This is a genomic window from Streptomyces liliiviolaceus (assembly GCF_018070025.1).
In the GTDB taxonomy this organism is placed as follows: Bacteria; Actinomycetota; Actinomycetes; order Streptomycetales; family Streptomycetaceae; genus Streptomyces; species Streptomyces liliiviolaceus.
On record NZ_JAGPYQ010000001.1, the window covers coordinates 3,949,956 to 4,006,833 of the forward strand.

The window sequence follows — 56,878 nt, forward strand, 5'->3', positions numbered from 1 at the left end:
GGTCGGCTCCTTCGCCTTCGTGCACTCCTGGAACCACTTCCTGTTCGCCCTGATGTTCCTCAGCAACCAGGAGAAGCAGACGATCCCCGTCGGCCTCAACAGCCTGATGAGCGCCGACAGCGTCGACCTCGGCGCACTCGCCGCCGGCGGCATCATCGCGGCCGTACCCGTCGTGATCGTCTTCGCCTTCATCCAGAAGTGGCTGATCACGGGCTTCAGCGCCGGGGCGGTGAAGGGATGAGCGACCACGGGGGACCCCTTCCCGTCGTGCTCGCGGGCGCCCGCGGACACGGCCGCTGGCACCTGGAGAACCTCCGCCGCCTCCAGGACAAGGGCCTGGTGCGGCTCGCCGGGATCTGCGAGCTGACCCCGCTCACCCCGGAGGAACTGGCCGGCTTCGCCGCGGCCGGCGAACTCCCCGAGCAGTCGGCCGACTTCGGGGCCCTGCTCGATTCCACGGGCGCCGCCGTCGCCGTGATCTGCACACCGATCCCCACCCACACCGACCTGGCGCTGACGGCCGCCGCCCGGGGCGTGCACCTGCTCCTTGAGAAGCCGCCCGCCCCGTCCTACGCCGAGTTCCGCCGCATGGCCGACGGGGTCGCGGCGGCCGGGGTGGTGTGCCAGATCGGCTTCCAGTCGATGGGCTCGCACGCCGTGCCCGCGATCCGCGAGCTGATCGCGAAGGGCACCATCGGCCGCGTGGACGGCATCGGCGGAGCCGGGGCCTGGGGCCGCCCGCAGGAGTACTACCGCCGCGCCCCCTGGGCCGGACACCGCAGGCTGAACGGGGCCGACGTCGTCGACGGCGTCCTGACGAACCCCCTGGCCCACGCCGTGGCCACCGCCCTCGCCCTCGACGGCGCCACCCGCGCCGAGGACGTCGTCGGCATCGAGACCGAACTGCTGCGCGCCAACGACATCGAGTCCGACGACACCTCCTGCGTCCGCGTCACCACCACGGGCGGCAACCGCATCACCGTCGCCGCGACCCTGTGCGCCGAACACCCCGACGAGCCCTACGTCCTCGTGCACGGCAGCAGCGGCCGCATCACCTTCTGGTACAAGCAGGACCGCGTCCTCGTCCAGCGCTCGGGGCACGGCCCGCAGGAGCTCACGTACGGCAGGACCGATCTGCTGGAGAACCTGGTCGAGCATCTCGAAGGCCGGGCCCCGCTGCTGGTCGCCCCCGACGAGACGGGCGCCTTCATGAAGGTCGTCGAGGCGATCCGGCGGGCGCCGGACCCGGTAGCGCTGCCCGACGAGGCCTGGTACCTCGACGCCGACGAGAACCGTCGGGTCGTGCCCGGGGTCGACGGACTCGTCGCGGCCGCCGCCGACACCCTCGCCCTCTACTCCGAGCTGGGCGCGTCGTGGGCACTGTCGAAAGAGGTGAGCACCTGATGACCAACGAGTCGCTGGTCCTGCGCGTCGCGGGCCGCCCGGTCGGCCGCTACACGGCCCGGCCCGAACTGGCGCCGACGCTGTCGCCCCGCCCGTACCTCCATCCCGTCACCACCCTGGCCGGCACGGCTGTCACCGAACTCAGCCCCGCCGACCACCTCCATCACCTCGGCGTCGGTGTAGCCGTTCCCGACGTCGAGGGTCACAACTTCTGGGGCGGGCGCACCTTCGTACGCGACCAGGGGCCGACCGAGCTGGACAACCACGGCTCCCAGCGGCACACGGCGTTCCAGCTGCGGGACCCGGACGGCTTCGTGGAGGAGCTGCGCTGGGTCGCCGCAGGGGCCGAGCTGCTGCGGGAGCGGCGTACCGTCGCCGCGACCGAACTCACCGACACCTCCTGGGCGCTGGACTTCACCTTCTCGCTCACCAACACCACCTCCGGACCGCTGTCGATCGGCAGCCCGGCGACCAACGGCCGCCCCGGCGCGGCCTACGGCGGCTTCTTCTGGCGGGCCCGCAAGGAGGCCGAACCGCCCGCGGTGTTCACCGCGGACACCGAGGGTGAGGACGCGGCGCACGGCACCCGCGCCGGCTGGGTGGCGCTCGCGGGGGACGGCTGGACGCTGGTGTTCGCCGGGGCGACCGACCGCACCCGCCGCGACCCGTGGTTCGTGCGCAGCACCGAGTACCCGGGCGTCGGCTCGTCCCTGGCCCACGAGGAGCGGCTGCCGGTCCCGGCCGGGGAGACCGTCGTACGCCGGGTCGTCACCGTGGTCGCCGACGGCCGGCTCGACCGGGCCGAGGCGGCGGCCCTCGTCCGAAAGGCAGTGAGCCCATGAGCGACCAGGACAAGCCCGCCTTCACCGCCGACCTCGGCGACGGCACGTACCGCAATCCGGTCCTGAACGCCGACTGGTCCGACCCCGACCTCCTGCGCGTCGGCGACGACTACTACCTGACCGCGTCCAGCTTCGGCCGGGCCCCGGGGCTGCCGCTGCTGCACTCCCGCGACCTGGTCAACTGGACGCTGATCGGCCATGCGCTGCAACGCCTGGAGCCCGCGCGGGAGTTCAGGAAGCCCCGGCACGACTGCGGCGTCTGGGCACCGGCGTTACGGCATCACGACGACCGCTTCTGGATCTTCTGGGGCGACCCCGACCACGGCGTCTTCCAGGTCAACGCGCCCGAGATACGCGGCCCTTGGACCCGCCCCCACCTCATCAAGGCGGGCAAGGGACTCATCGACGCGTGCCCCCTGTGGGACGAGGAGAGCGGCGAGGCGTACCTCGTGCACGGCTGGGCCAGATCCCGCTCCGGCATCAAGAACCGGCTCACCGGACACCGGATGCGGCCCGACGGCACCGGCCTGCTCGACGAGGGCAAGCTGATCGTGGACGGCGACCGCATCCCCGGCTGGTTCACCCTCGAAGGGCCGAAGCTGTACCGGCACGACGGCTGGTTCTGGATCTTCGCCCCCGCGGGCGGGGTCGAGACGGGCTGGCAGGGCGCCTTCCGCTCACGCGGCTTCTTCGGCCCGTACGAGGAGCGGGTCGTCCTGGAACAGGGCGACACCGACGTCAACGGCCCCCACCAGGGCGGCTGGGTCACCACCCCGACCGGCGAGCACTGGTTCGCGCACTTCCAGCAGAAGGGCCCGTACGGGAGGGTCGTCCACCTCCAGCCGATGCGCTGGGGCCGGGACGGCTGGCCGGTCATCGGTGACGAGGGCACCCCCGTCACCGTGCACCGCAAGCCCGGGCTGCCGCCGCAGCCGCTCTCCGCGCCCGCCACCGACGACGACTTCCCCGGCGGGCGGTTCGGACGGCAGTGGCAGTGGACCGCCAATCCGCAGGACGGCTGGGCGACCCAGCACTCCGGCGACGGACTGCGGCTGAGCTGTGTGCGCTCGGCGGACGCGGACGATCCGCGCAAGCTGGCGAACGTGCTCACCCAGCGGCTGCCCGGCACCCCGTGCACCGTCGAGGTCGAGCTGCGGCTCGACGCCGAGGAACCGGGCGCACGGGCCGGACTCACCGTGCTGGGCGACGCGTTCAGCTGGATCGGGCTCGAACGGGGGGCCGACGGGACGGTCCACCTCGTGCACCGGTTCGGCGACCCGGTCGCCGAGCGGGAGCGCGACGCCGCGCATCCGCGGATGGCACCCGAGGGACGGGCCCGGCTGCGGATCGAGGTGGGAGCGGGGGCGCGCTGCCGCTTCTCGTACGACCTCGGCGGCGGCTGGGAGCCCTCGGGACAGGTCTTCGCCGCCACCCCCTGGCGCTGGGTCGGCGCCCTGCTCGGCCTCTTCGGGGTCGCGCCGTCCGGCGGGGGACACGCCGGGGCGGCCACCTTCACGCGGTTCCGCGTCACCGCCCGCGAGACCGGCGGTGGCACGGGTGGTGGCATCGGCCGGGGCACCGGTCGCGGCACAGACCGCAGCACCACCGCGCCACCTGTCTGAACGCACCACGTCATCACCGTTGTAAGCCTGTGGGGAGCCGCAATGACGCACTTCCGGAGCAAGCGCTTGCCGAGACCGGGGCCGGAGCCCGAGTCGGGATCGGGGCCGGGGCCCGGCGCGGGCCGGGTCCTGGTCACGGTCGCCGCGCTGGTGGCCGTGCTGGGGCTGGGGACCCTGGCCCCGGCCGAGGCGGCTTCCGACAGGTACCCGGCCTGGGCCGCCGACACCGCGCACGGTTTCGCCTCGCTCGAAGGCGGTACGACGGGAGGCGCCGGCGGCCAGGTCGTCACCGTGACCACCCAGGCGGGCCTGGAGCGCTACGCGGCGGCCGCGGAGCCGTACGTCATCCGGGTGGCCGGGACGATCACGGCGGAGCCGTTCGGCGCGAACATCGCCGTGGCCTCGGACAAGACGATCATCGGGGTCGGCACGACCGGTGAACTCGTCCAGGGCGAACTGCACCTGGCCCCCGGCACCCACAACGTGATCATCCGCAACCTGACGATCCGCGACTCCTCCGTCGAGGGCGACTGGGACTGCAAGGACACCGACTTCGACGGCATCCAGATGGACACCGTTCACCACGTCTGGATCGACCACAACCGCTTCTCGCGGATCTGCGACGGGCAACTCGACATCCGCAAGGACAGCGAGTACGTCACCGTCTCCTACAACCGCTTCGAGGACAACAACAAGACCTTCGGCATCGGCTGGACGCCGAACGTGAAGACGCAGATCACCATCGACCACAACTGGTTCCGCGGCACGAAGCAGCGCAACCCGTCCGCCGACAACTGCGCCTTCGCCCACCTCTACAACAACTACATGACCGCGCAGGCGGACCCCGGCGACCCGGTGTGGACGTACGGCAACTGGTCCCGCGGCGCCACCAGGATGGTCATCGAGAACAGCTACTACGACGGCGTCCAGCACCCTTACCAGGCCGATGCCACCGCCGAGTTGGTGCAGCGCGGATCGATCCTCAGGAACACCACCGGGCGGCACGAGGAGTGGGGCGCCGCCTTCGAACCGCGGGACTTCTACGCGTACCGGCTCGACCCGGCGGCGGCCGTCCCCGGGCTGGTGTCCCGCTTCTCCGGGCCGCAGCCACTTCGCTTCACCGCTACAGCGACACAACCCTCGTTGGATCCAGAAGAAGAGAGCCGATCATGAAGAGCAGCATTCGAAGCAGCGGTATTCGCAGCAGCAGAGGAGCGCGCCGCTCCGCGGCCGCCGTCGCCGTGAGCGCCGTCCTCGCGCTGACCGCCACCGCCTGCGGTGACGACGGCAGCGGTTCGTCGGGCGACAAGGGCGCCGAGGGCAGTGGCAAGGGCGAGATCACCTTCTGGGACAACAACGGCGGTGTCCGCACCGACATCTGGAAGGAGATCATCGCCGACTTCGAGAAGGCGAACCCGGACATCGACGTCAAGTACGTCCCGATCGCCGCCACCGAGTACCAGTCCAAGGTCGACACCTCCATCCAGGCCAAGGGGCTGCCGGACGTCGGCGGTGTCGGCGCGGCGATGCTCGCGGGCTTCGCCGCGCAGAACGCGCTGGAGCCGCTGGACGACCGCCTCGGCAAGTCCTCCCTGAACGGCAAGCTCAACGAGGACATGGTCAAGTCGCTGAAGGCCGCGGGTGGCGGCGGCGCCGACGACAGCACGCTGTACTCGGTCCCGACCTCCGCCAACAACGGCGTGCTCTACTACCGCACCGACCTGTTCACGTCGGCCGGCCTGGACGCGCCGACCACCTGGGACAAGTTCTACGACTCCGCCGACAAGCTGACCGACAAGGACAAGAACGCCTTCGGTTACACCATCCGCGGTGGCGCCGGTTCCATCGCCCAGGCACTGGACGCGATGTACGGGCAGTCCGGCATCACCTCGTTCTGGGACAACGGCAACGAGAAGACCACGGTCAACGACCCGAAGAACGTGGCGGCCCTGGAGAAGTACACGGCCCTCTTCAAGAAGGTCACGCCGGCCGCCGACCTCAACAACGACTTCACCAAGATGGTCGCGCAGTGGGACTCCGGCACGATCGGCATGCTCAACCACAACCTGGGCTCCTACCAGGACCATGTGAAGGCGCTCGGCGCCGACAAGTTCCGCGGTATTCCGCAGCCGATCGGGCCCGGCGGAAAGCGTGTCCAGGTCTCCAACCCCGTGGACGGTCTCGGCATCTTCAAGACCTCCAAGAACAAGGACGCGGCCTGGAAGTTCATCGAGTTCGCCACGGAGAAGGCGCAGAACTCCAAGTTCAACGAGTCCGCGGGGCAGGTGCCGTCGAACACCGACGCCGCGAAGGACGCGTGGGTTTCGAAGGCGGAGCCGACGAAGCTGGCGGCCGAGGCGTTGACCGACGGTTCCACGACCATCGTGCAGTTGCCTTACTACCTGCCCGACTGGAACACCATCTCGAAGACCGACAATGAGCCGGCCTTCCAGAAGGTGCTGAACGGGTCGCTGAGCGAGAAGGAGTTCCTGGACACGTTGGCCGATCAGCTCAACACGGCGCAGACGGAGTGGAACGAGCAGAAGGGTTAACCCTGGCCGGGGTTGGCTTGCTGGTCGGGGTTGTGGGGTGACTGCGGGGCCGTCGTGGCTGGTCGCGCAGTTCCCCGCGCCCCTGGATGTTCCGCGCCCCTCGAAAGTCCGCGCCCCGAGAGATGAAAGGCATTCTGACGTGAGTCTCAGTCGTAGACAGGTCGCCGGTGCCGCGTTGGCCGCCGTTCCGCTCGCCGTCGGTGGGACCGGGCCCGCTGTCGCCGCCTCGCAGGGGCGGGCCCGTGGGCGCACGCTCTTCATCGCCGGTGACTCCACCGCCGCCCAGAAGTACGCCGACGCCGCGCCCGAGACCGGATGGGGAATGGCGCTGCCGTTCTTTCTGCGGGAAGGGCTGGCCGTGGCCAACCACGCCGTGAACGGGCGGAGTTCGAAGAGCTTTATCGACGAAGGGCGTCTAGACGTCATTCTCGCCGCCGTCCGGCCCGGCGATCTCCTGCTCGTCCAGTTCGGGCACAACGACTCCAAAATCGCCGATCCCACGCGGTACACCGAGCCGTGGACGACGTACCAGGACTATCTCCGGCAGTACGTCGACGGGGCGCGGGCGCGGGGAGTGCGGCCCGTGCTCGCCACGTCCGTGGAGCGGCGGAAGTTCGACGCCGACGGGAATGCCGTGGCGACCCACGGCGACTATCCGGCGGCCGTGCGGGCCCTCGCCTCGGAGGAGGGGGTGGCGCTGCTCGACATTCAGGCGCTGTCGATCGCCCTCTGGCAGGAGTTGGGGGTCGAGGAGACGAAGAAGTACTTCAACTGGACCGACGTCGAGCAGGACAACACGCATTTCAATCCGCCCGGGGCGATTGCCGTGGCCCGGCTGGTCGCGGGGGAGTTGTTGCGGCGGAGGGTGCTTCTGCCGCGGGATGTCCGGCGGTTGGGTGAAGTGATTCCCGAATCGTGGATCAGTTGGCCTGAAGCCTGAGCCGGCGGTCGGCTCGTTCGTACGTGCCGGTCCGTCGTGGCTGGTCGCGCAGTTCCCCGCGCCCCTAAAAGCAAAAGATTGCGCCGTTCCCCGCGCCCCTGGGCGACTCGCTCCACTCTCTACTGGAAAGGAACCGTAGCTATGCGCTCTTCTGTATGGCATGTCCATGCCATAACAGTCTTCGCCGGATGCACCGCGTTCGCTCTCGGTGCGACAGCGACCGTCGCCCATGCCCAAGCCGGACAGGCGGCGCAAGTCCGCGATCTCGGGCGGGAAGTCCTTGCCGCCGGGGACGGGTGGGGGGCCGAGGGGGCCGGGACCACCGGAGGTTCGGCCGCTGACGCCGCGCACGTCTACACCGTCACCACCTGGGACGCGTTCAAGGCCGCGTTGCAGGCCGGCGGGGACGCGCCGAAGATCGTCAAGGTCAAGGGCGTCATCGACCCGGTCGCCGAGGGATGTGCCTCCTTCGCGGCCCCCGGCTACGACTTCGACGCCTATCTGGAGAAGTACTCGCCCGAGAACTGGGGCCTGGACACCGACCTGTCCGGGGAGCCCGCCGACAGTCCCGAGGGGCTGCGGGCCGCCTCCGCCGCCGGTCAGGACGCCGCCATCAAGGTGAACGTCCCCGCCAACACCACCATCGTCGGCGTCGGCAAGGGCGCCGGCATCAGAGGTGGCAGCCTCCAGATCAAGGGCGTCGACAACGTCATCCTGCGCAACCTCACCATCGAGGCCCCGCTGGACTGCTTCCCGCAGTGGGACCCGACCGACACGGCGACCGGCGCCTGGAACTCCGAGTACGACGCGGTCGTCGTGTACGGCTCCACCCATGTGTGGGTCGCCAACAACACCCTCACCGACGGCCGTTACCCGGACAGCACCCTGCCCACGTACTTCGGCCAGACCTACCAGCAGCACGACGGCCTGCTCGACATCGTGCGGGGCGCCAACCATGTGACCGTGTCCTGGAACTCGGTCGAGGACCACGACAAGACCATGCTCATCGGCAACAGCGACAGCGCCGGAGCGACCGACACCGGCAAGCTCAAGGTCACCCTGCACCACAACAGGTTCGAGGGCGTCGTCGAGCGGGCGCCGCGTGTCCGCTTCGGGCAGGTCGACTCGTACAACAACCACTTCGTGGTGGGCGAGGGGCAGTCGTACGGCTACACCTTCGGCGTCGGGATCTCCTCGCAGCTGTACGCCTCCGACAACGCGTTCTCGCTGCCCGCCGGTGTCAGCGCCGCCAAGACCCTGAAGAAGTGGAGCGAGGCGCCGCTCACCGCCGAGAACAACTACGTCAACGGCCGCAAGACCGACCTCATCGCCGTCCACAACGCGGAGATCCCCGCCGAGACCCTCCAGTCCGGCGCAGGCTGGACGCCCACCCTGCGGACCAGGGTCGACCCGCCGCGTGCCGTGCCCGGCATCGTCGACGGCCGCGCGGGCGCCGGAAAGGTCTGCTGACCATGACCTCGCCGACAAGGGCGAGCAGACGCTCCTTCGTCGTCGCGAGCGTCGGGGCCGCCCTCGCGCTGGGCGCCGGAGGGACCGCCCACGCGCGCGGCCGGTCCCCCTTCGGACGGTACGGTTCGCCGTCGTCCCGGCTCGACGAGCGGACCCTGTACGTCCACCCCGGCGGCCTGGGCGATCACACCACGGTCCAGGCCGCCGTGACCGCCGCGAACGGGAGCGGGCACACGCTGGTCGTCGCCCCGGGAACGTACCGCGAGACGGTCGCCGTCAGTGCCGCCCGTACGGAGCTGACCTGGCTCGGGGCCTCCGAGGACGCGCGTGACGTCGTGATCGTCTACGACAACGCCAACGGGACGCAGAAACCGGACGGCTCCGGCCCCTACGGCACGACCGGCTCGGCCACCACGACCGTGCAGGCCGACGGGTTCACCGCCCGCGACATCACCTTCGCCAACGACTGGCTGCGCGCCGACCATCCGGAGATCACCGGCACGCAGGCCGTCGCCATCAAGGTGCAGGGCGACCGCTCGGCGTTCCTCCACTGCCGGTTCCTCGGCCACCAGGACACCCTGTACGCCGACTCCATCGCGCTCACCGCCTTCGCCCGGCAGTACTTCGCGCACTGCTACGTCGAAGGGGACGTGGACTTCGTGTTCGGGCGGGCCACCGCCGTGTTCGAGCACTGCCACTTCCGCACGCTGGAGCGCACGGACCTCGCCGGAGCCCCGTACGGCTTCGTCTTCGCGCCCTCGACCGCGGTCGCCAACCCGCGCGGCTATCTCGTGACGGACAGCCGGGTGACGAGTGAAGCCCCGGACGCCTACTACAAGTTGGCCCGGCCCTGGGTGCCCGGCTCCGACCCCACCGCGCGGCCCATGCTGACCGTGCGCGAGACCCGCCTCGGGGCCGGGATCGACGCGGTGGAGCCGTACACCAACATGTCGGCCGGCTATCCGTGGCAGAGCCAGCGGTTCGCCGAGTACCGCAACAGCGGTCCGGGCGCCGAGATCACCGTCCCCGCGAACCGGCCCCAGCTCACCCGCGCCGAGGCCGCCTCGCACACCCGGCGGACGTACCTCGGCGACTGGGCCCCCTGGTCCCGGGAGGGGTGCTGAGATGCGGCGGCGCACCCTGATCACGGGGGCGGTGGGTGCTGTCGGTGCTCTCGTGGGTGCCGGTATCCCGCCGGCCGCTGCCGCCTCGGACGCGCGCCGCCGGGTCGTGCACGTCCGTCCCGGCGACTCCGTCCAGGCGGCCGTCGACACGCTCGCGGACACGGCCGGCGACACGCTCGGCAACCCTGCCGACGGCCCCGGCCCGACGATCGTCGTGCATCCGGGGACCTACCGCGAGGTCGTCCACATCCCGTCAGCCGTAAGGAACTTGACGCTTCTCGGGGCCTCCCGCGACCCCCGGGACACGGTCGTCGTGTACGACCGCGCCAACGGCACTCGGAAACCGGACGGCTCCGGCACCTACGGCACCGCGGGCTCCGCCACCTTCACCTCGGCGGCGCCCGGACTGACCGTGCGGGGGCTGACGATCGCCAACGACTGGCTGCGCGCCGACCACCCGGAGATCACGGGCACGCAGGCGGTGGCCGCGTACGTCACGGGGGACCGGTCGCACTTCGAACGGGTCCGGTTCCTCGCCCACCAGGACACCCTGTTCGCGGACACCACCGCACTGGACGCCTTCGACCGGCAGTACTACCGGGACTGCTACGTCGAAGGGGACGTGGACTTCGTGTTCGGGCGCGGGCGGGCGGTCTTCGACGGCTGCCGCCTCCACACGCTCGACCGGGACGTGAGCTTCAAGCCGGAGGGCATGGTGTTCGCCCCCGCCACGGCCCGCGCGAACCCGTACGGCTTCCTCGCCGTGCGGTGCCGTGTCACCTCCGGTGCCGAGGACGGCGCGTACAAGATCGCCCGCCCGTGGGTGCCGTCCTACGAGACGACCGCCTGGCCGTCGCTCGTCGTGCGGGACACCCGGCTCGGGCCGGGCATCGACGCGGTGGCGCCCTACATCGACATGCGCGAGGCGTACCCCTGGCAGACCATGCGTTTTCGCGAGTACGCCAACTCCGGCCCCGGGGCGGTCGTTCCGGTGCCGGAGAACCGGCCGCAGCTCACGGCCGCCGAAGCCGCGGAACACACCCGCGGGACGTATCTCGGGGACTGGAGGCCGTATGAACAGCGGTACTGAACCCTCACCCCAGACTCCGCGCAGGTCGCCCCTGGGACGGCGGTCGTTCGTGGCGGGGGCCGGGGCGGCGGCGCTGCTGGGTGCAGCGGGAGCCGGAGCGCCCACGGCCCATGCGGCGCGGGCCACCGCCCCTGCGGCGCAGATCGCCGGCCCCGCGGCACAACTGGCGGGCATCGTCGAGGGCAACCTCCCCGATTTCCACCCTCTCCTCAAGGACGAGCTGCGCTTCCCGCTCGCCTGGGGCACCTCCCCGGTCCCGGACTTCCGGGCCTGGCGGCGCGCGGCCCGCGCGAAGGTCGAGGAGCACCTGCTCGTCGAACGGGACCACACGCCGTACGAGCCCGTGTTCGGTGAGAGCGATCGCGTCGAGGCCGACGCGTACACGCGCGAGTCGGTGACCCTCTCCCTCACCCGGTACGAGCGCGTCCGTGGCTCCCTGCTCACCCCGCACGGCACCGGCCCCTTCCCCGCCGTCCTCCTGCTCCACGACCACGGCGCCAAGTTCGACATCGGGAAGGAGAAGCTGGTCCGGCCCTGGAGCGACGACGCACGGCTGGCCTCGGCGCAGGCCTGGGCGGACCGCTGTTTCAGCGGGCGGTTCGTCGGTGACGAACTGGCCCGGCGCGGCTACGTGATCCTCGCCCTGGACGCGCTCGGCTGGGGCGACCGCGGCCCGGTCACGTACGAGCAGCAGCAGGCCCTGGCGAGCAACTTCTTCAACCTGGGGTCCTCGCTCGCCGGGCTCATGGCCCGCGAGGACGTACGGGCCGCCGGGTTCCTGGCCGGCCTCGACCGGGTGGACCGGCGGCGGGTCGCGGCCGTCGGCTTCTCCATGGGCGCCTTCCGCGCCTGGCAGACGGCCGCCCTCAGCGACGACGTAGCGGCCGCGGCGAGCGTGTGCTGGATGACCGGGCTGAAGGAGGTCATGGTGCCCGGCAACAACATCCTGCGCGGCCAGTCCTCGTACTGCATGCTCCATCCCGGGCTCGCCCGGCATCTCGACTTCCCCGACGTGGCGAGCATCGCCGCGCCCAAGCCGTCGCTCTTCTTCCACGGCGCCCAGGACACCCTGTTCCCCGCGGAGGGCGTCCGGGTCGCCCACGAGAAGCTGCACGCCGTCTGGCGCTCACGCCATGCCGGGGAGCACCTGCACACCAAGGTCTGGCCCGAGCTGGGCCATGTGTTCACCGCGCCCCAGCAGGACGAAGTCTTCACCTGGCTCGACGCCGTCCTGTGACAGCTCGACACGCCACACCCCCCACGCCGCACATACAGCACACACCGCACGCACCGCACACGTCATCCACGTCACCCGCCTCACGACGAAAGGTCCCCCCACCATGTCCCGTCGTACCGCTCTCGCCTTGACCGCAGCCCTCGCCCTCGGTGCCGGACTCGCCGTGGTCCCCACCCAGGCGCAGGCCGCCACCGTGGTCGTCAGCACCACCACCGACCTGACCAGCGCCATCAAGAACGCCACCGCCGGAACGGTCATCCAGGTGCGTGCGGGCACCTACTACCCGACGGCGACCCTCCAGTCGACCACCAACGGCAGCTCCTCCAGCCGCATCTACCTGCAGCCCTACGGCTCCGAGACCGTGAAGATCGACGGCTCGAACCTCCCCGACGGGGACTGGATCTTCAAGCTCACCGCCGACTACTGGACCGTCTCCGGCATCACGTTCCAGAACTCGCCGGACAGCGCGGTCGTCTGCCAGTCGTGCGCCTCGACCGTCTGGGAGAACATCAAGACGATCAACGGCGGCGACTCCGGCTTCACGCTCACCGGTGACAGCACCACCAACAACACGGTCCGCAACATCGACTCGTACGGCCACTACGACGCCGCCAACCACGGAGAGAACGCGGACGGCATCGCCGTCAAGTACGGCTCCGGCAGCGGCAATCTGATCACCGGGGCCCGCCTCTACAACAACTCGGACGACGGGATCGACTTCTGGTCGTTCTCGTCCCCGGTCACCGTCGAGCACACCTGGGCCATGGGCAACGGCAAGAACCGCTGGTCGGACTCGGCGTTCGCGGGCGACGGCAACGGCTACAAGCTCGGCGGCGACGGCGAGGTGGTGGCCCACGTCGTCAACAACTCGGCGGCCTGGGACAACGCCGGCAGTGGCTTCACCGAGAACAGCAACACCGGCGCCATCGTCATCAACCGCACCACCGCCTACGCCAACGTCAAGTACGGCTACTACTTCGCCACCGGCGCGGCCCGGCTCGGCAAGAACCTGGCCGTGAGCAACGGGACCTCGGTCAGCAAGGGCAGTTCGGTCGTCTCGGCCGGCAACAACTGGGACTCCGGCATCTCGACGCCCTCGTTCCGCTCCACGGACGCCTCGACGACGTACAACAGCCGTCAGTCGAACGGCGCGCTGCCCGTCACCACCTTCCTGACCACGGGCAGCACGACGATCGGCGCGACGATGGACTGAGGCCCTCGGACGTGCGAACGCCCCTCGCGGTCGTCACCGGCGAGGGGCGTCGCTCTGACTGGCCGAGGGGGGCTCAGGCCAGCAGATCCGTGGGGACCAGCGACCCTGTGGTCACTGGTACGTGATGTCAGATGCCGTGTAGTCGCAATAGGTTCCGTCCGGGCCCGAACCGTTCGTCGTCGGCTCGGCGCCCGTGTTGTTGCCGATGTACTTCTGGCACGGCACGATCTTCTTGCTGCTGTCGCCGACGACCGTGATGTTCCGCAGGGCCGCGGTGTCGCCGTAGTTGGTGTTGATGCCGACCAGCCGCGAACCCGGCGCGGTCACCTCGACGGTGTTGAAGATCGAGGTGCGCTTGTACTGCGTCGAGCAGTTGCCGCAGGAGCGGTACAGCGTCTTGAAGTCCTGGACCGCGAACTTCGAGACGACGAGCTTGCCGCCGCCGTTGTGCTGGAACACCTTGTCCGCGGCCTTCTTCGCCCCGCCGCCGTACACGGTGTAGACGGCGGAGTTGCCGCCCCTGAAGGTCGCGGCGTCCTCACCGACGTCCTCCCACCAGACGTTCTGAAGGGTGCAACTGCCCTGGCAGTGCACGCCGTCGGCGCCGGGCGCGCCGATGATGACGTTCTTCAGCGTCGCTCCGTCGGCGAGCCGGAAGATCGGGTCCTGGCCCTCCTCCTGGCCGTCGCCGGCCAGATCGCCGCTGCCGTAGTAGCGCTTGTAGCCCCCGTCCCGGGTGCCCGAGACGGCGATCGTCGACGAGACGGCCTCGCTGCCGGTGGCGGTCGGCCAGGTGGTGGCGGCGCTCGCCGTCGACATCATCGTGCTGGTGAACATCGCGGCTCCCGTCAGGGCGAGCGCGGACACACCACCGACGAGGGCACGCTTGCGGTCGGTCCTGCGGCGGTGACGTGCACGGGGTTCCACGCGTGAGGTCATGTCCCGTTCCTTCGGGTGGGGAGAGATCTTGCGTCTCCTGGTCGCCACCCGGACGGCATGGGTTGCCGCGCGCCGCGATTCTTTTCGACCTTCAGTTCCGCTCGACGTTCAGTTCCACTCGGCCTTCAGTTCCGCGCGAAGTCGCCACCCACCGCCAGGTCTTCGCCGTCGGCCCGGGCGTCGGCCGTATACGTGTCGTCCCCGGCGTCGCGGCCACCGCGGTCGTGGTCGTACTGGCCCGCGAACACCCACTCGCCCGGCCACACCGTACGGCCCGGCTTGAGCGTCCAGGTGTAGGTGAGGAAACCGTCCTTCTCGGCGACGGACGCCGTGAAGTCGTTCTCGGGGGCGGAGCGCCAGGAACCCGCCGAGGTGACTCCGCCGGTCTGCCTGACCTTCAACACGACCGTCAGCGCGGTGAGTTGTTTCCCGGTCTTCACCGTCACATTGCTCTGCGCCCAGAACTCGTTGCTGTGCGGGTCCACCGATCCGTCCGACCACAACGGGCCGTCCTCGACACCGGCACCGACACCGGCGGTGGGGGAGGCGGTGGGGGTGGGGGAGACTGCAGGGCTCGAACGCTCCGGCGAGGGGGCCGGGCTGGGGCTGACCGCCACCGTCTGGTCGTCCGGCGCCTCGGCCTTCAGCGCCGAGGCCACGGCGTAGCCGCCGACCGCGAGCACACCCGCGACCGCGGCCGTGGCACCGACGACCCGGAACCAGCCGAGCGCGGTCGGCCGCGGGGCGGGATCCGGCACGCTCCGCCCACCGGCCATACCGCGTTCGACGCGGGTCAGGATGCGGGCGCGATCGGGCTCGTAGGAGTCGGCCGAGTCCCGCAGCCTGGCCCGCAGTTCGTCGTGCACATCCTTCATCGGCCGCTCCCCCCGGTGCCCCCGGCACGCAGCGCCGCCGCGTGCATCCGCCGCGGGGCGTCCCGCGACCCCAGCAGCCGCTGCAGCTCCGCCATCCCCTTCGACGTCTGGCTCTTCACCGTACCCACCGAGACACCGAGGGCGAGCGCGGTGTCCTTCTCCGAGAGGTCGAAGGAATGGCGCAGGACCACACAGGCCCGCTTGCGGAACGGCAGTCTGCGCAGCGCCTCCTGGACGTCCACCATGCCCGGTACGTCGGGGTTCTCGGTCCGGTCCTCGCGCTGCGACCAGAACAGAGTGATCCGTCTTCGTTCGCGCACCGCGCTGCGGATGCGGCTGCGCGCCATGTTGGCGACCACACCGCGCGCGTACGCCACCGGGTGGTCCGCGGCGCGCACGCGGTCCCAGCGGTGCCACAGGGCGAGCAGCGCGTCCGCCGCGAGGTCGTCGGCGGCGTCCGACTCGCCGGTCAACAGATGGGCCAGGCGGGCCAGTTCGGAGTAGTGCCGCTCGAAGAAGTCATGGAACTCCACGGAGGCGGCGTCGTCGACGACAGTGCCCACGGGCGACCTCTCCCTGTCGGTTCATTCTGTAACACGATGAAAACCTGAAACTGGTTCAACGCGGGAACAATCCAGCCAGCATCCGCTCACCAGGCACGCAGGCATCGAGGAGCATCCGCCATGTCCGAAACGCAGCAGGTGGAGGACCGGCCAGGCGCCGTACCGCCCCAGGCCAACAGCGTCGACCGGTTCTTCAAGATCTCCGCCCGGGGCTCCACCGTCGGCCGGGAAGTGCGTGGTGGTTTCGCCACGTTCTTCACGATGGCCTACATCCTTGTCCTGAATCCCATCATCCTCAGCAGTGCGAAGGACAAGTTCGGCGATCAGCTCGACAGCGTCCAACTGGTCACCGCCACCGCCCTGGTGGCGGCGGTGATGACGATCGTGATGGGCGTCGGCGGCAACCTGCCGCTCGCGCTCGCCGCGGGTCTCGGCCTCAACGCCGTCGTCGCCTTCCAGATCGCCCCGCTGATGAGCTGGGACGACGCGATGGGCCTCATCGTCCTCGAAGGCCTGCTGATCTGCGTCCTGGTGGTGACGGGCCTGCGCGAGGCCGTCATGTACGCGATCCCGCAGCCGCTCAAGCAGGCGATCAGCGTCGGCATCGGGCTGTTCATCGCGTTCATCGGCTTCGTCGACGCCGGGTTCGTCAGCCGCATACCGGACGCCGCCAACACCACCGTGCCCGTGCAGCTGGGTGCCACGGGCGCGCTGACCGGCTGGCCGATCCTGGTGTTCTGCCTGGGTGTGCTGCTGACCATCGGACTGCTCGCCCGCAAGGTCAAGGGCGCGATCCTGATCAGCATCGTGACCATGACGATCGTCGCGATCGTCATCAACGAGATCGCGGACGTCAAGAGCTGGGGCCTGACCACGCCCCAGGTGCCCGACGACGTGGTGGCCTCGCCCGACTTCGGACTGCTCGGCGACTTCAGCCTGTTCGGCGCGTTCGGCGAGGTCAGTGTGATCACCGTCGTGCTGCTGGTGTTCACGCTGATCCTGTCGGACTTCTTCGACACCATGGGCACGGTCGTCGGCATCAGCGCCGAGGCGGGGCTGCTGGACGAGGAGGGCAAGGTGCCCAACCTCGGCCGGGTCCTGCTCATCGACGGCGCCGCGGCGGTCGCGGGCGGCGCGTCCTCCGCGTCCTCCGCCACGTCGTACATCGAGTCGGCGGCGGGGGTCGGCGAGGGGGCCCGTACGGGGTTCGCGAACCTCGTCACGGGCGGGCTGTTCGCCTGTGCGCTCTTCCTGACGCCGCTCCTGACGATCGTGCCGATGCAGGCGGCGGCGCCGGCGCTCGTGGCGGTGGGGTTCCTGATGATGACGCAGGTCAAGCACATCGACTGGGACAAGTACGAGATCGCGATCCCCGCGTTCCTGACGATCGCGGTGATGCCGTTCACGTACTCGATCACGAACGGGATCGGGGCGGGGTTCGTGTCCTACGTCCTCATCAAGACGGTGCTGGGGCGGGCGAAGCAGGTGCACTGGCTGTTGTGGGGGGCGTCGGCGCTGTTCCTGATCTATTTCGCGATAGACCCGATCGAACAGCTCTTTGACGTGAAGTAGCCGAGGCTGGGGGGCGGGGCTGTCGACTGCCTGCGGGCCCGGTGGGGGCGGGCCGCGCAGTTCCCCGCGCCCCTAGGAGGGGCTGCGCCCCATCAGGGGCGCGGGGAACTGCGCAATCTTTTGGCTCGGCCCCCACCGGACCGCAGACGACCGATGGCTCAGCCCGCGAGGGCGGCCCGCATCACGGCCTCGGCGACAGGCGCAGCCAAACCGTTCCCGCTCACTTCCGACCGCGCCGCATCCGACTGCTCCACCACCACGGCGACAGCGACCTCCTTGTCGGAGGAGTCGGACTTCGCATACGACGTGAACCACGCGTACGGCGTCTTGCTGTTGTTCTCGCCGTGCTGAGCCGTACCGGTCTTACCGCCCACCGTCGCCCCGGAGATCCGCGCGTTCGTCCCCGTCCCCTCCTCGACGACCGTCTGCATCGCCGACTGCAACTGCTCGGCCGTGGACGAACTGACGATCTCCTTGCTCTCCGTCTCGTCGTCGTAGTTCTCCAGCACATCCCCGTTCGCGTCGCTGATCTGCGACACCATGTGCGGCGAGACCAGCTTCCCGCCGTTGGCGATGGCGGCCGACACCATGGCCATCTGCAACGGCGTCGCGGTCACGTCGAACTGCCCGATACCCGTCAGCGCGGTGGACGACTTCTCCATGTCCGACGGGTACACGCTCGTGTAGGCGCGCACGGGCACGTCCTGGGACTCGTCGTTGAAGCCGAACTTCTCGGCCATCGCCTTGACCTTGTCCTGACCGAGGTCGACGGCCATCTTCGCGAAGACGTTGTTGCACGAGTACTGGAGCGCGACCCGGATCGACGCGTTCTCGCAGGGCGCCGACTTGCTCTCGTTCGCCAGGACCTGCGTCGTGCCCGGCAGCGTGTACGGGTTCTCGCTGACCGTCTTCTCGTCCACCGAGGAGTACAGGCCGTCCTCCAGCGCGGCGGCCGCGACGACCAGCTTGAACGTCGAGCCCGGTGGCAGCGGCTGGCGCAGCGCCCGGTTCGTCATGGGCTTCTCGGAGTCCTTGGTGAGCTTCTTCCAGGCGTCGGAGTCGCCCCCGCTGAGCACCGAGGGATCGTAGGACGGGGTGGAGACGACACCGAGGATCCTGCCGGTCTTCGGGTCCATGGCCACGGCCGCGCCCTTTTTGTCACCGAGCGCCTTGTAGGCCGCCTTCTGTACGTCCGGGTCGATGGTGGTGATCACATCGCCCGGATCGGAACGCTTGCCGGTGACCGTGTCGACGGGGTTCTTCAGGCGGTTGTCCGTGCCGTCGAGCAGCTGCTGGTAGACGCCCTCCAGCTGCGTGGCCCCGAACACCTGCGAGCTGAACCCGGTGACGGCCGCGTAGAGACTGCCGTCGGTGTACGTGCGCTTGTACTTGAGGTCGCTGCCTTTCGTCTGCGCGGAACCGGTGATCGCGTCGCCGCCCACGATGATGTTCCCGAGCGGGTACGCGTACTGCTCGATCGCGTTCCGACGGTTGTCCTTGTCCTCTGCGAGCGCCTGCCCCTCGTAGAACTGCACCCAGGTCGCTCGCACCAGCAGAGCGAACACGAGCAGCAGAGTGAAGACGGAGGCGCGCCTGATCGTTTTGTTCATCCCGCCCAGAAGGACGAGCAAGAACCCCCCGAACGTTCCCTTCGCCCACGTTTCTCATGGACAGTTCATCTACTCACGCCCCGGATGGGGCCAGCCCCTCCCAGGGGCGCGGGGAACGGCGCAGTCTTTTGTCTTTAAGGGGCGCGGGGAACGGCGCGACCAGCCACGACGCACCCGCACGTCACTCCGAGAGCTTCAGCACAATCTCATCGATCTCGGCCCCCCGAGCGTTCGCGAACCCCCGGTCCCGCCCGATCACAACGAACCCGCACTTCTCCAGCACCCGCAGGGACCCCGCGTTGTCCGCCGCCGCCCGCCCGTACAACGGCCGCTCGGGCACGGCGACGAGCAGTGCCCGCAACGCGGCCGTGGCGATCCCCCGCCCCCAGTACGCGCGATCGATCCAGTACGTCACCTCGCGCTCGCCCGGTTCCCCGTACACCGCCGCGTTCCCGACGACATCGCCGTCGACGAGGATCGTGCGGTTCACGGCGGACGAGGCCCGGACCCGCTTCCAGTGGGCGTCGAAGGCGTCCCGGTCGGTCGGGTCCTTGTGCGTGAACGCGGCCATCAGCGCGGACTCGGGGTCGTTCGTCTGCCGGAAGAAGACCGGCAGATCACTGTCGTGGACCTCGCGGAGCTCGACCTCGACGGGAAAAGGGGAAGAAGGGGGAGACGGGCGGGACGGGTCGGACATGTCAGAGCCTCCGGGTCGCGAGCGTCAGCCGGTCCCGCGCGTCGAACAGCGCGTCCTTCACCATCTGCTCGTGCGCGGGCGTCAGCCGCGCCACCGGCACCGAGCAGCTGATCGCGTCCCGCGCGGGCGTCCGGTAGGGGATCGCCACGCCGAAGCAGCGCAGCCCCAGCGTGTTCTCCTCGCGGTCCACCGCGAACCCCTGCTCCCGCACCTGGTGCAGCTCCTCGATGAGCTTCTCCCGGTCGGTGATCGTGTGCTCGGTCAGCGCGGGCAGCGTCTCCGGCAGCAGCTTGCGCACCTGCTCGTCGGTGTGGGTCGCGAGGAGCGCCTTGCCGAGGGACGTGGAGTGGGCGGGCAGCCGGCGCCCCACGCGCGTGAAGGGGCGCAGATAGTGCTGGGACTGGCGGGTCGCGAGGTAGACGACGTTCGTGCCGTCGAGGCGGGCCAGGTGGATCGTCTCCGTCGTGTCGTCGGAGAGCCGGTCGAGCGTCGGCCGCGCCGCCGCGACGACCTCGTCGCCGTCGATGTACGACGTACCGACGAGCAGCGCCCGTACGCCGATGCCGTACCGCGTGCCCGTCGCGTCCGTCTCGACCCAGCCGAGCTCGACCAGGGTGCGCAGCAGCATGTAGAGACTGGACTTGGGATACCCGACGGCCTCCTGCACGGCGGCCAGGGAGTGCATACCGGGGCGTCCGGCGAAGTACTCAAGCAATTCAACCGTCCGCACCGCGGACTTGACCTGCGCTCCGCCGCCCGTCTCGCCTGCCGACATCGGCCTTGACCCCCTAGTTCGCCGGGAAATAGTCTCGACAGCATATTCACCATCAGAGACAGCGTTCAGCATATCGAACGCCCCTGGTGAGTGGCACATGTACTTCGGCATTACATCTGGAGGGACCCGCGGTGGCAGCAGCACCAGTCTGGAGTGTCGACCCCCGAACCGGGAAGCAGCGCGAGCAGGTTGCGGTGGAAGCCACAGCCCAGGAGGTGGACGAGGACGTCCGCGCCGCGCACGCCGCCCGGGGGGCTCTCGCCGACCGCACGGTCCGCGCGGCCTTCCTGCGGACCGCGGCCGACCTGCTCGAAGGCGCCAAGGAACACCTCGTGGAGGCGGCCGACGCGGAGACCGCGCTCGGCCCGGTCCGGCTCACCGGCGAACTCGCCCGCACCTGCTACCAGCTGCGGGCCTTCGCGGACATCGTCGACGAGGGCGAGTTCCTCGGCGTCGTCATCAACCACCCCGACGCCACCGCGACGCCGCCGATCCCGGATCTGCGCCGTTACAAGGTGCCGCTGGGTGTCGTAGCCGTCTACTCGGCCTCGAACTTCCCCTTCGCCTTCTCGGTGGCCGGCGGTGACACCGCGAGCGCGCTCGCCGCGGGCTGCCCGGTCGTCGTCAAGGCGCACCCCGACCACCCCGGTCTGTCCGAGCTGGTCGCCTCCGTCGTGCGCCGGGCCGCGGCCCAGCACGACATCCCGGACGGCGTCCTCGGCCTCGTGCACGGCTTCGAGGCGGGCGTCGAGCTGGTCAAGCACCCGCTGGTGTCGGCCGCCGGATTCACCGGTTCGGTACGCGGCGGACGCGCCCTCTTCGACGCGGCGGCGGCGCGGCCCGCGCCGATCCCGTTCCACGGTGAGCTGGGATCGCTCAACCCGGTCGTGATCACCGAGGCGGCCGCCGCCGAGCGCGCCGAGGCGATCGGTACGGGGCTCGCGGGCTCCATGACGCTGGGCGTCGGCCAGTTCTGTGTGAAGCCGGGCCTGGTGCTGGCGCCGGCCGGTGCGGCGGGCGACCGCCTGCTGAAGTCCCTCACGGACGCGGTGAGCGACACGGAGGCGGGCGTCCTGCTCGACCACCGCATGCGCGACAACTTCGTCGCGGGGGTCGCCGAGCGTGCGGGGCTGCCCGACGTCGACGCGCCGGTGACGCCGGGTGCGGGCGGTGAGCACACGGTCAGCGCCGGCTTCCTGACGGTCTCCGCGCAGAAGCTGGTCGCCGAGGGCGAGTACGACCTGCTGCTCGAAGAGTGCTTCGGGCCGGTGACCGTGGTCGCGCGCTACGAGGACGAGGCCGAGGCGAACGCGGTGCTCGCGCGGCTGCCCGGCAACCTCACCGCGACGGTGCACCTCTCCGCGGAGGAGGAGGCCGGTGAGGGGCGTGGCGCGGAGATCCTCGCGGAGCTGACGCCGCTCGCGGGGCGCGTCGTCGTGAACGCGTGGCCTACGGGGGTCGCGGTGGCTCCGGCCCAGCAGCACGGGGGGCCTTACCCGGCCACGACGTCCACGTCCACGTCCGTGGGCGGGACCGCGATCGAGCGGTGGTTGCGGCCTGTCGCGTACCAGAACGCTGCTGAGGCGCTGCTGCCGGCTGAGCTGCGGGATTCCAACCCGTTGGGGCTGCCGCGGCGGTACAACGGGCGGCTTGAGCGGTAGGCGCACACCTTTTCGCGCAGTTCCCCGCGCCCCTGTAGGGCGCCGTTGGGCCCGTGGCCGGTTCGTCGGCTGCGGGCCCGTCGTGGTTGCTCGCGCAGTTCCCCGCGCCCCTGGAGGGCCTGCGGCCCTCGGGGAGCTGGCAGACTCTGTGGATGGACGTGAAAATTCCTGAACTTCCCTTTTCGCTTCGGTCGTACGGGCCCGACGGGCACTGGTCGTACGAGGGCGGGGTGCTCACCGGGTGGGCCGGTGCCCGGCAGGACCGGTTCGTGCCGCCCACCGACGAAGGGCTGGACCCCGCGTCCGACGCGCCCCGGCTGCTGGGCGCGCCCGAGGGGGACTTCCAGCTCATCGCCCGCGTGACCGTCGGCTTCGCCGGGGCCTTCGACGCCGGCGTCCTCTACGCCCACGTGGGCGAGCGGGCCTGGGCCAAGCTCTGCCTGGAGAACTCCCCGGACGTGCCCACCGTCTGCACGGTCGTCACCCGGGGGCACTCCGACGACGCGAACTCCTTCACGGTCGACGGCAGCTCCGTCTGGCTCCGGATCAGCCGCACCGGCCGCGCCTTCGCCTTCCACGCCTCGAAGGACGGCGAGCGCTGGACCTTCGTGCGGCTCTTCACCCTGGGCGAGGAGAAGGAGACGGGGGCCGCGCTCGTCGGGTTCATGACCCAGTCGCCCATGGGCGAGGGCTGCGTGGTCACGTACGACCACATCGAGTTCCGTCCGGACTGGCCGGCCGATCTGCGGGACGGGCACTGATTTCCGGGGCCGATTTAAAATGACGGTCTTATGAACGTCGTATTCTGCTTTTATTCGTGAGGGTTTTCTGTAGTCTTCTGCCCGATTATTCGAACCTTAAACACTAAGATTTTGCGAAGATCGATCTCGCAATTCGATCAGGTCTCGCAGGGGTTAAGCCCTTGTGACGCAATACACAACCAAGCCGTTTTGTCCGGTATTTCCCGGACAAAACGGCGTTTTCGTAGGGTGTTCCGCAGGGGTCCGCGCCCGCGTGATAACACATACGCCCTGCTTGTGTAACCCCACCCGGCGATGCGATTTCGATTTTTGCTGGGTAAATTCAATAGACATGACCGCCGCACAAGCAGACCTGCAAGCGGAATTCCTGGAAATGCCAGAAGGGCTGCGGGCCGACCGTCCGCACGTGGACGACGGAGCCGCACTCTGGCGCATTGCCAAGGACTCCGGGACCCTCGACCTGAACTCCTCCTACAGCTACCTGCTGTGGTGCCGTGACTTCTCCGGCACCTCCGCGGTGGCGCGTACGGCCGACGGCGAACCCGTCGCCTTCGTCACCGGTTACATCCGGCCCGAGCGCCCGCACACGCTTCTCGTGTGGCAGGTCGCCGTCGACGCGGCGCAGCGGGGCCGAGGTCTCGCCGCCGCGCTCCTGGACGGGCTGACCCGCCAGGTCGCCGGCCGGCACGAGCTGACCTCCATGGAGACCACGATCTCCCCGGGCAACACCGCCTCCGAGCGGCTGTTCACCTCGTACGCGGCGCGTCACGGCGCGAGCGTCGAGCGTGAGGTCCTGTTCGACACAGGGCAGTTCCCCGACGGCCCGCACGACCCAGAAGTGCTGTACCGCATCGGTCCCCTGTCGTTCTGAACAACCCCCCACGCCCGAGGAGTGCACCTGTGACCATCACCCAGCCCGACCTGAGCGTCTTCGAGACCCTGGAGTCGGAGGTCCGCAGCTACTGCCGCAGCTGGCCCACCGTCTTCGACCGCGCGCAGGGCAGCCGCATGTACGACGAGGACGGCCATGAGTACCTCGACTTCTTCGCGGGTGCCGGCTCACTCAACTACGGACACAACAACCCGGTACTGAAACGGGCCCTGATCGACTACCTGGAGCGCGACGGCGTCACGCACGGTCTCGACATGTCGACGACCGCGAAGCGCAGCTTCCTGGAGTCGTTCCAGAACCTGGTGCTGCGCCCGCGCGACCTGCCGTACAAGGTCATGTTCCCCGGCCCGACGGGCACCAACGCCGTCGAGTCCGCGCTGAAGCTGGCCCGCAAGGTCAAGGGCCGGGAGTCGATCGTCTCCTTCACCAACGCCTTCCACGGCATGTCGCTCGGCTCGCTCGCCGTGACCGGCAACGCCTTCAAGCGCGCCGGCGCCGGCATCCCGCTGGTGCACGGCACGCCGATGCCGTTCGACAACTACTTCGACGGCCAGGTCCCGGACTTCCTCTGGTTCGAGCGGCTCCTTGAGGACCAGGGCTCCGGCCTGAACAAGCCCGCCGCCGTGATCGTCGAGTCCGTGCAGGGCGAGGGCGGCATCAACGTCGCCCGCGTCGAGTGGCTGCGCGCCCTCGCCGGGCTGTGCGAGCGCCAGGACATGCTGCTGATCGTCGACGACATCCAGATGGGCTGCGGCCGTACGGGCGCCTTCTTCTCCTTCGAGGAGTCGGGGATCGTGCCCGACATCGTCACCGTCTCCAAGTCCATCAGCGGGTACGGACTGCCGATGTCCCTGTGCCTGTTCAAGCCCGAGCTGGACATCTGGGAGCCGGGCGAGCACAACGGCACGTTCCGCGGCAACAACCCCGCCTTCGTGACGGCCGCCGCCGCCCTCCAGACGTACTGGTCCGACGGACCCGCCATGGAGAAGCAGACCCGCACCCGCGGCGAGCAGGTCGAGCAGGCGCTGATCTCCATCACCGAGGAGAACCTCGCCGACGTGAAGGAGTACCGCGGCCGGGGCCTCGTGTGGGGCATGGAGTTCCACGACAAGGAGCGCGCGGGCCGCGTGGCGCACCGCGCCTTCGAGCTCGGCCTGCTGATCGAGACGTCGGGCCCGGAGAGCGAGGTCGTGAAACTCCTCCCCGCGCTCACCATCACACCCGACGAGCTGGACGAGGGCCTTCGTACCCTCGCCCGGGCCGTCCGCGAGACGGCCTGAACCAGCACACCCCCCTGCACACCAGCCTGAAGGAGGCTTCGTACCACCGTGATAGTCCGTTCGTTCAAGGAGATCGAAGGCACTGACCGACACGTGAAATCGGCGTCGGGCACCTGGGAGAGCAAGCGCGTCGTCCTCGCGAAGGAGCGGGTCGGCTTCTCGGTGCACGAGACGATCCTGTACGCGGGTACGGAGACGTCGATGTGGTACGCGAACCACATCGAGGCCGTCGTCTGCGTGGAGGGCGAGGCCGAACTCACCGACGACGAGACCGGCAAGAAGTACACGATCACGCCCGGCACCACCTACCTCCTCGACGGCCACGAGAGGCACACCATGCGGATCAAGGAGGACTTCCGCTGCATCTGTGTCTTCAATCCGCCGGTGACCGGACGGGAGGACCACGACGAGAACGGTGTCTACCCCCTGCTGACCGAGCCCGAGGAGGTCTGAACGATGACGACCGTCACCGACCTGTATCCCAGCCGCGGCACCAGCGAGGTCTCCGTACCCCGGCAGGACCCGGTCGTGTGGAGCGAACCGGGCGCGCCGGGCCCGATCCCGGCGGCCGACCTCCAGGGGTACGAGCGGGACGGCTTCCTCGCCGTCGAGCAGCTCATCGACGACGACGAGGTCGCGCTCTACCGCGCCGAGCTGGAGCGCCTGGTCACCGACCCGGCGGTCCGCGCCGACGAGCGGTCGATCATCGAGCCGCAGTCGCAGGAGATCCGCTCGGTCTTCGAGATCCACAAGACCAGCGAGATCTTCGCCCAACTGGTGCGCGACGAGCGGGTGGTGGGCCGCGCCCGGCAGATCCTCGGCTCCGACGTGTACGTGCACCAGTCGCGGATCAACGTGAAGCCCGGCTTCGGCGCGAGCGGCTTCTACTGGCACTCGGACTTCGAGACGTGGCACGCCGAGGACGGTCTGCCGAACATGCGGACGGTGTCCGTCTCGATCGCTTTGACCGAGAACTACGACACCAACGGCGGCCTCATGATCATGCCGGGGTCGCACCACACGTTCCTCGGCTGTTCCGGAGCCACGCCGAAGGACAACTACAAGAAGTCGCTGCAGATGCAGGACGCGGGCACGCCCTCGGACGAGGCGCTGACCAAGTACGCCTCCCAGCACGGCATCAAGCTCTTCACGGGCCGGGCCGGCTCGGCGACCTGGTTCGACTGCAACTGCATGCACGGTTCGGGCGACAACATCACGCCGTTCCCGCGCTCGAACGTCTTCATCGTGTTCAACAGCGTGGAGAACGCGGCGGTGGAGCCCTTCGCCGCGCCGGTGCGCCGTCCGGAGTTCATCGGGTCGACGGACTTCACCCCCGTGAAGTGACGTACGGCTGAGGGCGTTTGGCCCGGTGCCCGACTCGCAGGAGTCGGGCACCGGGCCAAACGCCTTACCGGGGTGCCCTACAGCGCCGGGTAGTCCGTGTAGCCCTTCGCGTCCCCGCCGAAGAACGTCGTCGGGTCGGCCTCGTTGAAGGGGCCGCCCGCCTTCAGCCGGGCGGGCAGGTCGGGGTTGGCCAGGAACAGCTGGCCGTAGGCGATCAGGTCGGCTACGCCGTCCTCGACGAGCGTCAGGGACTCGGGTCCGGTCGGCCCCTCGGTCGCCGGGTTCAGGACGAACGTCCCGCTGAACCGCTTGCGCAGCGCCAGGGTCAGCTCACGGATCTCGCCCACCTCGGTGATGTGCAGATAGGCCAGACCCAGCGGCTCCAGCGCGTCCACGAGCGCGGTGTACGCGGCCTCCGGCTCGGGCTCCTGGATGTCGTTGTACGGGTTGCCGGGGGAGAGGCGGATGGCCGTGCGCCCGGCGCCGATCTCCGCGGCGACGGCCTTGACCGTCTCGGCCGCGAACCGGATGCGGTTCTCGACCGGGCCGCCCCACTCGTCGGTGCGGTGGTTGGAGCCGGGGGCGAGGAACTGGTGGATCAGATAGCCGTTGGCGCCGTGCAGCTCGACACCGTCGAAGCCGGCCTCGATCGCGCCTCGGGCGGCGTCCACGAACTCGCCGATGGTGGAACGGATCTCGTCGCCGGTCAGCTCGCGCGGGGCGACGAAGTCCAGGGGACCCTCGTGGGTGTAGACCTGCCCCTCGGCCCGTACGGGCGAGGCGCCGACGTTGACGAGTCCCTCGGGCAGCAGGCTCGGGTGGCCGATCCGGCCCGCGTGCATGAGCTGCGCGAAGATCCGGCCGCCCGCGGCGTGCACGGCGTCGGTCACCTTGCGCCAGGCCGCGATCTGCTCGGCGCTGTGCAGCCCCGGGGTGTCCGGGTAGCCCTGGCCCACCGGGGACGGCTGGACGCCCTCGGTGACGATCAGGCCCGCGGAGGCCCGCTGGGCGTAGTACTCGACGCTGAGATCGGTCGGCGCTCCGCCGTCGCCTGCCCGGCTGCGGGTCATCGGCGCCATGACGATGCGGTTGGCGAGCGGGGTGCCGGACAGGTCGATCGGGTCGTAAGCGGTGGTCACGGCTGCTCCTGGGGAGAGTACGGGGAATGTATGTGGTCGGCCAATGATTGGAACAAGGGACCACCGTAGAGCATTCCTTGGTCGGCCAAGTTTTCTTCCGTGAAAAGCTGGCCGCCACGAACGTGCGCGGAACCGGGAGCCAGGATGAGTGCCACCCACGAGGTCGCGGCCTCTCAGGCCGACCCCGCCTGTACCGAGGAGACGCCCTCCGCGGCGTGCGGCGGCCAGGTCAGCTACGCCATCTCCCGGGTGGCCCGGATGCACCGGGCCGCGGCGGGCAGGCTGCTGCGCGGGTCCGGCCTCTACCCCGGCCAGGAGTTCGTGATGATGCACCTGTGGGACGCGGGCGCGGTGCGTCAGTCGGAGCTGATCAAGGCGGTCGAACTCGATCCGTCGACGGTCACGAAGATGCTCCAGCGGCTGGAGCAGGCGGGACACGTCCGCCGCCGCCCCGACCCCAGGGACGGCCGCGCGGTCCTCGTCGAGGCGACGGAGGACAGCTGCGGTCTGCACGACGAGGTCACCCAGGCCTGGACCGGCCTGGAGGAGCACAGCCTCGCCGGACTGAGCCCCGACGAGCGCGCACAGCTCTCCGGGCTCCTCGCGCGCGTCGAGGCGAACCTGTGCACGGAGTCGGGCGACTGCCCGGCCCCGGCCGGGGCGGACCGGCCCTAGGGTCTGTTCGCCATGGGTGCCGTGGGTGCCGTGGGTTCGGTTCCGTACCGGCGGTGACGCTAGAGCCAGGCCAGTGAAGCCGCCCGCTCCAGCACGTCGTGCACGGCGCCCTCGTCGCCCACCACCCCGCGAGGCACCGACGTGGGAGTGTGCCGTCCGCCCACCAGCAGACAGAAGTCCACGGCCTGCAGGGCGAGTTCGGCGCGAACCGGCTCACCCTCGGAGCCGAGCACCCACTGGGGGTCGCCCTCGACGCCCGTCACGGCGAACAGCACCGGCGGCGCCGTCGGACCCAGCGCCAGACCGAGCATCCGGACGGCCAGCCGCACCATCTGCCCCAGATGGGCCTCGACCGGCGGCGGCACGGCGAGCCCGAGCGCGCGGCCGATGTCCACCGTGTGGATCCAGGTCTCGAAGGCCCGCCCCAGGAAATGGTCGGCCACGGGCAGCCGGACGCCCAGCATCGTCGTCGCGTGCGAGGCCCGCTCGGGATCCAGGGCCTCCGGCGTCGCCAGCAGCGCCGAGCTCTGCGCCGACCACGCGGCCACCGTCTCCTCGGGGGAGCGCGTCCGCTCGTACGCGATCGTGTCGGCGGTCCTGGCCTCCCAGGCCTCCTCCCACGGCATCTCCTGCGTGCTCCGCGAGAGGGGAGCGTGCGCGGCCACACCGAGCAGCCGGGCCAACTCCTCGTCGGCGGCGATCAGATGGCCGACCGTGTCCCGGACGTCCCAGTCGTGCACGACGGGAGTGCCCCACGGCCGATGGCCGTCCACCTCGCGCAGCAGCGCGGTGAGCCCGGTGACCGCCGCCGCGTACGGGGCCGCGTGCGCGGCGACGCGCGGCGCGGTGGGCCGCGCCCGCAGGGCGGCGGCGAGTACGCCTTCCGACATGGCGGAACCGTTGTTCATGGCGGCCTGCTCCGGTATTCCGGGTGGCCCGTCCAGCAGCCGTACCGTCTCACGGAGCCGCTCCGCCTCCGCGGCGCAGCTCTCGCAGCCGGCCAGATGCAGCGGTACGGCCTTCTCGTCCGCGGGCTGCAGCGCGCCGAAGGCCCAGGCGGCCAGCAGTTCGGGCACGCCGTCGTGGTCGTCGCTCACCGGAGGCCTCCTTTCCCTGTCGCCATCATGCGCCCCTTTCCCACGCCGGATCCGACGGGTCGCCCAACGACACGGCCAACTTGCGCAACGCGGACCGTAATCGGGTCTTGGCGGTGCCCTCCGGGATACCCAGCTCGACGGCCGCCTGCCGGTAGGTGCGGCCCGCGAAATAGGCGAGGTGGACCACCTCCCGCTGGGGCTTGGGGAGTTCGGCGAGCGCGGAGTGCAGCAGGAGCGAGCGTTCACGGTCGACGACCGCCTCATCTGGCCCCGGCCCGGTGTCCGGGATGGAGTGCAGCGCCGAGTCGTCCGCCCGGGTGTCCTTACGGTGCCTGGCCTCGCTGCGCACCCAGTCCACGGCCCGCCGGTGCGCGAGCAGGGACAGCCAGGTGCGCATCGAGCCACGGCCCGGGTCGAACGCGTACGGCCTGCTCCACAACTGGGCGAAGACCTCCTGCGCCACGTCCTCGGCGGCCGCCGCGCTGCGCGTGACCCTCACCGCGACGCGCCGCACCAGGCCGCCGTACGCCGCGTACGCCTCGGCCAGTGCGGTCTCGTCGCCGTACACCAGCCGCCGGTGCAACTCCGCATCCGCGGACGGCCGTTCGGACGTGTGGAGAGTTGGCTCCACCGGCACCACCACCTCGTGATGCCCTTCCTAGCGTTCTCGTGGGCCGCGCGCCAGTGGGTCGGGACATCATCCGGACAGGACATCCAGCAGACGGTCGACATCCGCGGGCACGTTGTACATGTGGAAGGCGGCCCTCAGGTTCCCGGCGCGGTCGGAGACCTCGATCCCCGCCCGGCTCAGCTCCGGCTGCCGGTGGCCGAGTCCGGGCACGGAGACGATCGCCGACCCCGGCGCCGCGACCGGCTCGTGTCCCAGCGAGGCGAGGCCCGCCCGGAAACGGTCGGCGAGGCCGAGGTCATGGGCGCGCACGGCCTCCACACCCAGCTCCTCCATCACCTGGAGGGAGTGCCGGGCACCCGCGTACGAGAACAGGCTGGGGCTCTCGTCGAACCGCCGCGCGGAGCGGGCCAGTTCCTCGACCGGCCCGTAGCAGCTGTCCCAGGGATCCTCTCCCGCCACCCAGCCCGCGAAGACGGGATCGAGCCCCCCGAAGTCCTCCGGAACGACGAGGAAGGCCACGCCCCGCGGGCAGACGAGCCACTTGAAGGCGACGGAGGAGACATAGTCGTACGCGTCCGCGTCGACCGACAGCCATCCGGCGGCCTGGGATGCGTCGATGTACGTACGGGCGCCGTGGGTGCGGGCGGCCTCGCGCAGCGCCGGCAGATCGGCGATCCGGCCGTCCGCGGACTGCGCGGCGCTCACCGCGACGAGCGCGGTGCCGGGGCGCACCGACTCGGCGATCCGCTCCAGCGGCACCGTGCGCACCTTCAGGCCGCGGCGCACATGGAAGGGGTTCACGACGGAAGTGAAGTCGCCCTCGGCGGTGAGGACTTCGGCGCCCTCGGGCAGCGAGGCGGCGATCAGTCCGGTGTAGACGGCGACCGACGCCCCGGCCGCGACCCGGCTGTCGGGGACGCCGACGAGCCGGGCGAAGGAGGCGCGGGCCGCCTCCACGTCGGCGAACATGTCCTGCGGCCGGCCGTCCGCCACGGACTCGACACCGGCGCGCATGGCCGCCACCGCGCGGGCCGGGAGCAGCCCGGTACTGGCGGTGTTCAGATAGGTGTTCTTCGGGGTGAACTCGGCACGGACGAGGCTCTCGAAGGTCTCCATGGCACCACTCTGCGGCGCGGAGAACTCCCCGTCCATTGCGTTCTTTTAAGTGGTTCCGCGAAGGAACGCTTATACGTCCAGGTCAGCGCCGCACATCAGTGCTGGTGGGGCACCGCGCAGCCGTCCGGGCCGCACGCCTCGGAGTCGCCCTGCGCGTTCGGCTGGATCAGCTTGAGCGGGGAGTGGCTCGCCCACGCCTGCTCCAGTGCCTGCGCGAACACCTCGGCGGGCTGGGCGCCGGAGACGCCGTACTTGCGGTCCAGGACGAAGAACGGCACGCCGTTCGCACCCAGCTCGGCGGCCTCGCGCTCGTCGGCGCGGACCTCGTCGGCGTACGCGGCCGGGTCGGCGAGCACCTTGCGGGTCTCGTCCGCGTCGAGTCCGGCGCCGACCGCCAGCTCCACGAGCCGCTCGTCGTCGCCGAAGACGGACCGCTCCTCGGCGAAGTTCGCCTTGTACAGGTCCTGGATCAGCTCGTCCTGGCGGCCCCGCTCCTTGGCGAGGTGCAGGAGCCGGTGCATGTCGAAGGTGCTGCCGTGGTCGCGGTCCTTCGTGCGGTACGCGAGGCCCTCGGCGGCGGCCTGGGTGCCGAGGTTCTCCTCGCCGGCCTGGGCCTGGGCCTCGCTCATGCCGTACTTCTTGGTGAGCATGGGGATGACGGGCTGGATGTCGTCCTTGGCGCGGTTCGGGTCGAGCTCGAAGGAGCGGTGTACGACCTCGACGGCGTCGCGGTGCGGGAAGGTCTGGAGGGCCTTCTCGAAGCGGGCCTTGCCCACGTAGCACCATGGGCAGGCGATGTCGCTCCAGATCTCGACGCGCATGTCTCGAACTCTCCCTCACTCAACCGATCAGCTCCGCTGCTGCATGAACGTTCAAGAACCGGCTGAGTATTCCCCGCGCTCTCGAACGTGCGGGTCCGGTGGGGGTTGCCCGCGCAGTTCCCCGCGCCCCTGAAAAACCGCGTTCGTCTGCGGGTCCGGTGGGGGTTGTTCGCGCAGTTCCCCGCGCCCCTCGGGGAGGGGCTGCGCCCCGTCCCGCCCAGGGGCGCGGGGAACTGCGCAGGCTTTTGGCTTTTGCTTTTAGGGGCGCGGGGAACTGCGCGAACGGCCCCCACCGGGCCGCACCCGGCGTCGATGCTCAGGCGGTCGCCGCCAGCGCAGCGCGCAGCGCGGTGAGGCAGGCCTCCACCACCGCAGGGTCGGCCGCAGGCCCGTAGTGGTTGACCCGGATCATCTCCTTGGCCAGCACCCCACCCCCCGCCGCCAGCGGAAGCGAGCCGTCGACGGCCAGCGCAGCCGCCACCACCGCCGACGCGTCCACCCCCGCAGGCGTCCGCAACGTCGTGGCAACCGGCGCCGCATCGGACGCCTCGTACACATACGGTTCAAGCCCCCCGCCCAGCGCGAGCGCACCCGCCCGCACAGCCGCAGCCGCCGCCGCATGCCGCGCCATCACCGTCTCCAGCCCCTCCGACTCGATGCGCTCCACACACGCCTCCAGCGCCAGCATCTCCAGCTGCGCCGGAGCGTGGAGAAGGGCCTTGCGCCCGGCGTCGACCCACCGCTCCTTCCAGTCCAGGAGGGAGAGGTAGGAGCGCCGGGGCGCGTGCGGGTTCGCGGCCATCCGCGCCCACGCCCGCTCGCTGACCGACACCGCCGAGACCCCCGCGGGCCCGCCCATCGCCTTCTGCGCCCCGATCACGCACAGGTCCACGCCCCACGCGTCCGGCAGTACCGGCTCTGCGCCGACCGAGGCCACCGCGTCGAGGTAGAAGAGGGCGCCGTGCGCCCGTACGACCTCGCCGATCTCCGCGACCGGGTTCGTGTTCCCGGTGGCCGCCTCCGCGTGCACCAGGGAGACGAAGTCGATCCGAGGGTGCTCGGCGAGGGCGTCGCGGATCTGGTCCGCCGTGACCGCAGTGTGGAAGGGCACGGCCAGGTCGTGCACGGTGGCCCCGCAGTCCCGGAGCCAGTCGCCGAACGTCTGCCCGTACGGGCCGGTGATCACGTTGAGAGCCGTCGTACCGGGACCGGCCGCGCCGCGAATCGCCCCTTCCAGCGGAAGCAGCGCCTCACCCTGCATGATCACGACGTCCTGCCCGGTGGAGAGCAGCCGCGCCACGCGGTCCTCGATCGCCGCGAAACGCGCGGCGCTCAGCGGTGCCAGGTCCAGGAAGGGATGGGTCACGGCGTTGCTCTCTTCACTCACGTTGCTCTCGACGCTCACGTTGCTCCCGTCACTCACGGGGTAGGCAGCAACGAGCGTAACCGCCGTCCTCGTCGTCGCCCACCGGCGACTTCTGAGGCCGGACAGCCCAGCGGCCATGGGATTGGTTTGAGAGCCTCAAACCAATCCTTATAATCAGCAGTCACAGTTTCCCCACAGGAGGTCACCCCCGTGAAGATGGTCCCCGGGCGCCGAACCCGCATTCTGGCCGCCACCACCGCGACGGCCGGGCTGCTGCTCGTGTCCGGCTGCTCCTCGGACGACGACGGGGGCAAGAAGACCACCGCGGGCGGGGTCGAGCTCGTCAAGGGCGGACAGCTCACCACCTGCACCCACCTGCCGTACCCGCCGTTCCAGTCGGAGATCGACGGCAAGGTCCAGGGCTTCGACGTGTCGCTGGTCGACCTGGTCGCCAAGGACCTGGGCGTGAAGCAGGAGATCCTCGACCAGCCCTTCGAGAACTTCAAGACCGGCGGATCCCTCAACTCCGGCCAGTGCGACCTCGCCGCGGCCGGTATGACGATCACCGACGAGCGCAAGAAGAACGTCGACTTCTCCGACCCGTACTTCGAGGCCACCCAGGGCATCCTGGCCGACAAGAAGAGCGGCATCTCCTCCCTCGCGGACCTCAAGGGCAAGAAGGTCGGCGCGCAGGCGCAGACCACCGGCGAGGAGTTCGCGAAGAGCAAGGGCCTCAACCCGGTCTCCTTCGAGTCCTCGGACGCCCTCCTCAACGGTCTGCGCACCGGCCAGGTCAAGGCCGTCGTCATCGACTACCCGGTCGTCCAGGGCTGGCTCAAGGACAAGGCCAACGCCGCCGCCTTCGAGGTCGCCGACAACATCAACACCGGTGAGGAGTACGGCTTCACCATGAAGAAGGGCAACACCAAGCTCCTCGAAGCCGTCAACAAGGCGCTGGCGGACGCGAAGTCCGACGGCACGTACAAGAAGCTGTACGAGAAGTGGATCGGCCCGTACGACGAGAACGCCGCCTCCGCTTCGCCCTCCGCCTCCTCATGACCGATACCGACACCGACGCCAGGATCCAGCCCCGCAGGCGGGGGCTGACCAGGAGCCAGAAGCGGACCGTGTCCCGGGGCGTCCAGTACGCGGTGTTCGTCGCCGCGCTGGTCGCCCTCGGGTTCACGGCCGACTGGGGACAGCTGCGGAACCAGTTCGCGCAGGTCGACCTGGCCGAGCGGATGTTCCCGGACATCATCACGCTGGCGCTGAAGAACACCGTCCTCTACACCGTGTCCGGCTTCGTCTTCGGCCTCGCCCTCGGCGTGGTCGTCGCCCTGATGCGGCTCTCCTCGGTCGGCCCGTACCGCTGGCTGGCCGGCATCTACATCGAGATCTTCCGCGGGCTGCCCGCCCTGCTGATCTTCATCTTCGTGGGCGTCGCCGTGCCGCTCGCGTTCCCCGGCACGGAGATCCCCGGCGGCACGTACGGGAAGGTCGCGCTCGCGCTCGGCCTGGTGGCCGCCGCGTACATGGCGGAGACGATCCGCGCGGGCATCCAGGCCGTCCCCAAGGGGCAGATGGAGGCGGCCCGTTCGCTGGGCTTCTCGCATGCGCGGGCCATGGTCTCCATCATCATTCCGCAGGCGTTCCGGATCGTGATCCCGCCGCTCACCAACGAGTTGGTGCTCCTCTTCAAGGACTCCTCGCTGGTGCTGTTCCTCGGGGTCACGCTGGAGGAGCGCGAACTGTCCAAGTTCGGCCGCGACCTGGCCAGCGAGACCGCCAACTCGACACCGATCCTGGTGGCGGGCCTGTGCTACCTGCTGGTCACGATCCCGCTCGGGTTCGTCGTACGCCGCCTTGAGGCGAAGGCCGGGGAGGCCACCAAGTGAGCACCGAGAAGCACGTGAGCCCCGAGGACAGTGCTCCCGAGATCCAGGTCCGCGGGCTGCACAAGTCGTTCGGCGACAACGAGGTGCTGCGGGGGATCGATCTGGAGGTCGGCTCCGGCGAGGTCGTGTGCGTCATCGGCCCCTCCGGCTCCGGCAAGTCGACCCTGCTCCGCTGTGTGAACCTCCTCGAAGAGCCCACGAAGGGGCAGGTCTTCGTCGGCGGCACGGAGGTGACCGACCCGGACGTCGACATCGATGCCGTACGCCGTCGGATCGGCATGGTCTTCCAGCAGTTCAACCTCTTCCCGCACCTGACGGTGACCGACAACCTGACGCTGCCGCAGCGGCGGGTGCTGGGCCGTGACAAGGCTCAGGCGGCGGAGGTCGCCGCCGAGAACCTGCGGCGGGTCGGGCTCTCCGAGAAGGCGACGGCCTACCCCGGCTCCCTCTCCGGCGGGCAGCAGCAGCGGGTCGCGATCGCCCGCGCGCTCGCCATGGGTCCGCAGGTGATGCTCTTCGACGAGCCGACCTCGGCGCTCGACCCTGAGCTCGTCGGGGACGTGCTCGCGGTGATGCGGATGCTCGCGGACGAGGGCATGACGATGATGGTCGTCACGCACGAGATGTCCTTCGCGCGCGAGGTCGCCGACCGGGTGGTGTTCATGGACGGCGGCGTCATCGTGGAGCAGGGGCCGCCGGCCCAGGTGATCGGCTCCCCGACGCACGAGCGGACCCGCCACTTCCTCTCCCGCCTCCTGGACCCGGCGATGGCGGAGGTGGAGGACGCACCACGGAAGTCGCCGTAGGGGCGGGGGCCGCGTCGCCCTGCGGGTCGGTGGGGGTTGCCCGCGCAGTTCCCCGCGCCCCCTGGTGGGTGGGGCCTGAGGCCGGCTCGCACGCTGAGGCCCGTCGTGGCTGGCCGCGCAGTTCCCCGCGCCCCTGAACGTGCGGGTCCGGTGGGGGCCGTTCGCGCAGTTCCCCGCGCCCCTCGGGGAGGGGCTGCGCCCCGTCCCGCCCAGGGGCGCGGGGAACGGCGCAGTCTTTTGTCTTTAGGGGCGCGGGGAACTGCGCAATTCTTGAGGCCCGCCCCCACCCGCCCGCAGACGACGTACTCCGTCGAAGAACTAGGCTGCCGCCATGAGCGATCAGCCGCCGGTACTGCACGTGACGGGCCGCGTACTCGTCGCCCCCGACGACGCCCGGGACGAACTCTGGGTCGTCGACGGCAAGGTCACCTACGACCGCCCCCGCGGCGACGCCGCGAAAGACGTCCGCACGATCGACGGCTGGACCCTGCCAGGACTGGTCGACGCCCACTGCCACGTCGGCCTCGGCCCCCACGGCGCCGTCCCCGACGACGAGTCGGAGAAGCAGGCCCTGGCCGACCGGGAGGCCGGCACCCTCCTCCTCCGCGACGCCGGCTCACCCGCGGACACCCGCTGGGTCGACGACCGCCACGACCTCCCGAAGATCATCAGAGCGGGCCGCCACATCGCCCGTACCCGCCGCTACATCCGCGGCTTCGCGCACGAGATCGAACCGTCGGACCTCGTCGCGTACGTGGCCCGGGAGGCCCGACGCGGCGACGGCTGGGTGAAGCTGGTGGGCGACTGGATCGACCGCGGCACCGGCGACCTCGGCGCCTGCTGGCCCCGCGACGCGGTCGAGGCGGCGATCGCCGAGGCCCACCGCCTCGGCGCCCGCGTCACCGCGCACTGCTTCGCCGAGGACTCCCTGCGGGACCTCGTCGAGGCGGGCATCGACTGCGTCGAACACGCCACCGGCCTGACCGAGGACACGATCCCGCTCTTCGCCGAACGCGGCGTCGCGATCGTCCCGACCCTCGTGAACATCGCCACGTTCCCGCACCTCGCGGACGGGGGCGAGGCCAAGTTCCCCCAGTGGTCCGCGCACATGCGGCGGCTGCACGAGCGCCGCTACGACACCGTGCGCGCCGCCTACGACGCAGGCATCCCGGTGTTCGTCGGCACCGACGCGGGCGGCACGCTGCCGCACGGACTGGTGGCGGCGGAGGTCGCCGAACTGGTGACGGCCGGCATCCCGCCCCTCGAAGCGCTTTCGGCCACCACGTGGGGCGCCCGCGCCTGGCTGGGGCGGCCCGGCCTGGAGGAAGGGGCTCCGGCCGACCTCGTCGTGTACGAACAGGATCCGCGGGCGGACGTACGGGTTCTGGCTGCGCCGCGGCGCGTGGTGCTGGACGGCCGGGTCGTCGGCTGACGGAGAGTGACCGCCGGGCCCTGCCTGTACAGCGCGCACTCCCTCCCGCGCTCCGGCGCTTTCCAGCCACTCCGGTGCGGTTCGGTGATCCGGGTGGCCTTGAGGAACGTACGTGCAGGGTGAATCGAAGAGGTGCGCGGAAAGTCCACGTATGAGTGAACTCCCTTCAGCTTGCTGACTGTTCACTCTCCGTGCGTAAGGATTCCCGTCATCGACGCCGCCGGACGCTGTTCGCATGTCCCTGCGAGCGGAGCGTCCCGCGGCGTCGCGTCTCCGGTTCTGTCTCCTGTGGGGGTCCCACCACCATGCACAGCAACGCTTTCCGTATGCCCGCACGCAGGCTGGCCGCCACCGCGGCCGCCGTCTCCCTGGCCACGGGTCCCGCGGTCCTGGCCGGCGCGGGTCCGGCCCACGCGACCGACGGCCACGGCCGGGCCGGGGCCGTCGTGCTCCGCACCGGGCTCGACGTGTCCCTGCTCAACAAGACCGTGAACGTCCCGCTCGCGGTTTCGCTCAACGACGTACAGGCGCCGCGGAGCGCCGAGAAGACCACGCTCACGGCGAAGCTGGACGGGGTCGACGGCGGACAGCCGTTCACCGTGCTCGGCGCGGAGGTCGCCAGAGCGAGCGCGACCGTCTCGGCGGAGAAGGCCGAGGGGTCGGTGCACCTCGCCCACGCCAAGGTGCACATCCCGGGGCTGCCGCTGCTGTCCCTCATCGAGGTCGACGAGGTCACCGCGGAGGCGGTCTGCGCGGCGGGGGAGAAGCCGGTCGCCTCGGCGAATCCGCTGGGTGCGGTGACGGTGCTCGGCAAGAGGACCACGGTGACCGCCGGCGGGGTGACGGAGGTGAAGGTGCCGGGGGTCGGCGAGGTCCGCCTGGACCTGTCGTCGACCCGGACCACGTCCCGTACGGCTGCGGCGACGGCGCTGCGGCTCAAGGTGTCGGTGAACCCGCTGAAGCTGAACGTGGCGGAGGTCGAAGGAACGGTCACTCTGGCGGAGGCGACCTGCGAGTCCCCTGCGGAGCCCGTGCCCGGGGTGACGCCGCAGGGAGCTCCCGGGGAGAAGCCCGACCTCGCCGAGACCGGGGGCGGTTCGGCGACGCCGTATGTCGCGGCGGGCGCGATCGCGCTGCTCGCGGCGGGTGGCGCAGCGGTGACACTGACCCGCCGCCGCCGAGCCTGACACCGGCTCCCGCATGGCCCGCGCCCCCCTGCGGGGCTTGGGCCGGCGGGCACGGTGCGGCCCGGTGGGGGTTGCCCGCGCAGTTCCCCGCGCCCCTGAAAGCGGGGCTGCGCCCCAGCTTTCATCCTCGGGGGCCCCGCGCCCTCAAGGGGCGCGAGGAACGGCGCGAGCAACCCCCACGGTCCCGCACGATGCCCACGGCCGGTCACCCCCACCCCCTAAGGGGCGCGGGGAACGGCGCGGCCAACCCCCACCGGGCCGCACGATGCCGACGGCCGGTCACCCCCACCCCCTAAGGGGCGCGGGGAACGGCGCGAGCAACCCCCACCGGCCCGCACCATGTCCACGGCCGGCCGGTCACCCCCAGCGCGGCTCAGCCAACACCCCCTGCCCCGCCGGTCAGGCTGAGCGCCTGGTCCAGGGCCTGGAGGAAGCGGTTGACCGTCGGACGGTCGCGGACAGCGAGCCGCAGCCACGTCCCGTCAAGACCAGGAAACGTGTCCCCCCGCCGCACAGCGAACCCCAGCCGCCGCAACCGCTCCCGCACAGCCCCCGCCCCCGGCAGGGAAACCAGCACGAACGGCCCCTCCGCGGGCTCCGCGACCCGCACCCCGTCGGACGCGAACTCCTTGAGCCCCGCCACGAGATGCGCCCGGTCCGTGGCCACCCGCAGTGCCGCCCCCGCCTGCTCGGCGAGCGCCTCCGGCGTCATACAGGCCTCGGCCGCGGCCAGAGCGGGCGTCGACACGGGCCAGAGCGGCTGCCCCCGTTCGAGTTCGCCGATCGTCTCGGGCGCCGCCAGCACGTACCCGATCCGCAACCCCGCCAGCCCCCACGTCTTGGTGAGACTGCGCAGCACCACGAGCCCCGGCACGTCCGTCCGCTCCGCGAGCGCCTCCCGTTCGTCCGGCACCGCGTCCATGAACGCCTCGTCGACCACCAACGTCCGCCCAGGACAGGCGAGTTCCGCGATCAGCCCGGCCGGATGGAGCACCGACGTGGGATTGGTCGGGTTGCCGATCACGACCAGGTCCGCGTCCTCGGGAACGGCCGCCGGGTCGAGCCGGAACCCCTCCTCGGGACGGAGCAGCACCCGGTCCACGGTGTGCCCCGCGTCCCGCAGCGCCGCCTCCGGCTCGGTGAACTGCGGGTGCACGACCACCGGGTGACGGACCTTCAGTGCGCGGGCGAGCAGCACGAAGGCCTCGGCTGCCCCGGCCGTGAGCAGCACCCGCTCCACGGGCAGCCCGTGCCGCGCCGCCACCGCGGCCCGCGCGGCCCGTCCGTCCGGGTAGGCGGCCAGCCCGCCCAGCGACTCGGCGATACGGCCGCGCAGCCAGTCCGGGGGAGTACCGGCACGGACGTTCACGGCGAGGTCGACGAGCGCCGAGCCGTCGTCGCGCACCTCGGCGTCACCGTGATGCCGCAGATCGTGCCCGTCCCCCTGGCCCGGCCCGCCGGCGCCCCAGAACGAGGAACCACCTCTGCCGTCGCTGTCAGTACGCATGAGAGGAAGCGCGGTCGTCGATGTGGAGGCCGCCGTCGTCGTGGCCGTGGCCGTCGACGCACGGCCGTGTCTCCCGGTAGCGCTCCATCACCAGGTCGAGCAGTTCCGGCTCCGGCCCGATGACGTCGGCGGGGACGACGTCGACCTCGGGATGAGCCGTCGCCCATCCTTCGCTCTGGTGCCGGATCCGTTCCGGGAGCGTGCCGGTGAACAGGAAGTAGGGGAGCACGACGATCCGCCGCGCGCCGAGCCGCACACACCGGTCCAGGCCCGACGGCACGTCCGGCGCGGCCAGCGACACGAACGCCGTCTCCACGCCCGCGTAACCGCTGCCCTCCCACAGCAGCCGCGCCGCCTTGTGCACCTCCGCGTTGGCCTCCGGGTCGGTCGAGCCGCGGCCGACGAGCAGCACGGTCACCTCGGCCCGGTCCCGGGGCGTGCGCACCGACCCGCCCAGCGCGTCGTCGAGCCGCCGCTCCAGCACGGCGAGCAGCGCGGGGTGCGGGCCCAGCGGACGCCCGTACGCGTACGAGGTCCCCGGATACCGTGCCTGCTCACGGGCGAGCGCGGCCGGGAGATCACCCTCGGCGGGGCCGGCGGGCACGAGCGTCAGCGGGACCGCGGCGAACCGGCGCACCCCCTGGGCGGCCAGCTCGGCCACCGCGTCGCCGAGCGGCGGCGGGGAGAGCCCGATGAAACCGCCCGCCACGGGCAGGCCGGGGTTGCGTCGGCCCAGCTCCCGTACGAAGTCGCGGAACGCCTCGGCTCCGGCGTCGTCCAAGGTGCCATGGCCGGCGAGGAGCAGGGCTGGAGCGGGGGCGGGGGCGGGGGTGGTCACGAGGTCTCCTGGCGATACGGAACGGGGTGGGGGGACAGGGAGGGCCTACAGGGCGGGAGCCGACCGAGGGCAGGACAGGACACGGCGAGTGCCTGACGTGCCCAGGGCGCCCGACGGGCCTGACTGGTCCGGTGGCTCACTCGGGCTCCTCCCGCCGACGGTGGCCGCGCTGCGCCACCCTACGACCGCGGGCCTCACAGGTCGCCGCCGCGCCCCCACTCATCTCCGGCACCCCGGCCGCTCGGTCCCGGCTCCGGCGTCCGCACCGGCCCCGGGCCCGACCGCCGGGAGCCGCCCGTCCCCGGTCCGGCGTACGACCGCGCAGGTCGCCCTCGCCGGTCGCGCGGACGACGTGCGCTTGGGGACGAGGAGGTCGCCGCCACCGGCGAGGGCGGCGGCCTCGGCGACCGAGGGCGTACCGACGGCGGCGAGCGGCGCGGCCGAGGGGTTCGGCACGTCGACCCGCGCCAGTTCCCCGGCCCTGTACGTCACCACGGGCACCCCGAGCCGCTCGGCCGCGCCGAGAATCCCGGGCTCGTCGGCCTTCGTGTCGACGGTGGCGAGTTCGACGACGGACCGCGCGGACAGCCCGGCGTCCCGCAGGGCGTCCTCGACGAGCCCGAGCATCTCGTCGACGGTCACGCCCCTGGAGGCGCCCACGCCGACGACGAGCGACGGCGGTCCGTCCGGAAGCCGCGCAAGCCGGTCGGCATCCGGAGTGCGGCGAACGTGCGTGAAGGCGGGTTGATCGGATAGCAAGGGCGTATGGCGGTGTTCGTCGCGCTCGGCGCGTTCCTCATGACGCTGGCCGGCGGCTGGACGGCGCAACGCGTCACCGACCGCCGCCACCTCGTACTCGGCCTGGCCGGCGGCCTGATGCTGGGGGTCGTCGGCCTCGATCTGCTGCCGGAGGCACTCGACGCGGCGGGCGAGGAGATCTTCGGTGTCCCGGCCGCGCTGCTGCTGTTCGTGGCCGGTTTCCTCGGGGCCCACATGGTGGAACGGCTCCTTGCCGTGCGCCAGGCCTCGCACGGGGGCGGCGAACACGACGGGCGGACGCCCCAGGTGGGCCTGACCGCCGCCGCCGCGATGGTCGGCCACAGCGCCATGGACGGCGTGGCGATCGGCGCGGCCTTCCAGGTGGGCGGGGGGATGGGAGCGGCCGTGGCGGTCGCGGTGATCGCCCATGACTTCGCGGACGGCTTCAACACGTACACGATCACGACCCTGTACGGGAACGCCCGGCGCAAGGCGGTCGCGATGCTCGTCGCGGACGCCGCGGCCCCGGTGCTCGGCGCGGCCTCGACGATGCTGTTCACCATTCCGGGGCATCTGCTCGGCGGATACCTCGGCTTCTTCGGTGGCGCGCTCCTCTACCTCGCCGCCGCCGAGATCCTCCCCGAGGCCCACCACGAACACCCCGCCCGCTCCACGCTGCTGTGCACGCTCGCCGGAGTGGCCTTCATCTGGCTGGTCGTCGGCATCGCGGAGTGAGCCACGGGGGACGGCGGAGACCGCGGAGGCCGCCCCCCGAGCACCGGGAGCCGATCTCATGACCAGGCACTCCCGGCACTCCCAGGACCCCCGGCACTCCCGGAACCCCCGGCACATCTCTCCACGAAGCGACGGGCGACCCCGGGGGCGGACGCCCAGTGCGTGTGCAGATAGCTCGCGTGCACACCCTGCTGTACGAAGCCCTCCAGCCGCCGTACCGGAGTGCGCATCCCCCAGGCGGCGGCAGCTCCCGCCCCCGGCTCGACGACGGTCCGGTGGAACTCGTGCCCCCGCATCCGCGTCCCCGCCTCGGCCAGCGAACTGTCGGACACCGCGACGGCATCGCGGTACCCGAGCGTCAGCCGCGCGTCCATCCGGGCCTCGGCGTCGATGACACCGCACATCGGCAGCCCGTCGAGTTCACGGGAGAGATAGAGCAGCCCCGCGCACTCGGCCGCGATCGGCGCCCCGCTCTCGGCGAGCGCGGCCACGGCCTTGCGCAGCGGCTCGTTGGCGGACAGTTCAGGCCCGAACACCTCGGGAAACCCGCCCCCGAGGACCAGCCCACGGGTCCCGTCCGGCAGTTGCTCGTCCCGCAGCGGATCGAAGGTGACGACCTCGGCCCCGGCGGCGGCCAGCAGCTCGGCCTGCTCGGCATAGGAAAAGGTGAAGGCAGACCCCCCGGCAACGGCGACGACCGGGGCACCTTTCAGCCCGTCCGGCGTTTGAGGATGAGCGCGAAGCGCGATCCGGGGGGCGAGGGGGCGCAGCCCCCCTGCGGGAACGGGAACGGGAAGGGGCGGCGGGGGCGAGAAACCCAGCACCTCACCCGCGTCCCAAGCCCCACCCCCCAATTCCCCGGCACTGCGCGCCAGCGCGAACAACGCCTCCAGATCACACCCGGCCCGCACCCGCGCCCCCATCGCCGCGACAGCGGCAACGGCCTCGGCCCGCCGCTCGGCCACGGGCACCAGCCCCAGATGCCGGGACGGCGTCCCCACCTCCTCGGCCCGCCGCAGAGCGCCCAGCACCGGCACCCCGGACTGGTCCATCGCCTCCCGCAGCAACGCCTCGTGCCGGTCGGAGGCGACCTTGTTGAGGATCACCCCGCCGATCCGCACCCCGGCGTCCCAGGAGGCGAACCCGTGCACGAGCGCGGCCACCGACCGGGACTGCGAGGACGCGTCCACGACCAGCACCACGGGCGCCCGCAGCAACTTCGCCACATGGGCGGTGGAGGCCAACTCCCCTTCCCCGGAAGCCCCGTCGAACAGCCCCATCACGCCTTCGACCACGGCGAGATCGCATCCGCGCGCCCCATGGGCGAACAGCGGCGCGATCAGCTCGGGGCCGCACATGTAGGAGTCGAGATTGCGTCCCACGCGCCCGCTGGCGAGCGAGTGGTACCCGGGATCGATGTAGTCCGGCCCGACCTTGTGCGGGGACACGGCGAGCCCCCGCGAGGCGAACGCGGCCATCAGCCCCGTGGCCACGGTGGTCTTGCCGCTCCCGGAGGCGGGCGCGGCGACGACCAGCCGAGGGACGGACCCGGCCCCTTCCGAGGCAGAACCGAGGGACATCACCACTCGATGCCCCTCTGCCCCTTCTGACCGGCGTCCATCGGATGCTTCACCTTGGACATGTCGGTCACCAGATCGGCGAACCCGACCAGCTTCTCAGGAGCGTTGCGCCCCGTGATGACGACGTGCTGGGTCCCGGTCCGGCCCCGCAGCACCTCCACCACCTCGTCGACGTCGACCCAGCCCCAGTGCATCGGGTAGGCGAACTCGTCGAGCACGTACAGCTTGTACGTCTCGGCGGCGAGGTCCCGCTTGACCTGCTCCCAGCCCTCGCGGGCCTTCGCCTCGTTGTCCAGCTGCGAGTCGCGCTGCACCCACGACCAGCCCTCGCCCATCTTGTGCCAGTCGACGGACCCGCCCTCACCGCTGGCGCCGAGGACGCGCAGCGCGTTCTCCTCGCCGACCTTCCACTTCGCGGACTTGACGAACTGGAACACCCCGATCGGCCACCCCTGGTTCCAGGCACGCAGCGCGAGCCCGAAGGCGGCGGTGGACTTTCCCTTCCCGATGCCCGTGTGCACCATGACGAGCGCCCGGTTCCGTCGCTGACGCGTCGTCAGTCCGTCGTCCGGTACGACACTCGGCTGTCCCTGAGGCATTACGCGGCCCTCCTGCTGTTGCCCTGGCTGTTGCCTCGGCTGCTGCCCTGTACGTCCCTGACCAGCCCGGCGATCGAGTCGGCCCGCAGCTCGTCGAGCGTCACGGCCGTCCCGCCGAGGTCACCCGCGAGCTGCCCCGCGAGTCCGAGCCGCACGAGGCCCGACTCGCAGTCGACGACGACGGACGCGATCCCCTCGGCGGCGAACAGCCGGGCGGCCCGCCCGGCGAGCGCCACCGGTTCCGGCCCGCCGGTCGCCCGCCCGTCCGTCACCAGCACGACCAGCGCGCGCCGGGCCGGATCCCGCAACCGCTCCACCCGCAGCACGTCGTACGCCCGCAGCAGCCCGGCCGCGAGCGGCGTACGCCCGCCGGTGGGCAGCGACTCCAGCCGCGCCGCGGCCGCGTCGACCGACGACGTGGGCGGCAGCGCCACCTCGGCCGCGGAACCGCGGAAGGTCACCAGCCCCACCTTGTCCCGCCGCTGGTAGGCGTCGAGGAGCAGGGACAGGACCGCCCCCTTCACGGCGCTCATCCGCTGCCGGGCCGCCATCGACCCGGACGCGTCCACGACGAACAGCACGAGGTTGCCCTCGCGGCCCTCCCGGGTGGCCTGCCGCAGATCGTCCCGCCGTACGACGAGACCGGGCCCGGACCGGCCGCGTACCCGCTGGTGCGGCGCCGCGGCCTGCACGGTCGCGGCCAGGTGCAGTGCGGTGAGCGCTCCGCGCGGCCGGCGCGCCCCGGTGGTGCGCCCGTGCTCGGTCCGGGCCCGCGAGCGCCGCCCGGCGGCCCCCTCGCCCAGCCCGGGCACGCTCAGCACCTTCGTACGGAACGGCTCGGCGGCCCGTACGGGGGACTGCTGGCCCGCGCCGGGGGACGGCGCCCCGCCGCTCTCGGACTCGTTCGCGGGAGCCTCGCCCTGCGCGGGCACCTCCCCGGAACCGTCGCCGCCATCGGCGCTGTCACCGCCGCCGTCGTCGGGCCCGTCCTGCGGAGGCCGCCCGCCGCCACCCCCACCGGGACCGTCCGGATCCGGGTCCTCATCGCCATCGCCATCGCCGGAGTCGCCGGGATCGGAGTCCCCCAGGCCGTCCTCGTCGCCCGCGAACTCCTCCAGCGTCTCGTCGAGCTTGTCCTCGTCGAGACCGGGCGCGTCGAACGGATTGCGCCGGCGCCGGTGCGGCAGCGCGAGGAGCGCGGCCTGGCGTACGTCCTCGGCGAGGACGTCGGTCCGCCCCGCCCAGGCGGCCAGCGCGGTGGCGGTCCTGGCCATCACGATGTCGGCCCGCATGCCGTCCACCTCGAACGCCGCGCAGGTCGCCGCGATCTGCCGCAGCGCGCCGTCGCCGAGCCGCACCGACGGCAGCAGCTCCCGCGCGGCCACGATCCGCGCCCGTACGTCGGACTCCTCGTCGGCCCAGCGCGTCGCGAACCCCTCCGGGTCGTCGTCGTACGCGAGCCGCCGCCGTACGACCTCCACCCGCTGGTCGGGTTCGCGCGAGGCCGCGACCTCGACGGTCAGCCCGAACCGGTCGAGCAACTGCGGCCGCAGCTCGCCCTCTTCGGGGTTCATGGTCCCCACGAGCAGGAACCGCGCGGCATGCCGTACGGAGACGCCCTCGCGCTCCACGTACGAGGCACCCATCGCCGCCGCGTCGAGGAGCAGGTCGACCAGGTGGTCGTGGAGGAGGTTGACCTCGTCCACGTACAGGAGTCCGCGGTGGGCGTCGGCCAGCAGGCCGGGCTCGAAGGACTTCACGCCCTCCGCGAGAGCCCGTTCGATGTCGAGCGCGCCGACGAGGCGGTCCTCGGAGGCGCCGACGGGCAGTTCGACCATCCGCGCGGGACGCGGCACACCCGGCCCCACCTCGTGGGGGCCGTCCGGGCAGGCCGGGTCGGGGGCGTCGGGCGCGCAGGAGAAACGGCAGCCGGGGACGACGTCGACCTGCGGCATGAGCGCCGAAAGCGCGCGCACGGCGGTGGACTTGGCGGTGCCCTTCTCGCCGCGGACGAGCACACCGCCCACCGCGGGGGAGACGGCGTTCAGCAGCAGTGCCAGGCGCAGGTCGTCCTGGCCGACCACGGCCGTGAACGGAAACGGGGTACTCACTGGTTGTCGTCCTCCCAATAGCCCATACGGACTTCGTGGTCCAGGCGGCCTTCGCACACGCTCATACGGGCGCTCCCGGTGGAATGAAGGGCAGTCCGGCCGGTGCGCCGGACTCGATGAGCCGCCACAGCGCGTCCGTGTCCGCGTGTTCCTCGATCAGATCGCCCAGCCGGTCGAGCTGCTCCTCGCGCAGCCCCTCGAACGAGGTGTCGGCGGCCGGTACGAAGCGGCGCCCCGCGGCGGCGGCCACCTCGCGCAGGAAGGCACGCCGGAAACCGTCCGACTCCAGTGAGCCGTGCCAGTGCGTCCCCCAGACCTCGCCGACCCGACAGCCGTCCAGGAAGGCTTCCCCGCCGGTGACCTGGGCGACCCCGTGATGGATCTCGTACCCCTGGACGGGTTCGCCGAGCGCCTCGCCGACGGGCCGGGTCAGGGTCTTCTCGCGCGCGAACCGGACGCGTACGGGGAGGAGTCCGAGGCCGTCGACGGCACCGGCCCTCGACTCGACCTCGTCCTCGATGTGTTCGCCGAGGAGCTGGAAGCCGCCGCAGATGCCCAGCACCGGGCGGCCTTCGGCGGCCCTGCGCACCAGGGCGTCCGCGAGGCCGCGCCGCCGCAGCCACTCCAGGGCCTTGACGGTGCCGCGGGTGCCGGGCACGACGACCAGGTCGGCGTCGACGAGTTCCTCGGCGCGGTCCACGAACCGTACGACGACGCCCGGTTCGGCGGCGAGGGCGTCCAGGTCCGTGAAGTTGGACATCAGGGGGATCGCGCAGACGGCGACCCGCAGGATGTCCTCGCCGACGGGGGAGGAGACCTCGGACTCGCGCACCGCTCCCCGCAGGGACACTCTGAGCCCGTCCTCCTCGTCGATGCCGAGCCCGTGCCGGAAGGGCAGGATGCCGTAGGTGTGCCGCCCGGTGAGCCCGCGCAGCATGTCCACGCCGGGTTCCAGCAGCGAGACGTCCCCGCGGAACTTGTTGACGAGGAACCCGGCGACCAGCTCCTGGTCCTCGCGCGACAGCAGTGCCACCGTCCCGAAGAACGAGGCGAACACCCCGCCGCGGTCGATGTCCCCCACCACGAGCACGGGCAGCCGGGCGCCCCGCGCGATCCCCATGTTCACGATGTCGGTGCGCCGCAGATTGATCTCGGCGGGACTGCCCGCCCCCTCACAGATCACCGCGTCATACGTGCCCCGCAACTCGGCCAGACAGTCCAGCACGGTCCCGAGCAGCGCCTCCTGGCGTCCGCCGTGATAGCCGCGGGCGCTCAACTCGCCCACGGGCTTGCCCATCAGGACCACCTGGCTGCTGCGGTCGCTGCCCGGCTTGAGCAGGACGGGGTTCATGAGCACGGAGGGCTCCACGCGGGCGGCCTGCGCCTGCATGGCCTGCGCCCGTCCGATCTCGGCGCCCTCCCTTGTCACGAACGAGTTCAGCGACATGTTCTGCGCCTTGAACGGCGCGACCTTCACGCCCTGACGCACCAGCCACCGGCAGATCCCGGCGGTCACGACGCTCTTGCCCGCGTCGGAGGTCGTACCGGCGACGAGCAGCCCGCCACCCGGTCCGCCGCCGGGCCTCCCGCCCGTTCCCCCGCTCATGACGTACGCCCTTTCGCCTTCGGCACCCATGACGTGGCGAGCAGCCGTCCGGCGACACTCGCGCCCAGCGCGAGCACGCTCACGCGGCGCGAGAGCCGGACGGCCCGCTCGATGTCCCCGACCCCCACGGCCCGCCCCGGACCGTTGAGCACGGGCCGGTGCTCGACCCGTCCCGCGTACGAGAGCGTGCCGCCGAGCCGTACCCCGAGCGCCCCCGCGAACGAGGCCTCCACGGGCCCGGCGTTGGGACTCGGATGCCTGGCGGCGTCGGCGCGCCAGGCGGTGACGGCCCCGCGTGGATTCCCCCCGGCGACGGCGGCGAGGGCGGCGGTCAGCCGGGCCCCGGGCCACCCCACCACGTCGTCGAGCCGGGCGGAGGCCCAGCCGTACCGCCGGTGACGGGCCGACTTGTGCCCGACCATGGCGTCCAGCGTGTTGACGGCCCGGAACCCGACCAGTCCCGGTACGCCCGCGACCGCGCCCCACACCAGGGCGCCCACGACGGCGTCGGAGGTGTTCTCGGCGACCGACTCGACGACCGCGCGGGCGATCCCGTCGGCGTCCAGCGCCTGCGGGTCGCGCCCGCACAGATGCGGCAGCCGCTCGCGGGCCACCTCGATGTCCCCGGCGGCCAGCGCCCCGCCGACGGCCCGCGCCTCACGGCCGAGCGAGGTCCCGCCCACGACGGCCCAGGTGGCGGCGGCGGTCAGAGCGACGGAGGCGACGGCGGAGGTACGCAGGGAACGCTCGGCGGCCACGGCGAGACAGACGGCGCCGCCCGCGCACACGGCGGTGTGCAGCGCCCCCGATCCCCGGTGGTCGCGCCACAGGGCCCGCTCGACGGCTCCCGCGGCCCGCCCGAACGCGGCGACCGGATGCCCTCGGCGGGGATCGCCGAGCAGCAGGTCGGCGAGGAGGCCGGCGGCGGCGCCGTACGCGAAGACGCGATCGGCTCGCATCGGTTCAGCCCGCCGCTGCATCGGGCGAGAGCCCGGTGCCGGGCCCGGGCACACTGGTCCACAACAGGTGGGCGCGCATGGCGATATGTCCTCACTCAGGGTGTCCACGCCCTGGTTCGACGAGACCGACGGCGAGAGTTCCTGGCTCCCGGGGGGATCGATTCCCCGGTAACAGTGGCGGGACCGCGCCGGATTCGCACCGGCTTCCTCTTCTGCCGACGTACATGGCCTCGGCAGTCCACCACGGTCCGAGAACACCCGTCAACTTGCTGTTGACCTGCGACGGGAGAGTGTGCTGAGACCCACATCCACCGACGGGCCCTCCCCGCGGACCGGTCGCCGCGGACGTGGAATCGCGCGTGGGGAAGGGACTCTCGCCCCCACCCTTGCGATCACTGTCCGTGACATGCGAGACATGAGCCTGAGTCGCGCGGCGCACGGGGAGGGGCCGAGCAGTGGCGCATGTCGACGACGGACTGACCCGGGGTATCGCACGGTTCCGCACCGAGGACGGTGAGGTCACCGGCAGCGGGTTCCTGATCGCGGAGGGAACGCTGTGCACCTGCGCGCACGTCGTGGCCCGCACCCTCGGTACGGAGGAGACAGATCCGCTGCCTCCGGAACCGTCGGTGACGGTCGACTTCCCGCTGCTGTCCCCGGCCGCCTCCCCGCCGCTGCGGGCGAGGGTCGTCCACTGGCGGCCGGTCGGCGAGGACGGCGGCGGTGACATCGCGCTGCTGACCCTGGAAGGAGGACATGGCGGGGACGGCAGGGATGGCAGGGACGGCGGGGACGGCGGGGGGTGCGGGGTGCCCGTCCCCGGAACCGCGCCGGTCCGTTTCGCGGGCGGCGCCGCCGTGTGGGACCACCCGTTCCGCGTCCTGGGCTTCCCGCGGCGCACCGGCGACCACGGGGTCTGGGTGCAGGGGCGGCTCCGGGCGCCGGTCGGCAGGGGCTGGACGTCCATGGAGGCCCGGGAGGCGTTCCACGGGCCCGCCATCGGGCAGGGGTTCAGCGGGGCGCCGGTGTGGGACACCGAGCAGGGCGGTGTGGTCGGCATGACCGTCGCCGCGGACCGGGGCTCCGGCGCGACGACCGCGTACCTCATCCCCGCCGCGCTGCTGCTGGGCCTCGACCCCTCGCTGAGGGCCAGCCCGTTCCGAGGACTCGAACCGTTCCGGGAGCAGGACGCCCCGGTCTTCTTCGCCCGGCACGCCGACAGCGAGCGCATCGCGGCGGCGGTCCGCACCACCCCTTTCGTACCGGTCGTGGGGGCCTCGGGCGTGGGCAAGTCGTCGCTGGTACGCGCCGGTGTGCTGCCTCTGCTGCGCGCCTCGGGCTACACGGTCACCGACTTCGTGGGGCAGCCGGACACGTACCCGGTGACGGCGCTCGCGGCGGCGCTGAACCGGCAGTTCCCCGCCGCGCCCGGGTCCCGTCACGGCCCGGCGTGGGAAGTGCCCGAGGACCGTGCGACGGAGAGAACCGTCCTGGAGAGAGCCGTCCTGGAGGGCGCCCGCATTCTGGAACAGGCGGGCACGGCCGGGCATGTCATCGTCCTCGACCAGTTCGAGGAGACCGTGGGCACGCGCCCCGACGAGGCCCGGGCGCTCCTGGACACCCTGCTGCCGATGACCCGGGCGACCCGGCCGGGCGGCGGCAGCCTCCGCGTGCTGGCCACCCTGCGCTCCGCGTCGATGGAGGAACTCGTCGCCGGAGGACGGGCCCAGGAACTGAGCGGCACGGTCCAGATGGTGGGCCCGCTGACCCCCGGCCAACTGGACGAGATCGTCCGCAGACCGGTCGACGGCATCCCCGGCGTGGAGTTCGAGCCGGGCCTCGCCGAACTCGTCGTCGCCGACGCGGGAAGCGAACCGGGCGCTCTGCCACTCGTCGAGTTCGCCCTGGCCGAACTCTGGGAGCGGCAGGAGCACGGGCGGCTCACGCACGCCGCGTACCGCGAGATCGGCGGAGTGGAAGGGGCCCTCTCCCGCTACGCCGACCACCAGCTGGCGCAGGTCTGCAAAGAGCCCGAAGGGCCCGACGAGGCGACCGCCCGCCGGCTCTTCGAACGCCTCGCCCGACCGGCCAAGGGCAGGGAGTTCACCAGGGTGGCCTGCGGGTTCGAGCAACTGCCCGCCGAACTGCGCGCCGCCGCACAGGCGTTGGCCAGGACCCGGCTACTCGTCATCGGCCGCGACAGCTCGGGCCGGGAGACGGTGGCGCTCGCCCACGAGTCCCTGGTCCGCCAGTGGCCGACCCTGCGCTCCTGGCTCGACGAGTCACGGGCCTTCCTGCTCTGGCACGACAGACTCGGCGCACGGCTGCGGGAGTGGGACGCGGCCGGCCGCCAGAGCGAACTGCTGCTGCGCGGCCGGGAGTTGTCCGCCGCGAGGCCGATGGCCGCGCTGCGCCCAGGTGAACTCTCCTCGGAAGAGGTCGAGTTCATCCGCCTGAGCCGGCTCGACAGGCGCCGATCGGTGCGCCGGGGCCGCACGGGCGTCGCCCTCGTGGCCTGCCTGGCGCTGCTCGCGGCGGGTCTGAGCTACGTGGCCTGGGACCTGAACCGGGACCAGGAACGGGACAGGCGCGACAGCGCCGCGCAGAAACTCGTCGAGCAGGCCGACGCCCTCTCCGACAGCCCGGTCGACGCGGCCCTGCTGGCCCTCGCGGCGGCCCGCACGAGCGACACGGCGCAGACCAGGGCCGCGCTGATGCGCCATGAACTGCCGCTGTCCGCACTGGAGTCCGTGCACCGGCTCTTCCCGGCGGGGGACGTCCGGTCGACCGCCACCTCGGCCGACGGCCACCGCATGGCCGTCCTGCACAACGGGCCGCGGGGCATCCGGGTGTACGTGGTGTCGGGCCTGGGCGGCCATGACATCCGCTCCACCCCGCTGCCCGGAGCGCCGCCCCTGGCGGACGCGGTGACCGTCAGCGACGACGGGACGAAGGTGGCGGCCGGGGGGCCGGACGGGGCGGTGCGGATCTGGGAGGTGGGGGAGGGGGAGCGGGCCGTTGCCGAGGAGCCGCTGGCGTGGACATGGAGCCCGGACAGAACCGCGGCCCGGACGGCGACGCTGGACTTCTCGGCAGATGGACGCCGGCTGCTGCACTTCGTCGGCGGGCCCACGGAAACCTGTGATGGGCTGGACACCTGGATACGTCTGGTCGAAGTCGACACCAAGGAGGTCGGGGGACCGGGACAGGCGCCGCCCGACGGCATGCTGAAGCCGGGGGAGTGCGTGTACGACACGGCCCTGCGGTCGGACCGGGCCGATCGGCTGACGCTGGTCGCCGGCAGGGAGACGGAGGACGGGGCGGAGGCGCTCTACGCCGTGCGGACCGGCGACGTGTCGACCGGCCGTGTCGCGACGGAACAATCGGGTCTGGAGGACGGGACGCTCGTCGGCGGGGGCAGGACGCTGGCCACCCAACGGAAAGCCGACCGGGTGTGGCGGTCGCGACTTACCACACCACGGGAGACCCCGGGCAAGGTTCGGTTGCTCAGGGCTGAGGCCTTCACCACGGACGCCACTGGCCAGTTCCTGACCCAGGAAGGGGTGCACGACTCCATGCGTGCGGGGAAACCCGATGTGCAGCTCAGCGTGATCCACGACCTGGTGACCGGGCGGCGCTACTCGGCTCTGCTGCCTGCTCCTGCGATTGATTCCTCCGCCGTGGTGCGCAGGGGATCGGCGGCGCCTGCCCTTTACTTCGCGCTCGGCCAGGATCTGCTGGAGTTCCGCACGCATGCCACGCGGTATCCCCTCGGGAGCGCGGATTCCACCGACGCCATGGACTACGCACCCGACAACCGGGCGATCGTCGCGCTCCTGACGGCGCCCGTCGACTCCGACGGTACTTCGATGGGTCCCCCTTACATCGCCATCAGCGATGCCGACGGACTGCGCCGCAAGCCGTTGTCCGCGGAGCTCACCGCGGACGACATCACGGTCAGCGCGGACGGAGACAGGCTGGTCGACTGGTACGAGGACGGATGGGAGTTACGGAGTACCGACGACCTCGTGGTGACGGAGAAGCAGAAGTCGCCGACACGGAACGGCACGGTCGTCGCCGACCGTTCGCTCGGTGTCACGGCCGTGACGCGCCACGGTCGAGACGACTTCCTGCTGCTCGACCGGAGCGGAGTGTCCCTGCTCGACGGGACGAGCGGCGAGCGCAGCCTCCTGCGGGAGCTGGACTGCGCGTGGAAGTCGGCGATGAACCGGCACGCGTGCGTCGCGGCCCTCGGGAGGCCGGGCCATCCTCGGGAGCTGTTCGTGCTCCGTGCCGACGGCAGTGCGGAGCTGTGGCGGGTGCGGCAGGGGCATGCCGAGAAGACGGAGACCTCCGCGCGAATCGGCCCGCTCCTCGTCGACGACCCGGACTACGCACCGACCCATGCTGTGGTCCGCTCAGACGGAGCCGCCTTGGCGGTGACCACGCGGGACGGCGTGTTCGTCTGGAGGCCCGGCCACGGGAAGCCCGCTCTTCTCTCCGCGGGCTCCACGCTGGTCGGGCCGTACGACGAGAGCGGTCTGCTGGTGCTGTCCCCGGCCGGAGACAACCCCGAAGAGGTGTGGGACGACGGCAGCGCCTCGAAGGTGGCCTCCCTGCCTGTCTCCTACCAGGTCGGTGCCTGGCTCTTCACCGGCCGCCTGCTGTCCGGAGCGACCGAGATGGGCCTCCTCTCCTACGACCTCCGCCGCCTCAAGGACAACTCCACATCCCGCCTCTGCCAGCTCCTCGGCCCGAACCCCCCGGACATCCGCAAGTCCCTCCCGGACTCCTTCGACGTCCCCCCGGGCGCGGACATGCGACCGCCCTGCCGAAACCGCGGCTGACGCGGCCCCGACAGGGCGGAGGCGGACGGTGACACCGCGGGCGTACGGCCCGACGGCCGTACGGGGCGTCAGGCGACGATCAGATAGATCCCGTACGCCACCGCCGCCGCACAAGCGGCGAAGCACGCGTACGCGCCGGTGACTGCGAGGGTCGCGGAGCCCCCCTGCGCCGCGGCCGTCTCGCGCTTGGTGAGGCCGACGATGCCGAGGGTGAAGAGGCCCACGAGGGCGACGGTGGCGATGAGGCTGACTCCGAACACGGAGCCGAGGGCTGCCCAGTCGATCTTCATGCGGTTCGTTCCTTACACCGTGGCCGGACGGGCGGGCTCGGCGTCCGGGCCCGGGATGGTGGTCTTGAGGTCGTCGGCCGGGGCGACCGGACCGGCGGGAGGCGGGGTGACCGCGGCGATCGCGGTGGTCACGACGCCCGCGGGCTCGTGGTCGTCGTTGACGTTGTCGACGGTGACGGGCTGGCGGCGGGACAGCGTCCAGATGACCGCCGAGCCGGCGATCAGCAGCGCGCCGGTGAGGATGATGCCCCAGGTGCCCTGCTTGGTCAGGAACTCGGCGCCCGCGCCGACCAGACCGGCGGCGGGGAGCGTCAGGCCCCAGGCGACGAACATGCGGGTCGCGGTCGACCACCGGACGACACCGCCCTTGCGGCCCAGACCCGAACCCATCACGGCGCCGGAGCAGGACTGCGTGGTCGAGAGGGAGAAGCCGAGGTGCGAGGAGGCCAGGATGACCGTCGCGGCGCTGGTCTGGGCGGCGAAGCCCTGCGGCGGCGCGAGGTCGGTGAGGCCCTTGCCCATGGTGCGGATGATGCGCCAGCCGCCCAGGTAGGTGCCGAGCGCGATGGCGATACCGGCCGAGACGATGACCCACAGGGGAGGGTTCGAGCCGGGCGCGAGCACACCGCCGGTGACCAGGGCCAGGGTGATGATGCCCATGGTCTTCTGCGCGTCGTTCGTGCCGTGGGCCAGCGAGACCAGGCCCGCGGAGGTGATCTGACCCGCGCGGTAGCCCTTGGAGGTCGCCTTCTCGCCGGCCTGCCTGCTGATCCGGTAGGTCAGGCGGGTGGCGAGCATCGCGGCGAGTCCGGCCACCACGGGCGCGGCCACCGCGGGGAGGAGGACCTTGGTGATCACGGTCGAGCCGTTCACCGACGACCAGCCCGCCGACATCACCGCGGCGCCGATCAGGCCGCCGAAGAGCGCGTGGGACGAACTGGAGGGCAGACCCAGGAGCCAGGTCAGCAGATTCCACAGGATGGCGCCGACGAGCGCCGCGAAGATCACTTCGGTGCGGATGCCCTCTTCGTTGATGAGGCCGCCGGAGATCGTCTTGGCGACCTCCACGGAGAGGAACGCACCGACGAGGTTCAGCACGGCGGACATGGCCACCGCCGTCTTGGGCTTGAGGGCGCCGGTCGAGATGGTCGTCGCCATCGCGTTGGCAGTGTCGTGGAAACCGTTCGTGAAATCGAACACGAGAGCGGTGACGATCACGATTCCGAGGAGGAGCGTGATGTGTTCCATTTACCCAGGCTTCTGTTGGACGACAGTGGCACGGGGAACGTAAGCAACCTGGGTGAACGGAAGATGAACTGAGTCGGGCGGTGGGGTGACCCAATCGAGGTGCCGCCATTCCGTTTGTGTCGAAGTGGCGGCGACACCTCTCGAAAGTTCTGGAAAGTCCTCGAACAGAAGCGGAATCTCGGGCTCCGCCGCCCGGCTCACCCCCTCGCGAAGGTCTTCAGCTGGGACAGCGAACCGTTGAAGAGATTCTGGTCACCCGGCAGGCCGCCCTTGTTGTCGTACTGCCAGAACGTCCAGAAGTTCCAGCCCGAGGGCAGCGACCCCGCGCTCGCGCTGTAGCGGGCCAGCCACAGCGGATGGTTCGAGGCGAAGGCGGCGCTGTTGCCCGTGCACGTCTTCCACCAGGTGTAGTTGGTGTAGATGACGGGCCGGCGGCCGGTCTGGCGCTTCACCTCGTTGCTGAAGGCCCTGATCCAGCCGACCATCCCGCTCTTGCTCAGCCCGTAGCACTTCTTCTTCTTGTCGTACGGGTTGTACTCGATGTCCAGCGCGGGCGGCAGCGTCCAGCCGTCCGCCCGCCAGGCGCCGCCGTTGCGCACGAAGTAGGCGGCCTGCCTGGTGCCCGACGACTTGTTCGGCAGTGCGAAGTGGTACGCGCCGCGGACGATGCCCGCGTTGCGTGAGCCGTCGTACTGCTGGGCGAAGTACGGGTTGCGGTACGTGTGCGACTCGGTGGCCTTCACGTAGACGAAGCGTGCGCCTTTGCTCTTCGCGCTCGACCAGTTCACGTTCTTCTGGTGCGAGGACACGTCGTGCCCCTTGGGCTTGCCGGCGGCCGAAGCCGGCACCTCGACGAGTGCGGTACCGCCGAGCGCCAGCGTCGCCATGGAGGCGGCGACGAGACGGGCGCGCTGACGGGACGGTGTGCGATCAGTGGCCATGTTTCCCCCCGGAATGGCGACATACGTGAAAAATCTCCCAGAGAGTACTGGAAGATCCCTCACGGTCCGTCGCGCGCCGGTCATTCGCTCCGGCGGTCGATTAATACCTGTTATTACCTTTCGGACGTTCGGGTTCCGCCCTACAGTGCCCTCGCCCGAACGGAGCACAGGCCGAGCGGGGGCGGCGGCTGGCAGGATCACGGCATGGCTGAGCGGCGGCGGGACCAGGG

Annotated in this window: 49 protein-coding genes, 2 pseudogenes and 1 riboswitch (2 of these 52 only partly in view); of the genes and pseudogenes, 28 read left to right on the forward strand and 23 right to left on the reverse strand. The window is 71.2% G+C overall.

All coding sequences use genetic code 11. The features are described from left to right. The 12 genes and pseudogenes from J8N05_RS17260 to J8N05_RS17315 form a co-directional block, all read left to right on the forward strand. On the forward strand, positions 1-241 hold the 3' portion of the coding sequence (locus J8N05_RS17260; protein ID WP_383937701.1) for a carbohydrate ABC transporter permease. The gene continues 641 nt to the left of window position 1, outside the view; the window shows 241 of its 882 coding nt (coding positions 642-882); its start codon lies beyond the left edge, outside the window; its stop codon occupies positions 239-241. Then, positions 238-1,404 carry a Gfo/Idh/MocA family protein gene (locus J8N05_RS17265; protein WP_210883782.1) on the forward strand — a complete coding sequence of 389 codons (1,167 nt, stop codon included), beginning with the start codon at positions 238-240 and terminating at the stop codon, positions 1,402-1,404. The genes J8N05_RS17260 and J8N05_RS17265 overlap by 4 nt, the downstream gene beginning before the upstream one ends. Continuing rightward, positions 1,404-2,246, forward strand: coding sequence for a DUF6807 domain-containing protein (locus tag J8N05_RS17270; RefSeq protein WP_383937679.1), 843 nt, complete (start codon positions 1,404-1,406; stop codon positions 2,244-2,246). Before J8N05_RS17265 ends, J8N05_RS17270 begins: the two co-directional genes overlap by 1 nt. Then, a complete protein-coding gene (locus tag J8N05_RS17275) occupies positions 2,243-3,868 on the forward strand; it encodes a glycoside hydrolase family 43 protein (RefSeq protein ID WP_210883783.1) in 1,626 nt (541 codons plus the stop codon). The genes J8N05_RS17270 and J8N05_RS17275 overlap by 4 nt, the downstream gene beginning before the upstream one ends. A 42-nt stretch (positions 3,869-3,910) precedes the next feature. Next, positions 3,911-5,017: pseudogene (locus tag J8N05_RS17280) on the forward strand (pectate lyase family protein); the annotation flags it as partial. A gap of 20 nt (positions 5,018-5,037) precedes the next feature. Then, entirely contained in the window at positions 5,038-6,420 is a 1,383-nt protein-coding gene (locus J8N05_RS17285; RefSeq protein ID WP_210883785.1) for an ABC transporter substrate-binding protein, read from the forward strand. 139 nt (positions 6,421-6,559) lie between these two features. After that, positions 6,560-7,360 carry a rhamnogalacturonan acetylesterase gene (locus J8N05_RS17290; RefSeq protein WP_210883786.1) on the forward strand — a complete coding sequence of 267 codons (801 nt, stop codon included), beginning with the start codon at positions 6,560-6,562 and terminating at the stop codon, positions 7,358-7,360. 141 nt (positions 7,361-7,501) lie between these two features. After that, positions 7,502-8,830: a pectate lyase family protein gene (locus J8N05_RS17295; protein WP_210883787.1), complete on the forward strand. Its 1,329-nt coding sequence runs from the start codon at positions 7,502-7,504 to the stop codon at positions 8,828-8,830. A 2-nt stretch (positions 8,831-8,832) separates the two neighbouring features. After that, positions 8,833-9,954, forward strand: a complete 1,122-nt coding sequence (locus J8N05_RS17300) for a pectinesterase family protein (protein ID WP_210883788.1) — start codon at positions 8,833-8,835, stop codon at positions 9,952-9,954. 1 nt (position 9,955) lies between these two features. Next, positions 9,956-11,044, forward strand: a complete 1,089-nt coding sequence (locus J8N05_RS17305; RefSeq protein ID WP_210883789.1) for a pectinesterase family protein — start codon at positions 9,956-9,958, stop codon at positions 11,042-11,044. Next, positions 11,028-12,281, forward strand: coding sequence for a dienelactone hydrolase family protein (locus tag J8N05_RS17310; protein WP_210883792.1), 1,254 nt, complete (start codon positions 11,028-11,030; stop codon positions 12,279-12,281). The genes J8N05_RS17305 and J8N05_RS17310 overlap by 17 nt, the downstream gene beginning before the upstream one ends. 103 nt (positions 12,282-12,384) lie before the next feature. Continuing rightward, a complete protein-coding gene (locus J8N05_RS17315) occupies positions 12,385-13,494 on the forward strand; it encodes a right-handed parallel beta-helix repeat-containing protein (protein ID WP_210883794.1) in 1,110 nt (369 codons plus the stop codon). 111 nt (positions 13,495-13,605) lie between these two features. Here J8N05_RS17315 and J8N05_RS17320 read toward each other — a convergent pair whose 3' ends face one another. From J8N05_RS17320 to J8N05_RS17330, 3 genes are all read right to left on the reverse strand, one after another. Beyond that, on the reverse strand, positions 13,606-14,433 hold the full coding sequence (locus tag J8N05_RS17320; protein ID WP_210883795.1) for a pectate lyase: 828 nt from the start codon (positions 14,431-14,433) through the stop codon (positions 13,606-13,608). A gap of 125 nt (positions 14,434-14,558) precedes the next feature. Next, the gene (locus J8N05_RS17325) at positions 14,559-15,308 is read right to left on the reverse strand and encodes a hypothetical protein (RefSeq protein WP_210883797.1); all 750 of its coding nucleotides are present in this window, start codon (positions 15,306-15,308) and stop codon (positions 14,559-14,561) included. After that, the gene (locus J8N05_RS17330; RefSeq protein WP_210883799.1) at positions 15,305-15,871 is read right to left on the reverse strand and encodes a SigE family RNA polymerase sigma factor; all 567 of its coding nucleotides are present in this window, start codon (positions 15,869-15,871) and stop codon (positions 15,305-15,307) included. Before J8N05_RS17330 ends, J8N05_RS17325 begins: the two co-directional genes overlap by 4 nt. A gap of 120 nt (positions 15,872-15,991) precedes the next feature. On the opposite strand from J8N05_RS17330, the gene J8N05_RS17335 reads away from it, so the two are divergent. Further along, on the forward strand, positions 15,992-17,443 hold the full coding sequence (locus J8N05_RS17335) for an NCS2 family permease (protein ID WP_210883801.1): 1,452 nt from the start codon (positions 15,992-15,994) through the stop codon (positions 17,441-17,443). A 158-nt stretch (positions 17,444-17,601) separates the two neighbouring features. Here the strand turns inward: J8N05_RS17335 and J8N05_RS17340 are convergent, their stop codons facing one another. The 3 genes from J8N05_RS17340 to J8N05_RS17350 form a co-directional block, all read right to left on the reverse strand. Then, entirely contained in the window at positions 17,602-19,053 is a 1,452-nt protein-coding gene (locus tag J8N05_RS17340; RefSeq protein ID WP_210883803.1) for a peptidoglycan D,D-transpeptidase FtsI family protein, read from the reverse strand. Positions 19,054-19,234: 181 nt separating this feature from the next. Continuing rightward, the gene (locus J8N05_RS17345) at positions 19,235-19,750 is read right to left on the reverse strand and encodes a GNAT family N-acetyltransferase (RefSeq protein WP_210883805.1); all 516 of its coding nucleotides are present in this window, start codon (positions 19,748-19,750) and stop codon (positions 19,235-19,237) included. A gap of 1 nt (position 19,751) precedes the next feature. Then, complete coding sequence (locus J8N05_RS17350; RefSeq protein ID WP_138048348.1) at positions 19,752-20,525, reverse strand: IclR family transcriptional regulator; 774 nt, start codon at positions 20,523-20,525, stop codon at positions 19,752-19,754. A gap of 131 nt (positions 20,526-20,656) precedes the next feature. On the opposite strand from J8N05_RS17350, the gene J8N05_RS17355 reads away from it, so the two are divergent. The 6 genes from J8N05_RS17355 (at position 20,657) to thpD (ending at position 26,463) form a co-directional block, all read left to right on the forward strand. Next, positions 20,657-22,186 (forward strand): aldehyde dehydrogenase (NADP(+)), encoded by a 1,530-nt coding sequence (locus tag J8N05_RS17355; RefSeq protein WP_210883806.1) that lies wholly within the window; start codon positions 20,657-20,659, stop codon positions 22,184-22,186. 152 nt (positions 22,187-22,338) lie between these two features. Beyond that, positions 22,339-22,947: a DUF1349 domain-containing protein gene (locus J8N05_RS17360; RefSeq protein ID WP_210883808.1), complete on the forward strand. Its 609-nt coding sequence runs from the start codon at positions 22,339-22,341 to the stop codon at positions 22,945-22,947. Between the two features lie 331 nt (positions 22,948-23,278). Then, entirely contained in the window at positions 23,279-23,818 is a 540-nt protein-coding gene (gene ectA, locus J8N05_RS17365; RefSeq protein ID WP_210883810.1) for a diaminobutyrate acetyltransferase, read from the forward strand. A 29-nt stretch (positions 23,819-23,847) separates the two neighbouring features. After that, entirely contained in the window at positions 23,848-25,119 is a 1,272-nt protein-coding gene (gene ectB, locus J8N05_RS17370; RefSeq protein WP_210883812.1) for a diaminobutyrate--2-oxoglutarate transaminase, read from the forward strand. 48 nt (positions 25,120-25,167) lie between these two features. Continuing rightward, positions 25,168-25,572, forward strand: a complete 405-nt coding sequence (locus J8N05_RS17375; protein WP_107017720.1) for an ectoine synthase — start codon at positions 25,168-25,170, stop codon at positions 25,570-25,572. A 3-nt stretch (positions 25,573-25,575) separates the two neighbouring features. Further along, entirely contained in the window at positions 25,576-26,463 is an 888-nt protein-coding gene (gene thpD, locus J8N05_RS17380) for an ectoine hydroxylase (RefSeq protein ID WP_210883814.1), read from the forward strand. A 77-nt stretch (positions 26,464-26,540) separates the two neighbouring features. On the opposite strand, the gene J8N05_RS17385 is transcribed toward thpD, so the two are convergent. Beyond that, positions 26,541-27,602: an alkene reductase gene (locus J8N05_RS17385; RefSeq protein WP_210883815.1), complete on the reverse strand. Its 1,062-nt coding sequence runs from the start codon at positions 27,600-27,602 to the stop codon at positions 26,541-26,543. A gap of 144 nt (positions 27,603-27,746) precedes the next feature. On the opposite strand from J8N05_RS17385, the gene J8N05_RS17390 reads away from it, so the two are divergent. Further along, positions 27,747-28,277, forward strand: coding sequence for a MarR family winged helix-turn-helix transcriptional regulator (locus tag J8N05_RS17390; protein ID WP_210883816.1), 531 nt, complete (start codon positions 27,747-27,749; stop codon positions 28,275-28,277). A 59-nt stretch (positions 28,278-28,336) separates the two neighbouring features. Here J8N05_RS17390 and J8N05_RS17395 read toward each other — a convergent pair whose 3' ends face one another. The 5 genes from J8N05_RS17395 to J8N05_RS17415 all read right to left on the reverse strand — a co-directional run bounded on the left by J8N05_RS17395 (position 28,337) and on the right by J8N05_RS17415 (position 33,308). Beyond that, positions 28,337-29,374 carry a maleylpyruvate isomerase family mycothiol-dependent enzyme gene (locus J8N05_RS17395; RefSeq protein ID WP_210883817.1) on the reverse strand — a complete coding sequence of 346 codons (1,038 nt, stop codon included), beginning with the start codon at positions 29,372-29,374 and terminating at the stop codon, positions 28,337-28,339. A 25-nt stretch (positions 29,375-29,399) separates the two neighbouring features. Then, a complete protein-coding gene (locus J8N05_RS17400) occupies positions 29,400-30,017 on the reverse strand; it encodes an RNA polymerase sigma factor (RefSeq protein WP_107017725.1) in 618 nt (205 codons plus the stop codon). A gap of 54 nt (positions 30,018-30,071) precedes the next feature. Next, the gene (locus J8N05_RS17405; RefSeq protein ID WP_247706307.1) at positions 30,072-31,121 is read right to left on the reverse strand and encodes an aminotransferase class V-fold PLP-dependent enzyme; all 1,050 of its coding nucleotides are present in this window, start codon (positions 31,119-31,121) and stop codon (positions 30,072-30,074) included. Between the two features lie 95 nt (positions 31,122-31,216). Next, positions 31,217-31,942, reverse strand: a complete 726-nt coding sequence (locus J8N05_RS17410; protein ID WP_210883819.1) for a DsbA family oxidoreductase — start codon at positions 31,940-31,942, stop codon at positions 31,217-31,219. A gap of 316 nt (positions 31,943-32,258) precedes the next feature. Further along, positions 32,259-33,308, reverse strand: coding sequence for a pyridoxal-phosphate-dependent aminotransferase family protein (locus tag J8N05_RS17415; protein WP_210890232.1), 1,050 nt, complete (start codon positions 33,306-33,308; stop codon positions 32,259-32,261). A 210-nt stretch (positions 33,309-33,518) separates the two neighbouring features. On the opposite strand from J8N05_RS17415, the gene J8N05_RS17420 reads away from it, so the two are divergent. The 5 genes from J8N05_RS17420 to J8N05_RS17440 all read left to right on the forward strand — a co-directional run bounded on the left by J8N05_RS17420 (position 33,519) and on the right by J8N05_RS17440 (position 38,628). Next, positions 33,519-34,367, forward strand: coding sequence for a transporter substrate-binding domain-containing protein (locus tag J8N05_RS17420; protein ID WP_210883820.1), 849 nt, complete (start codon positions 33,519-33,521; stop codon positions 34,365-34,367). After that, positions 34,364-35,203, forward strand: coding sequence for an amino acid ABC transporter permease (locus J8N05_RS17425; RefSeq protein ID WP_210883822.1), 840 nt, complete (start codon positions 34,364-34,366; stop codon positions 35,201-35,203). Before J8N05_RS17420 ends, J8N05_RS17425 begins: the two co-directional genes overlap by 4 nt. Next, positions 35,200-36,009 carry an amino acid ABC transporter ATP-binding protein gene (locus J8N05_RS17430; RefSeq protein ID WP_383951105.1) on the forward strand — a complete coding sequence of 270 codons (810 nt, stop codon included), beginning with the start codon at positions 35,200-35,202 and terminating at the stop codon, positions 36,007-36,009. Before J8N05_RS17425 ends, J8N05_RS17430 begins: the two co-directional genes overlap by 4 nt. A 331-nt stretch (positions 36,010-36,340) precedes the next feature. Continuing rightward, positions 36,341-37,441: an amidohydrolase family protein gene (locus J8N05_RS17435; RefSeq protein WP_210883824.1), complete on the forward strand. Its 1,101-nt coding sequence runs from the start codon at positions 36,341-36,343 to the stop codon at positions 37,439-37,441. 305 nt (positions 37,442-37,746) lie between these two features. Further along, positions 37,747-38,628, forward strand: coding sequence for an SCO1860 family LAETG-anchored protein (locus J8N05_RS17440; protein ID WP_210883828.1), 882 nt, complete (start codon positions 37,747-37,749; stop codon positions 38,626-38,628). A gap of 373 nt (positions 38,629-39,001) precedes the next feature. On the opposite strand, the gene cobC is transcribed toward J8N05_RS17440, so the two are convergent. The 3 genes and pseudogenes from cobC to J8N05_RS17455 all read right to left on the reverse strand — a co-directional run. After that, entirely contained in the window at positions 39,002-40,135 is a 1,134-nt protein-coding gene (gene cobC, locus J8N05_RS17445) for an Rv2231c family pyridoxal phosphate-dependent protein CobC (protein ID WP_210883830.1), read from the reverse strand. Beyond that, positions 40,125-40,973, reverse strand: coding sequence for a sirohydrochlorin chelatase (locus J8N05_RS17450; RefSeq protein ID WP_210883832.1), 849 nt, complete (start codon positions 40,971-40,973; stop codon positions 40,125-40,127). Before J8N05_RS17450 ends, cobC begins: the two co-directional genes overlap by 11 nt. Positions 40,974-41,234: 261 nt before the next feature. Then, positions 41,235-41,654: pseudogene (locus J8N05_RS17455) on the reverse strand (cobalamin biosynthesis protein); the annotation flags it as partial. An 84-nt stretch (positions 41,655-41,738) separates the two neighbouring features. On the opposite strand from J8N05_RS17455, the gene J8N05_RS17460 reads away from it, so the two are divergent. Continuing rightward, entirely contained in the window at positions 41,739-42,467 is a 729-nt protein-coding gene (locus J8N05_RS17460) for a ZIP family metal transporter (protein ID WP_210883836.1), read from the forward strand. Between the two features lie 56 nt (positions 42,468-42,523). On the opposite strand, the gene J8N05_RS17465 is transcribed toward J8N05_RS17460, so the two are convergent. The 5 genes from J8N05_RS17465 to J8N05_RS17485 form a co-directional block, all read right to left on the reverse strand. Further along, positions 42,524-44,047 (reverse strand): cobyrinate a,c-diamide synthase, encoded by a 1,524-nt coding sequence (locus J8N05_RS17465; protein WP_210883839.1) that lies wholly within the window; start codon positions 44,045-44,047, stop codon positions 42,524-42,526. After that, positions 44,047-44,646: a cob(I)yrinic acid a,c-diamide adenosyltransferase gene (gene cobO, locus J8N05_RS17470; RefSeq protein WP_210883840.1), complete on the reverse strand. Its 600-nt coding sequence runs from the start codon at positions 44,644-44,646 to the stop codon at positions 44,047-44,049. Before cobO ends, J8N05_RS17465 begins: the two co-directional genes overlap by 1 nt. Next, a complete protein-coding gene (locus J8N05_RS17475; protein WP_210883841.1) occupies positions 44,646-46,757 on the reverse strand; it encodes a putative cobaltochelatase in 2,112 nt (703 codons plus the stop codon). Before J8N05_RS17475 ends, cobO begins: the two co-directional genes overlap by 1 nt. A 61-nt stretch (positions 46,758-46,818) precedes the next feature. Then, positions 46,819-48,363, reverse strand: a complete 1,545-nt coding sequence (locus tag J8N05_RS17480) for a cobyric acid synthase (protein ID WP_210883843.1) — start codon at positions 48,361-48,363, stop codon at positions 46,819-46,821. Further along, positions 48,360-49,322, reverse strand: a complete 963-nt coding sequence (locus tag J8N05_RS17485; RefSeq protein WP_210883844.1) for a cobalamin biosynthesis protein — start codon at positions 49,320-49,322, stop codon at positions 48,360-48,362. Before J8N05_RS17485 ends, J8N05_RS17480 begins: the two co-directional genes overlap by 4 nt. A 116-nt stretch (positions 49,323-49,438) precedes the next feature. After that, positions 49,439-49,580, reverse strand: a riboswitch (cobalamin riboswitch). Between the two features lie 197 nt (positions 49,581-49,777). Here J8N05_RS17485 and J8N05_RS17490 point away from each other — a divergent pair. After that, the gene (locus J8N05_RS17490; RefSeq protein WP_210883846.1) at positions 49,778-54,169 is read left to right on the forward strand and encodes a serine protease; all 4,392 of its coding nucleotides are present in this window, start codon (positions 49,778-49,780) and stop codon (positions 54,167-54,169) included. A gap of 68 nt (positions 54,170-54,237) precedes the next feature. Here the strand turns inward: J8N05_RS17490 and J8N05_RS17495 are convergent, their stop codons facing one another. From J8N05_RS17495 to J8N05_RS17505, 3 genes are all read right to left on the reverse strand, one after another. Further along, positions 54,238-54,459 (reverse strand): hypothetical protein, encoded by a 222-nt coding sequence (locus J8N05_RS17495; RefSeq protein ID WP_210883848.1) that lies wholly within the window; start codon positions 54,457-54,459, stop codon positions 54,238-54,240. A 12-nt stretch (positions 54,460-54,471) separates the two neighbouring features. Beyond that, entirely contained in the window at positions 54,472-55,707 is a 1,236-nt protein-coding gene (locus J8N05_RS17500) for an inorganic phosphate transporter (protein ID WP_210883850.1), read from the reverse strand. A 197-nt stretch (positions 55,708-55,904) separates the two neighbouring features. After that, positions 55,905-56,648 carry a lysozyme gene (locus J8N05_RS17505; protein ID WP_210883852.1) on the reverse strand — a complete coding sequence of 248 codons (744 nt, stop codon included), beginning with the start codon at positions 56,646-56,648 and terminating at the stop codon, positions 55,905-55,907. Between the two features lie 204 nt (positions 56,649-56,852). Between J8N05_RS17505 and J8N05_RS17510 the strand changes: the two genes are divergently transcribed. Continuing rightward, a protein-coding gene (locus J8N05_RS17510) for a class II aldolase/adducin family protein (RefSeq protein WP_210883854.1) crosses the window boundary here: on the forward strand, positions 56,853-56,878 show its 5' portion. It continues 682 nt past the right edge of the window; only the first 26 of its 708 coding nucleotides appear in the window; its start codon is at positions 56,853-56,855; its stop codon lies beyond the right edge, outside the window.

What these genes read in the sequence shown, in the direction of transcription:
- J8N05_RS17265 (WP_210883782.1), top strand. Translation starts at nt 238, where the DNA reads ATGAGCGACCACGGGGGACCCCTTCCCGTCGTGCTCGCGGGCGCCCGC.
- J8N05_RS17270 (WP_383937679.1), top strand. Translation starts at nt 1,404, where the DNA reads ATGACCAACGAGTCGCTGGTCCTGCGCGTCGCGGGCCGCCCGGTCGGC.
- J8N05_RS17275 (WP_210883783.1), top strand. Translation starts at nt 2,243, where the DNA reads ATGAGCGACCAGGACAAGCCCGCCTTCACCGCCGACCTCGGCGACGGC.
- J8N05_RS17285 (WP_210883785.1), top strand. Translation starts at nt 5,038, where the DNA reads ATGAAGAGCAGCATTCGAAGCAGCGGTATTCGCAGCAGCAGAGGAGCG.
- J8N05_RS17295 (WP_210883787.1), top strand. Translation starts at nt 7,502, where the DNA reads ATGCGCTCTTCTGTATGGCATGTCCATGCCATAACAGTCTTCGCCGGA.
- J8N05_RS17300 (WP_210883788.1), top strand. Translation starts at nt 8,833, where the DNA reads ATGACCTCGCCGACAAGGGCGAGCAGACGCTCCTTCGTCGTCGCGAGC.
- J8N05_RS17305 (WP_210883789.1), top strand. Translation starts at nt 9,956, where the DNA reads ATGCGGCGGCGCACCCTGATCACGGGGGCGGTGGGTGCTGTCGGTGCT.
- J8N05_RS17310 (WP_210883792.1), top strand. Translation starts at nt 11,028, where the DNA reads ATGAACAGCGGTACTGAACCCTCACCCCAGACTCCGCGCAGGTCGCCC.
- J8N05_RS17315 (WP_210883794.1), top strand. Translation starts at nt 12,385, where the DNA reads ATGTCCCGTCGTACCGCTCTCGCCTTGACCGCAGCCCTCGCCCTCGGT.
- J8N05_RS17320 (WP_210883795.1), bottom strand. Translation starts at nt 14,433, where the DNA reads ATGACCTCACGCGTGGAACCCCGTGCACGTCACCGCCGCAGGACCGAC.
- J8N05_RS17325 (WP_210883797.1), bottom strand. Translation starts at nt 15,308, where the DNA reads ATGAAGGATGTGCACGACGAACTGCGGGCCAGGCTGCGGGACTCGGCC.
- J8N05_RS17335 (WP_210883801.1), top strand. Translation starts at nt 15,992, where the DNA reads ATGTCCGAAACGCAGCAGGTGGAGGACCGGCCAGGCGCCGTACCGCCC.
- J8N05_RS17340 (WP_210883803.1), bottom strand. Translation starts at nt 19,053, where the DNA reads ATGAACAAAACGATCAGGCGCGCCTCCGTCTTCACTCTGCTGCTCGTG.
- J8N05_RS17345 (WP_210883805.1), bottom strand. Translation starts at nt 19,750, where the DNA reads ATGTCCGACCCGTCCCGCCCGTCTCCCCCTTCTTCCCCTTTTCCCGTC.
- J8N05_RS17350 (WP_138048348.1), bottom strand. Translation starts at nt 20,525, where the DNA reads ATGTCGGCAGGCGAGACGGGCGGCGGAGCGCAGGTCAAGTCCGCGGTG.
- J8N05_RS17360 (WP_210883808.1), top strand. Translation starts at nt 22,339, where the DNA reads ATGGACGTGAAAATTCCTGAACTTCCCTTTTCGCTTCGGTCGTACGGG.
- ectA (WP_210883810.1), top strand. Translation starts at nt 23,279, where the DNA reads ATGACCGCCGCACAAGCAGACCTGCAAGCGGAATTCCTGGAAATGCCA.
- thpD (WP_210883814.1), top strand. Translation starts at nt 25,576, where the DNA reads ATGACGACCGTCACCGACCTGTATCCCAGCCGCGGCACCAGCGAGGTC.
- J8N05_RS17390 (WP_210883816.1), top strand. Translation starts at nt 27,747, where the DNA reads ATGAGTGCCACCCACGAGGTCGCGGCCTCTCAGGCCGACCCCGCCTGT.
- J8N05_RS17405 (WP_247706307.1), bottom strand. Translation starts at nt 31,121, where the DNA reads ATGGAGACCTTCGAGAGCCTCGTCCGTGCCGAGTTCACCCCGAAGAAC.
- J8N05_RS17410 (WP_210883819.1), bottom strand. Translation starts at nt 31,942, where the DNA reads ATGCGCGTCGAGATCTGGAGCGACATCGCCTGCCCATGGTGCTACGTG.
- J8N05_RS17425 (WP_210883822.1), top strand. Translation starts at nt 34,364, where the DNA reads ATGACCGATACCGACACCGACGCCAGGATCCAGCCCCGCAGGCGGGGG.
- J8N05_RS17435 (WP_210883824.1), top strand. Translation starts at nt 36,341, where the DNA reads ATGAGCGATCAGCCGCCGGTACTGCACGTGACGGGCCGCGTACTCGTC.
- J8N05_RS17440 (WP_210883828.1), top strand. Translation starts at nt 37,747, where the DNA reads ATGCACAGCAACGCTTTCCGTATGCCCGCACGCAGGCTGGCCGCCACC.
- cobC (WP_210883830.1), bottom strand. Translation starts at nt 40,135, where the DNA reads ATGCGTACTGACAGCGACGGCAGAGGTGGTTCCTCGTTCTGGGGCGCC.
- J8N05_RS17460 (WP_210883836.1), top strand. Translation starts at nt 41,739, where the DNA reads ATGGCGGTGTTCGTCGCGCTCGGCGCGTTCCTCATGACGCTGGCCGGC.
- J8N05_RS17465 (WP_210883839.1), bottom strand. Translation starts at nt 44,047, where the DNA reads ATGTCCCTCGGTTCTGCCTCGGAAGGGGCCGGGTCCGTCCCTCGGCTG.
- cobO (WP_210883840.1), bottom strand. Translation starts at nt 44,646, where the DNA reads ATGCCTCAGGGACAGCCGAGTGTCGTACCGGACGACGGACTGACGACG.
- J8N05_RS17480 (WP_210883843.1), bottom strand. Translation starts at nt 48,363, where the DNA reads ATGAGCGGGGGAACGGGCGGGAGGCCCGGCGGCGGACCGGGTGGCGGG.
- J8N05_RS17485 (WP_210883844.1), bottom strand. Translation starts at nt 49,322, where the DNA reads ATGCGAGCCGATCGCGTCTTCGCGTACGGCGCCGCCGCCGGCCTCCTC.
- J8N05_RS17495 (WP_210883848.1), bottom strand. Translation starts at nt 54,459, where the DNA reads ATGAAGATCGACTGGGCAGCCCTCGGCTCCGTGTTCGGAGTCAGCCTC.
- J8N05_RS17500 (WP_210883850.1), bottom strand. Translation starts at nt 55,707, where the DNA reads ATGGAACACATCACGCTCCTCCTCGGAATCGTGATCGTCACCGCTCTC.
- J8N05_RS17505 (WP_210883852.1), bottom strand. Translation starts at nt 56,648, where the DNA reads ATGGCCACTGATCGCACACCGTCCCGTCAGCGCGCCCGTCTCGTCGCC.